This is a genomic window from Roseofilum acuticapitatum BLCC-M154 (assembly GCF_030068475.1).
Taxonomy (GTDB): domain Bacteria; phylum Cyanobacteriota; class Cyanobacteriia; order Cyanobacteriales; family Desertifilaceae; genus Roseofilum; species Roseofilum acuticapitatum.
In genome coordinates this window covers 57,378-115,048 of record NZ_JAQOSP010000104.1, presented here as the reverse complement: position 1 = coordinate 115,048, position 57,671 = coordinate 57,378, and the positions used below count along the sequence as shown (strand labels likewise).

The following is a 57,671-nucleotide window of genomic DNA, read 5'->3' as shown; positions in this document are numbered from 1 at the left end:
AGGAACTGGAAATTAAGTGTAAGGTTCCCTATCATCTGCTGGATTTACCGATTGGAATTGCGGCAACGGATCGCTTTATCCAAGCGATTTTAGAAACCACTGGTGCAGAGGTTCCAGAGTGTTTAAAAGATGACCGGGGTCGGTTAGTAGACCTGATGACGGATATGCAGCAGTATCTGTATGGTAAGCGGGTGGCTTTGGCTGGAGACCCGGATCAAATGGTTCCTTTAACGGAGTTTTTGGTCAGTTGTGGTGCTAAACCGGTATATGTGATTACGGGAACGGCTTCTAAGTATTTCCGGAAACGCTGTGAAGAAATCCTGCAAGAGTGGGTTCCGGATGCGATCGTCAAAGATGATACCGATCTATTCTATCTGCATCAACTGATTAAGGGCAATCCTGTGGATCTGTTGATCTCGAATGTGTATGGTAAACATATTGCCCGTGCAGAAGATATTCCCTTAGTCCGGTTTGGTTGGCCGATTCTCGACCGGGTGGGTCATAGCTACTTCCCCTCTGTAGGTTACAAGGGCAGTATGCATCTGTTGTGCAACATCATCAATACGATTTTGGAACGCAAAGACCGGGATGATCCCGATGAAATCTTTGAGTTGGTTCTGTAAGATTTATGGCTCCCTGACTCAGGGAGCTTAGTTAAACCTCTGAATCTGAATCAGGAGTCAATCATGAGTAAATTCACGAAACCCGAACACCACATTTTTGTTTGTAATTCCTTTAGAACCAAGGGAGAAGCCCAGGGAGTTTGTAATAAAAAGAAAGCTGTGAGTTTAATTCAGTATCTCGAAGGTGAATTAATCGATCGCGGACTTGATAATATTTTGGTCTCTTCTACCGGTTGTCTCAAGCTCTGCGATCATGGCCCGGTGATGATGGTCTATCCCGACAACTACTGGTATGGGGAAGTGGATGAAGATGCGATCGATGAAATTCTCGATGCTCTCGAAGAGAATAAACCGGCTGAAGATTATTTATTTGCCACGTAAAGAGATCCCCCCTTACCCCCCTTAGAAAGGGGGGAGAATAAACAAAAGTTCCCCTTATATCAAATCTATTTATTTACGCTACAGATCTCTGTAGGGGCGGGTTATACCCAAATCTTGTAGACTGACCACTATTTTTGTATTCATGTCCGCTTGCGGAAACCCGCCCTCCCCCACCCTGTTTCTACAGTACGCAGAACGTAGCAAGCATTTAAGGATTTGATATTAGAAAGGGGAGAAAAATAAACAAAAGTCCCCCTTTTTAAGGGGGATTTAGGGGGATCTTAATGACCTTATAGCAGAGCAAACTACTTGTAATCTCAGGGGTGCAAGCCATGCGCCCTTCTTATTACTTCTAATTAGGACTGAGGACGTAAGCGATGACTGGAATTTTAAGAGAGCGAGAGCAACAAATTCACCGCAAAGGTGATAGCCCTTTTGAGTTTGCTTGCAATAAAGAAAGTTTGGCTGGTGCTGTTAGTCAAAGAGCTTGTGTATTCTGTGGTTCCCGCGTCGTTCTTTACCCCATTGCTGATGCCATTCATTTAGTGCATGGCCCCATTGGTTGTGCGGCTTATACTTGGGATATTCGGGGCGCTTTGTCCTCTGGGCCAGAATTACATCGGCTCAGTTTTTCCACAGATTTGCAAGAACGGGATGTGATCTTTGGTGGGGAGAAAAAACTTCACCAAGCCTTATGTGAATTAATCGATCGCCACGATCCCAAGGGTGCATTTGTCTATTCGACTTGCATTGTGGGCATTATTGGCGATGACTTAGAAGGCATTTGTAAACGAGTCAGCCAAGAAAAAGGTATTCCTGTTATTCCCGTACAGTCGGAAGGCTTTAAGGGGAATAAACGAGCGGGATATAATGCCGCTTGTCGAGCCATGTTTCGGTTGGTGGGAATGGGGGATACGACGGGGATTTCTCCCCACAGTATCAATATTTTGGGTGACTTTAATTTAGCGGGAGAAATTTGGATTATCCGTGAATATTTTGAGCGGATGGGTATTCAAGTCGTGGCGAATATTACCGGAGACGGACGGATCGGAGATATTCAGCGATCGCATGGGGCAGCTTTGAATGTGGTGCAATGTTCTGGTGCAACCATGGACTTCGCCAAACTGATGCAAGAGGACTATGGTGTACCCTTCCTGCGCGTCTCTTATTTTGGCGTGGAAGATATGGCAGAAGCTTTATACTCAGTCGCTCGTTTTTTTGAGGACGATCCGAGTATTTTGCAACGAGCGCAAGAGTTAGTCCGCTCTGAATTATCCACGCTCTATTCCCAGTTAAATGAATACCGCAAAGACTTAGAAGGCAAAACCGCAGCGATTTATGTGGGAGGAGCTTTTAAGGCTTTCTCCTTAGTGAAAGCTTTCCGGTTATTGGGTATGGATGTGGTAATGGTGGGGTCACAAACGGGAACCCAAGCTGATTATCAAGAACTCCATGAAATCACTGACGAAGGAACCATTATTGTTGATGATTCTAATCCCTTAGAATTATCTGATTTTTTGAAAGAAAAGGATGTAGATATTTTTGTTGGTGGGGTTAAAGAACGGCCTATTGCTTATAAATTGGGCATTGGATTCTGCGACCACAACCATGAACGGAAAGAAGCCCTAGAAGGGTTTGTGGGAATGCTCAATTTTGCCAAGGAAGTTCATTCTACGGTGATGTCTCCGATTTGGCAATTTGTGCCTCGACGCGCTCAGTCGAAGTAATCAACTAATTTTGATTTTGACAACTGCAATCTGGGAACGGGTAAAATCATGAGTAAAACCTTAAAAATTAAGCGCCAAACCGAGGCATATGTCTCGACAACGAATGCCTGTAAACTCTGTAAACCTCTGGGGGCTTGTATTGCTTTTCGAGGCATAGAAGGGTGCGTTCCTTTCTTGCATGGTTCTCAAGGATGTGCAACGTATATGCGCCGCTATATTATTAGCCATTTCCGGGAACCGATTGATATTGCTTCGTCTGCTCTGAGTGAAAAACATGCGGTTTATGGGGGCGGGCCAAACTTAAAAAAAGGCTTACTCAATGTGATGGATAAATACCATCCGGATGTGGTGGGAATTGCTACGACTTGTTTAACAGAAACTATTGGCGATGATGTGAAGCGTTTCTTATTGGAATTCCAACAAGAATTTGGCCAAGGGGAGGAGCCGTTACCGACGTTGGTACGGGTGGCAACTCCGAGTTATAGTGGGACTCATGCGGAAGGTTTTCATGCAACGGTTAAAGCGGTTATTGAGCAATTATCAGGGGTGGAAAGTTCACCTTTGATCCATAGTCCTTCGATTAATGTTTTGCCGGGTTTAGTGTCTCCGGCTGATCTGCGGTATTTGCGAGAAATTGTGCAAGATTTTGGCATTAAAGGCACAATTTTACCGGATTTTTCGGATACATTGGATGGGCCGGCACAACTGGATTATCTGACGATTCCAGAAGGAGGAACTCCGGTTGCTGATATTCGGGCGATGGATCAGGCGATCGCCACTTTGGAGTTCGGACGAGTCTTAGAAGGCACAGGAGACACCGGTGGAGAAGTTCTCCAGAAGCGCTTTGATGTGCCTTTGCATCGCTTGGGACTTCCCATCGGTTTGCGAGAGAGCGATCGCCTCTTTAACTTGCTCCAAGACCTTACCGGACAAGCGATTCCCCAAATCCATGCATCGGAACGGGGGCGGTTAGTCGATGCTTATGTGGATGCTCACAAATATCTCTTTGGTCAACGGGCGGTAGTCTACGGAGAGGAAGATTTGGTCGTAGGAATTACGGCTTTTCTCGCAGAAGTGGGTATTAAACCGATCTTCTGTGCCTCCGGTGGTAATAGCGGCCAACTCTCTCCGGCGATCGAAGCTGTTACCGCAGATATCCTCAAAGAACCCATCTCCGTTCGCGACAATGTGGACTTCTACGAAATTGGCGAACAAATTGACCAAATTAAACCCGATTTAATCATCGGAACCAGCAAAGGATATCCCATTGCTCGTAAACATCAAATCCCCATGATTCGCGTCGGTTTCCCCATTCACGATCGCTTTGGAGGACAGCGTATTTTACACCTTGGCTATCGCGGAACCCAGCGCCTTCTCGATCAAATTGTTAACGCCATTATCGACAAAAAACAAGCCGATTCCCCTGTTGGGTATGGCTATTTGTAGAGAGAGTTAGCGAATGGGTAAATAAGAAAGTACCCACGGCTTAAATCAACCATCACGGAGAACGGAAAAATGACCACTACTATTGATTACGAAAAACATCCTTGCTTCAATGTCAATGTCAAAGGACAATATGGACGAGTCCATTTACCCGTAGCGCCCAAATGCAATATTCAGTGTAACTATTGCAATCGTAAATATGATTGCGTCAATGAAAGCCGACCAGGAGTAACCAGTAATGTATTATCTCCAGAACAAGCCCTCTATTATATGGGTCAAGTATTGGAGAAAGAACCGCGAATTACAGTGGCAGGAATTGCCGGGCCAGGTGACCCCTTTGCCAATCCAGAGGAAACCTTACGCACGATGGAATTGTTGCGGGAAGAATACCCAGATTTAATCCTCTGTTTGGCCAGCAATGGACTGAATTTAAAGCCAGAATATATTGCTAAAATTGCCGAAATTGGGGTCAGTCATGTGACCGTGACTATGAATGCAGTCGATCCGGAAATTACCCGCAAGGTTTATCGCTGGGTTCGGGATGAAAAGACGGTTTATCAAGGCTTAAAAGGAGCGACTTTACTCCTAGAGCGGCAATTGGCAGCGATTAAGGGTTTAAAAGCGGCCGGCGTGACAGTGAAAATTAACTGTATTGTTATGCCGGGAATTAATGACCATCATGTGGTGGAAGTGGCGAAAAAGGCGGCAGAATTAGGAGCTGATTTGTTCAATGCCATGGCCATGTTTCCCACTCCAGATACGCCCTTTGAGGAACTGAAAGAACCCAATGGACGAATGATGAATCAAATTCGCAAAGAGTGCGAGGAATATTTGCCACAAATGCGCCATTGTACTCGCTGTCGGGCTGATGCGGTGGGACTTTTGGGCGAAGATCGATCGCAGGAGTTTGCGGGTTGTTTGGCTTCTTCTTCTGAGCGCAAAATTCCGCAAAAATCGAATAATCGCCCCTATGTTGCTGTGGCGACGGTTGAAGGGGTTTTAGTCAATCAACATCTGGGACAAGCCCTGCAATTGCAGATTTGGGAACAGACTAAAACTGGATTTAATTTGGTGGAAGAACGGTTAACGCCAGGGTCTGGGACTGGGTTTGAGCGCTGGCAAAAGTTGGCGAATAATTTACAAGATTGTCGGGCTATTTTAGCTAGTGGTATGGGAGATAATCCGAAACAGATTTTAAGTCAATGTGGGATTATGCCCATAGAACTGAGTGGGTTTATTAATCTGGGATTGAAGGCGGTTTATGAGGGGGAAGATCTCTCGAAGTTCAAGCGGCGCAAACAGACGGAATGCACGAAATTTGCCGCAGCCGCTTCTGAATGTCAAGGGGATGGTTTGGGTTGTGGATGAGGCATAGAATATGGGAAGATGGAGGGAGCCAACGCCTGGAGTTTCTAGGAACCCAATGAGAGGAGAAAGTAACCCATGAGCATTAATATTAATGACACCACTTTGAGGGATGGAGAACAAGCGGCGGGTGTGGCGTTTACTCTGGCGGAAAAAGTGGCGATCGCCCAACTGCTGGATCGGATGGGAGTTCCGGAGCTGGAAGTGGGAATTCCAGTGATGGGAGGCGAAGAGGCAGATGCGATCCGGGCGATCGTTGATTTAGGACTCAAGGCTCAGTTAATGGGCTGGAATCGGGCTAAAATTGAAGATATTCAAGCCTCCCTTGCCTGTGGATTGCATAGAGTTCATATCTCGATTCCCGTTTCCGAACTTCAGATCCAGGTTAAGTTTGGTGGCAAGCTGTCTCAATTTTGGCGACAGTTAGAGGAAAGCATTAGTTTTGCGATCGATCGCGGATTTTATGTTGCGGTTGGAGGAGAAGATTCTTCCCGCGCCAATCCCGAATTTTTGAGCGAAGTTGTGCAAAAAGTGCAAGACTGGGGAGCGAGTCGGTTTCGATTTTGCGATACCGTCGGCATCCTCGATCCCTTCGCCACCTATGACAAAATTAGTCAATTGGTGCAACAGGTTACCCTTCCCATCGAAATGCATACCCATGATGACTTAGGGATGGCAGTGGCGAATACTTTAGCGGGAGTTAAAGCGGGAGCCACTTCGGTTAATACCACCGTGAATGGATTGGGAGAGCGAGCGGGAAATGCTGCTTTAGAAGAAGTGGTGATTGCGCTCAAGCATCTGTATGGGATAAAACTAGGAATTGATACCCATCAGTTACGAGATATTTCTCAGTTGGTGCAGCAAGCTTCGGGAAATATTCTCCCCCCCTGGAAGTCGGTGGTTGGCGATAATGCCTTTACCCATGAAGCGGGGATTCATGTGAATGGCTTGCTCAAAAATGCTCACACCTATCAACCCTACGATCCGGCGGAACTCGGATTACAGCACCGTCTAGTCTTAGGCAAGCATTCCGGGCGATCGCTATTGTACAGCTTACTCCAAGAGCAGAAAATTACCCTGCAACAACAAGAAATTCAACGATTGCTTGAGCAGGTACGTTCTCTAGCCATTCAACTCAAGCGCGGAGTAACTCAAGAGGAAGTATTAGATCTTTTAAGTAACAGGAAGTTGTCAGAAACCGAGGAAATCCACTCCTCTTAGCCTCAATCTATCCCTTCCTTCAGGCTTTTTTTGTCAGGATACCCTTACTTTGAACCGATCCTCTCTTCCCTAGAATTATAAAGAAGTTGTTAAAATGGTAGTGACCAATACCATAACCAGAAAGCTTCTGAGGAAACCATTCATGAAAATCGAGTTAGAAAGTAACTATTTTGATGAAAAATGTCAATGTCACCTCTGTGGTACGCTCTTCTTCCCTGAAGAAATTATTGCGCGAGCCTATCGCAATTCTGATGAATATATCACCGATGTCTGTCCCCAATGTCTAGCCTCCGGAGATACCGGTATCAGTGACAGAATCCGAAGACAAGCTGACTATCTGCGTCGTTTAGCCAGTGAACTCGAAAAGTTAGCAGATGGAGAAATTGAAACCCCCAGTTTCGAGCATTTTCAAGCCGTTAGAAAGTTGACAAAATCCATATTGTAAGCGATTGACTTCAACCCTTCAAAGTTTTGAAAAATTCTCGTTTATTCTGGTTATTTGAATCTTCTTACACCTTTGAGGTAATGGTCATGAAAAAACGAGGATTTTTCTATTTTATCATTTCCCTAATCCTTACCATTTGTATAAGCTGTAGTGCCAGCACTCCCGAAGCATCAACCCAAACCCAATTAACCGTCTCCGTCGCTGCCAGTCTTCAGGATGTAATGGCTCCTATTGCCGAAGCTTATCAACAACAAGAACCCAATACCCTCATCGTCTATAACTTCGCCTCCTCCGGAACCCTGCAACAACAAATCGAACAAGGCGCTCCCGTTGATATCTTCATTTCCGCTTCACCCAAACAAATCGATATCCTAGAGAGCAAAAATTTATTAAAAGTCGAAACCCGGAAAAATCTCCTCAAAAATGAAGTTGTGTTAGTCACTGCCAAAGACAGTCAATCCCTTCAAGACTTTGCCGACTTAACCGGTGAAAATATCACAAAAATTGCCCTCGGTAATCCAGAAACAGTTCCCGCAGGACAATATGGAAAAGAAGTGTTAAGCCACCTCAAGTTATATGAAGATCTTACGCCTAAATTTGTCCTGGCTAAAGATGTCCGGCAAGTCTTATTTTATGTGGAATCAGGTAATGTGGATGCCGGAATCGTTTATCAAACGGATGCCATGCTTTCCGATAAAATAACTATTGTTGCCACTGCTCCCGAAGGCTCCCACTCTCCTATTCTGTATCCTGTCGCCGTTTTGCAGCAGAGCAAATTTCCTGAACAAGCTCAACGTTTTGTTGATTTTCTCATAACGGATACCGCACAATCCATCTTCAAAGACTACGGATTTACACCAGCCCAATAAAGGGTAAAAATCCTGAAATTTGTTCTCTCTGATACGCTTTTATCCGGTGAATTTTGATAGGATAGAATAAATTCATCAACTGAATAAATCTATGAAAATCAGCGCTCGTAATACCTTTCATGTCCCAAGGTGTGTTGACAACCTGTAGGGGCGAACGGCCGTTCGCCCCTACATGCCGAATTGTACTTCAATGGAAACCCTACAAGATTAGCCACGGGAGAGGGACTTTCCCCCATTCCCCCACAGACTTCTCATGATCGATGACTTTTCCCCTTTATGGATCTCCATCAAAACGGCAAGTATTGCTACAGCGATTACTTTTTTCCTAGGAATAACGACCGCTTACTGGATATTCCGCTATCGGGGAAAAGCTAAATCAATCTTGGATGGATTTTTTTTATCACCGTTAGTTTTGCCGCCGACGGTTTTAGGCTTTTTTCTCTTAACGATATTCGGGAAAAATACCCCGATTGGATCTTTTTTATCCCGGTTTAATATTCACATTGTCTTTACCTGGTATGCGGCAGTCATTACAGCAACTGTGGTGGCGTTTCCCCTGATGTACAAAACGGCTTTAGCTGCTTTTGAACAAATCGATCGCACCATTCCCCAAGCAGCTCAAACCCTAGGAGCAAGCGAAAAAAGTATTTTTTGGCGCATTAGTTTACCTCTGGCGTTTCCGGGTTTGATGGCGGGAGCGACTCTAGCCTTTACCCGTGCCTTGGGGGAATTTGGGGCAACGTTGATGTTAGCGGGAAATATTCCTAACCAAACCCAAACGATTCCGATGGCGATTTATTTGGCGGTGGAATCAGGTTCCATGGAAAGGGCTTGGTTTTGGTGCATGGTGATGATGGGGCTGTCTTTGTTGATGGTGACGGGGGTCAATTTATGGCGCAAATTTAGGGAAAAAAAGGGCAAGATAGTTTCCCCTGTTTCATTACTGTCTTGGCGGGTTTATCCTAAAATGGCTCTAGACTCTGCACCCTATTTGAGTGTCGAGATTCGCAAAGGACTAGGCGAGTTTGGTTTGGATGTATCGTTTACGAGTGATAAGGGCCAAGTATTAGGAATATTGGGTAGTTCTGGCGCAGGAAAAAGCCTGATTTTACGCTGTATCGCGGGTATCGATACTCCAGATGCGGGTCGCATTGTTCTCAAGGGTCGTGTGTTATATGATTCGGAACAGGGGATTAATGTACCGGCTTCGGAGCGTCGCGTGGGGTTTGTGTTCCAAAATTATGCCCTATTTCCCCATCTCACCGTGGCTGAAAATATTGCCTTTGGGATTCCCAAGTCTGTGAAACCCACTCTTGCGGATATTGAAGCGCAACTGGCAGCAGTATACTTATCGGGAATGGGCGATCGCTACCCGGATCAACTCTCTGGAGGACAACAGCAACGAGTCGCCCTAGCCAGAGCTTTAGCCAGTCAACCGGATATTTTGCTTTTAGATGAACCTTGCTCTGCGTTGGATAGCTATCTGCATTTACAGATGGTGAAATTATTGGTCGATCGCCTCGAAAGTTATCTGGGAGTGAGCCTATTTGTTACCCATAATTTAGAAGAAGCCTATCGCATCTGCCAAAATCTGTTGGTTTTAGATGGGGGGGAGGCGATCGCCTTTGGAAGCAAAGAAGACATCTTTACCGAACCTCGCTATGAATCCGTCGCTCGGATCACCGCTTGTAAAAACTTCTCCCGTGCCACCCTCTCGGAAGAAGGGCAAATTTTAGCCATTGATTGGAATTGTGCTTTAACCCCCCATAAACCCATACCCGATACCCTCACCCAAGTTGCTATCCGAGCGCATCATCTCACCTTTGCTGCCGATAGTGAGCAAGAAAATACCTTTCCCTGCTGGTTAGCCGATACTAGCGAAAGTCCCCACCGCATGACCTTATATCTGACCTTAAATCGCCCCCCCAATCATCACCGGGACTATCATCTCCAGGCAGAACTATTTAAGGAGAAATGGGAAAGTCTGCAAGGGCAAAGCTTTCCCTGGTACATTCGTTTGCGATCGGAAAAGTTAATATTATTGCAAGAGCCAACGGTTTCTGAGGTGCAGGGGCGATCGCTCAATTCTCCCCACTCCATCAAAAATTAGTCCTAATCGAGGTAGAGTAATTAGTATCAGGCAATACCGACATTTACCAGGTCACTCGTCCCTCCAATTGTTTTAGTAAACTCGGCCCTACCCCTCGAACTCGATCTAAATCTTCGAGAGAGGTAAAAGGTTGCTGTTGACGGAAAGCAATAATACGTTCGGCTAAGGTTTCTCCAATGCCCGGTAATGCTTGTAATTCCTCTGAAGTTGCAGTATTTAAATTGACTATTTTACCGCGAATGGGGTGGTCAGTTTGGGCTTGGATTTGGGGACAGTCTTGGGTTTGACGGGCAAGTTGGTCAGAAATACGCTCTGGAAGGGTGAGGTTAGCACTGCGATACAAGCGTTGAAATTCGCGGTCAAAATGGGCAGCAACGGTAGGGTTGGTGAGGATAAGGACAGTTTCATCATTTTTGTGATTAGCCGCTTCTGACCAATTTTGAGAGCCGGTAATGACGGTTTTTTGGTCGATGACGGCAAATTTGTGGTGCAGTTTGTCACCGATCGCCAATTTAGGTGTACCAACCGTATCAATCTTGGCTCTCCAGGGAAGATTATCCGGTTCAGTCTTGCATTGACGGGCGATCGCCAGTCCCCTCAGATCTAAGGCTTCGCTATAGTATTGATAGGCAAACACCGGATCGATCAACGCCCGCACCTCAACCCCATTTTGATGCTGAATGTGTAGAATATTCGCTAAAGGTTGCTCAGAGAAAACAAACAGAGCTAAATCCACTGTTTCTTGGGCTGTTTTCAACGTTGTTCCAATCAAACCACTCCCACTCTTAATCCACAACTCAGAGGGAGAGGTGGGTGAAAATTGAACGGAAACCGGAGTATTACCCACAACAACACTTTGAGCAGGACGTAAAGGTTTTTGTAGTCCAAATAAACGAGTGTTAGATCTCGAATCTCCCTCTCCCCACATCAGATTAAATTCTTGAGTAAATTTTTCTGATAGTTCGCGACTTTGTATCGTTAGTAGATGATTTGCATTACCACGACTATCTAGATTTTTGAAATCTCCATGAATGCCACTGGGGGTAAAATTAGCCGAAGAAACAATCAAACGCTGGTTATCAATCACGACAAATTTGTGATGCATTAACCCACTGCCTTGCGATCCATCTGCCGTATCATCAATAACGGGAATTTTAGCATTACGCAGGATCGCTAGGGCATCTCTTTGATTAATTTCCTCTTCAGACAGTTGACCATCTTGGTTAATATCAGCGAGTGCGACAAATTCCCGATATCGGTTTTGATCGTCACCTTCTAACTGGGCAATTTCACGGGGAGTAAAATCGCTCCAAGGGCGAGAATAGGTATGTTCTAAGATGACTCTAACTTTTACTCCAGATCTGGCTTTCTCTGCCAGAGCTTGGGCAATTTGGGGAAGACGAAACTCTTGAATAGCGATATCAATACTCGATTGAGCTTGATTAATTTCCTCAATGATAACTGCTTCTAAATTATCCCCTAAGCGAGTAATTTGGCGATAGGGTTCTGTATAACTGGAAGCTTCAGAAGAGTTAAAATAAACTTGAATTAAGGAATCTTGAGGCAGAGGCTCAATTGTCGTCAGTTCTGGGGTTTTGGGTTTACATCCTGTGAATAGAATACTCGATAAGAGTAAATATTTACTGATATTTGGCCACCAGTTCCTCAAGGGGAGTTTGTTCATAGACTTCAAAGGGTTGATGAATCCAGGGATCATCTGTCAGATAATCCACATAATAATCCGGTGCAAGAATAGAGCAGGATTTATACCATAATACAGCCGTGCGGATATCATCGAGGCGATCGCCTTCCGGTTCTCCTCCCTGATCTTGGTAATTTTGCAACCAAGTGATACTTTCTTGTAGAGAAATCCCAGAATCAACCAAATCATCCACCAATAAAATCCGAGGACCCAAACCCTCAGTCGTCATAGACAAATGACGGGAAAACCGAATTTGACCCCGTGTCTGATTATCCGGGCCCGTGTATGATGAAGCAGAAAGAACCGCTAAGGGTTTCCGATATAATCGACAGAGAATATCTCCAACGCGCAAACCACCCTTGGCAATACAGACAATTTGATTAAATTCCCAACCTGATTGATAAATTTGGGCTGCCAATCGTTCAATCTTTTGGTGGTATTCTGACCAAGAAACAAGTAAATCAGACATTACAGCTATAAGGGAAGGGGATCAAGGGAGCATCATAAAATACTTGTGCCCAGGGGAAACCGAGTCGTATGGAAACTCAATTATCCCATAGTTTTAGCAGATCTTAACCTATGACCTCTCAAGCCGAGCGATCGCCATCACCCCTGACCTGGTTACAGAAATTTTCCTATGGCCTGGGAGATTTAGGGCCAGCTATTACCGCCAATCTTTTGGTGTTCATCTTTTTACCCTTCTTGACTGATGTGGCCGGTATCAGTCCCGGTTTAGCCGGTCAGGTCTTAATGATTGGTAAAATTTGGGACGCGATTAACGATCCAGTGATTGGCTTTTTAAGCGATCGCACCCAATCTCGATGGGGAAGACGACATCCTTGGATGATCTGGGGAGCCATTCCCTTTGGTCTCTTTTTCTTCCTCTGTTGGGTTGTCCCCCCCTTCGGAGAATGGGGAACCTTTTGGTACTACGTGGTCATCAGCATCTTCTTTAATCTGGGCTACACCATGGTCAATTTACCCTATGTAGCGCTCACGGCTGAACTCACCCCAGATTACAATGAACGCACTACCCTCAATGGGTTTCGCTTCACCTTCTCCATTGGCGGCAGTATCTTTTCCTTAATTCTAGGCTTAGTCCTCTCCTTACTAATTCCAGACCCCGAACTGCAACATTTGGTACTTGCTGGTCTGGCGACCGTATTATCGGTCATTCCCATCTATTTATCCATTTGGGGCACTCGACAACCGGTCAAACGCATAGAACAACAGAGAAAATCAACCCATGTAGAAGCATCCATTCCCCTCGTCGATCAAATCAAGATTGCCTTTACCAATGGGCCCTTCCTATTCGTGATGGGAATTTATTTATCCTCCTGGTTAGCTATCCAAATCACAGCCACAGTGCTTAAATATTATGTAGTCAGTTGGATGGGATTATCTGATTTCTTCTTTTTCATGGCTGCTCTAGCCGTACAAGGCACTGTATTCGTGACCCTCTTCCTTTGGAGTCAAGTCAGTTATCGCTTAGGCAAAAAAGCGGTTTACTATCTCGGTGCTGGATTTTGGCTGATCACAGAATTGGGGCTATTGCTGCTGCAACCCGGTCAAGTGGGGTCAATGTTCTTCTTATGTATTATTGCCGGGTTTGGGGTGTCTGTGGGCTATTTAATCCCTTGGTCGATGCTTCCGGATGTGATCGATTTGGATGAACTGAAAACCGGTCAACGTCGAGAGGGTGTTTTTTATTCCTTTATGTTGGTCTTGCAAAAAATGGGTCTGGCCCTCGGTTTAGCCTTAGTGGGCCAGATTTTAGAGGGGTCGGGATATCAATCGACCATCGCCGGATCGACCGCTCCTATCCAACCTGATTCTGCTCTTTTGGCCATTCGTTTATCGATTACCCTGCTTCCCCTTGTCTGCGTGATTCTGGGTGGAGCTTTAGCTTATTTCTATCCCATTACCCAAACCGTCCATCAAGAAATTCTACTCAAACTTGAGCAGAATCGGGAATCGGCAAAACACCAACCCCCTTTGTAATACTCAACCCCTAGGGAGCAACTTCTATCGCGGTGGGACTATTGGCTGACACCGTACAGCAAGACAAAAGCGGCGCATTCACTAATTCATCTAGGCCCACTTGAGGATGGCTCAGGACACTGTTCCAGTCAGCCGTTGCTCGATCGCGATCGGGGCCAGCATCCGTTTGGCGCAACTGAGCTAGAGTGGCCAGCAAATCATACCATAAACCCGTTTGAGCATAGATTTTAGCGCGATCGCGGTCAGATTTAGCCTCATCCAACTGCGCTTTGACTGTACCTTGATTCTCATCTGGATTAACCACCTGAATCCAGCCCTGAGTGTAGTCGCTCAAGGTATTATTACAAACCAACTGAAACGCCCACAAATAAATTTTTCCCGCTTCCAATTTCGGTAACTGCGGATGGCTGCTCAGGGGCACACCTAAAATTCCTGCATCCTGATTCAGAGCCACGGAACTTTCAAATTCTGATTTCAAAAATTGATCTTGATTTTGTGCATCTAGATCCCCTAAAGTCAACCCAGCTTGAGCGAGTTTTTCCCGATCCAATTCTTGCACAATGAGTATTCCTCGATCGGTATTGTGCTTCGGTAAATGTACAAATACAGTGGGTGAATCGCTCAGGGTTCGACCGACATTAAATTCCGGAATAATAGCCATCAGTTGACTGTTTTGATCCGTAATGCAAGGGCCACGGGTTCCACCGGCTTCACGGCGGCTGGGTAATCCCATCTCATCTGGGAGTTGTAAATCCTCTAGGGCAAGACTCGGTAAAGGAAAGAGGGTAATTCCTAGAGCGAGAAGGGTGGCGAAAGCCCCGTGAGGTCGAGACCTGGAAATGGACGGAAGCCAAGAAAATAACATAAACTATTGATCCTCATCAGAAAAAAAACAACAGAAAAAACCACAATCATGTCTACCTTTATTTTAAGCCTTGAACCCTGGACTGTGGGGAAAGTATTACCCGTTATTGCGCGAAGGGCTGTATATAGCTTGGCGCACCAAAATCACGGTACAGTCGCATCCGGAGGCGATCGCCTCTGGAATATTGCCTTTAATCACCTGTTGGAGTAGACCTTCCCGTGATGCCCCCATGATCACCACATCAATATGGGAGCGTTGGGCTTGCTTAACGATCGCTTCACTGACTTGTTCAGAAACTAATTTAACGAGAGTCAACTTCGGTAATCTCTGGTTGAGTTGGTTATGATCTCCCAGGGATTTTAAGCGATTGAGTAAAAACTGTTGTACCTCTTCCAAGACGACAGGGCCCGCATTTTTTTGCCCTGGAGGATAGACCTGACACAATTGAATCTCTGGCGGGAAAAACCGCCTAGGGATAGACTGCCCACGGGATCTCAACTGAATTTCGCGCAGACGCATTAAACCGGGTAACAATTCAGCACCGGCGATCGCATTCGGGCCTCCTGCTAAGGGTAACAACCAGCGATTAAAATGCCATTTAGCCTGCTGGCCGCGGGTCGCCCATTTCACCAAGACCACCTCACAAGGGGCTTGGCGAATCAAGGTATCTACCACATCCCCAAAAATACGTCCGTCCGTCCGGGTTCTGCCCTTCCATCCCATCAGCAACAGATCCACATGACGATACTTAACGGTTTCCAGAATCGTTTTCCCGATATCATGGGTTACTCGCACCTGAGTATGTACGCTAATACTTAACTCTTCCCCCAACTTTTGGGTATAGTCCGTCCAGCGTCGAAATCGATCTAAATTGACCTCTGCTTGATCCACCGGAGTATGATCCGAGACCACCGCGACTTGCAAACATTCCAACTCATAATTCTGCTCGGCGGCGATCGCCCCTGCCATCTGTAACAATAGGGCTGCTGTACTATGATTAACCACCGGAACCAAAATCCGTCCCTTGCCCGTTGCTGGCCCATGGGTTTGATAAATCACATAAGACGTACCCCCCGCCGGCCCTAACGCCGGCCCCACCCCACTCAACAAATCGGACTCCGCCCGAATAATATCACTGCGGGTAATAATCCCCACTAACCTACGTCCCTCCGTCACCGGTAAGCGGCTAAGTTTATACCGATTCAGGGAATACACCACCTCACTCAAGGGACAAGAGGGCGGAACACTCACCGGATCGGGAGTCATAATTTCGGCTAAAACCGCATTGCGATCCTGGGGACGTTTTTCTAAATCTCCCTGAGTGACAATACCGACTAATTTACCTTCATGGACTACGGGAAACCCCCGATGATGGGAACGAGAAAAGGCTTGCACCACCTGATCTAGGGGCAAATTCAGATTCAAGGTTTCCACGCGCTGTTGCATCAGATCTTCGGCAATCAATTCATCAAACCCTTCCGGAGTTTTGCGTTGCTCATTTTGGGGTTCCATGCCATTCCAGATCAACAACCGTTGGTATAGGGAGTTTTTCTCCAACAAACTGGAAATAAAATAGGCCACCACTGACACAATCATCAGGGGCAAAACTAAATTAAAATCTGCTGTGATTTCAAACACAATTACAATACTGGTCATGGGCACTTTACCCACAGCACTAAAAAAGGCTCCCATCCCCGCTAAAGCATAAGTATCCGGAGAAACTCCTAGGGGTAAACCGAGAAGATAACCGACTAAATACCCCAGAGCTGCTCCTAAAGTCAGGGTGGGGGAAAACAGTCCTCCTGGTGTACCTGCACCATAGGCTAAACAGGTGAGTAGGAAATGGACAATAAAGGCGAGAATGACTTCATTGGCTTGGAGATTGCCCGTTAATAGGAATTCTCGTAAACCGGCATGATCGTTAAAACTGGGGGGGAGTAGGGCAATACAGAGGCCGGAAATGAGACCCGCTAGGGCCATGCGAGCGGGTAGAGTCAGGGGTAGGCGACGATTGAGGGTGAGACTGGTAATAATGCCTTGGTTAAAGAGAGTGCCTAGAAGACCGGCTAGGATACCTAGGATGAGGAAGGCGGGGATTTCTGGGGCAGAGAAATGGGCAATGGAGGCACTGACTTCTCGATTGAGGTTGAGGTCATTCCCAAAGATGCGGGAGACGACTGCACCGATAAAGGAGGCTCCGATCGCCGTTTCTAGGGTGAGTTCGGAGACATCATGAAGGAGTTCTTCGAGGACAAATAACATACCGGCGATCGGGGCATTAAAGCCAGCCGCTAGTCCTGCGGCGGCTCCAGCCGCTACCATTTGCCGCCGATGGTTGGGAGAGGTGGGGAAAATGCGGGCAATTTCCGAAGCTAAGGCGGCTCCAATTTGTACTGTTGGCCCTTGACGACCGAGGGTGAGTCCAGAGGAAAGGGAGAGCAAGCCCGCCATCAGCTTAATCAGGGCAGTGCGCCAACCGAGGGGAAGAGGGATTCCTTCTAGGACGGCTTTAACTTGGGCAATACCGCTACCTTGAGTTTCGGGGGCAAAGGCTTCAATTAAACAACCGGAAAGAAAGGCAAAGGTCATGCCCACAAGGGGTAAGACGAACCAAGCGGGGAAAATTTGGGTCAGCCAGATGCGCCATCCCCCCAATATACCGATGCCATTTCTGAGTAATACGGCGCTGCAACCGGAGACTAATCCAATCAGACAAGCCTCGGCAATTATGACCCGTCGTTTGGGTAACAGGAGAGGACGCACGGTTCAATTAAAAATTAAAAATTAAAAATTAAAAATCCTTAGAATTATAGCGTTGTGCGCTATTGGGTTTACAAAAACTCGAAAGCAGAAAGCGCTGTATTACCTAGGTCGGTTATCAATTGTCTAGTTTACTGGTGATGGATAGGCCTTCGACAATAATTGAGGGGGTATAACAAGAGCCATTCCATTCGCGATCGCCTCCGAGTTCGACCACATTTCGCAGACAGTGATAGATATTTCCTGCCACCATGGTGTCTTTGACTCGACCAACAATTTCTCCGTTGCGAACCCGATAGCCCAAGTCCACATTAATGGAAAAGTCTCCGGAAATTCCGCCTCCTGAGCCTAAGATTTGATCGACGATCAGAGCGTCTGGCAAGGAGGCAATTAAGTCTTTGAGCTGCCGATTGGTTCCACCATAGACAATTAAATTATACAGAGATGGGGTAGGATAACTGCCGAGGCTGGGGCGAAACCCATTACCGGTGGTTCCGGTTCCCAATTGGCGACCGGTGGTGCGATCGCACAGGAAGTTTTTCACCACCCCTTTGTCCAAAAAGATCAGGGGATGGGTGGGAGTTCCTTCATCATCAAATGGGCAGCTATAGGGCCCCATTTGCGGGTCTTGGTAGAGGGTAATTTGGGATGAGGTCATCTGTTCCCCCCGTTTGTCTGCCCAAGGGGAAGATCCTTCAAAGACTTGCTTACCATTGAGGGCAGCGCTTAGGGTTTCCCAAAGAATATCGGCGGCTTTGGCGGTAAACAGAATCGGCACACGGCTTTTAGGGGCGCTCACATTGCGTTCGCACGCTTGCAGATGGTCTTGGATTCTAGAGACGATTTCCCCTAAATTCAAGGTATCTCGTTGTACCTGGCCATCACTGATGCTGCAAAAATCATCACTGCGTACCCATTCCACGGCCAGATAACCACTGAGGGTGGTATCGGTGTAGCTACAGTCTAGACCTTGGGAGTTGAGCAGACGGGTACTTTCTGCTTCACTGTCAAGTTCGCACTGAGCGAGAATATCGCTCTGGGTTTCTCGCAACTGGGCGATCGCCTCTTCTCCCCAACTTAAGAGTTGCTTACTCTCTATCCAGGTTCCTAAATTGGGGTAAATCTGTTTCCCTCCAGGGGTTAACTCTATATAGTCCGATTTTTCTTGCAATTGGGAAAGGGCGATCGCCTTTTCCACTAATTTTTCTGGTGATACGGAGCCATGGGAGACCGCTAATCCCGGTTGCCCATTTTTCCATAACCGCAGAGCCACCCCTTCACTGTGGTGACTGAGGACACTTTTGAGCCGGTTAGCTTCAAAAACAATGGGGGTTGAATGGGATTTAGATAAGAATACTTCTGCTGCTTGTGCGCCATAGCGAGCAGCCAAATCTAAGAGCTGCTCGCCATAATTATCTCCAGAGATGGAGGGCGATCGAGATGCAGAAAGTAAACTTTCGGCCAGGCGATCGCCCCTTGAGGGATGATCCGGTTGATCTGTTGCCTGTTGATTCCCTGTGCGATCGTTCACGCTCGGTTCTCACCCTCCCTCAATCCTGTGGATCTTATTTTTTTGCTCCACTCTACACTGTACCAAATAAGTTGAACCTTAAGACATTACAGCCCTTGGCAATTTGGGAGGGGGAGAATGGGGAGATAGGGGAGTTTTATCCTATCCTTAACCGTCAACTTAAATCTTGCATCAGCCAAAATCCGGCAAAAGATTCTGATTCTGGATTCGCTTGAATGGCGAGAAAATGAATCCCTTGAGAATTTTTTTTCGCTTGTTCAAAACTCTCTCCCTCTTTTAATAACTGGGACGTATTCAAATTCGCCAAAATCCAACTTTCATTGACTCCCGTTTCCAGCAATAATCGAGGATTTTTACTTCTATCTTCTCGATTCTCCATCACTTTGACACAACCCAATTCTAAGCCAGACATCCATCCCGCCATAGGAACGGCACGGGATGAGAAGAGGATGATACCAGGAATAGGCGTAGTTTGGGATAATCCAAAGGGACTTAAGGGAAAAGATTCTTGAAAAGCAATCTCCCATTCGGGCATTTCGGCAAAGGCTTGGGCTTCTAGGCTCACTAAAGCCCATTTTTGACCGAGGATAGCATCAGGAAGAGGTTGGGCGATCGCCGATTCATATTGCACAGAAGGAGAAGAAGCTGCCTTAGCATCATAACCCGCTTCTTGGGGATACACTTCATTTTCCCTTTGCTGCATCCACTGATACAAAGTTAACGTGCGGCGACTGGGAGCAGAAGGAATAGCCAAATCCTTGCAAGCTTTGACAATCATGTTATTCATTTGCCTGCGAAAGAAGCGGATCTTATTGGGCCGACTCTGGGATTGCTCCATCGCTTCTAATATCGCATCCCTTAATTCTCCTGAGTTTACTTTGCTACTTGAGCAAAACCGAGAATACCGAAATAAACTGTCCGGGTCAGTGGCGACTGACGATGGTGTTTCACAAATCAAAATTTCCCAAATTTTCTTCTTATTTTCATCCAGAATTGGGCGGGAGTAAAAATCGAGTTCCCAAATGGTTTTCATGTAATCAACTAACCGGTAAATTTCCAAATGTAGAGCTTTGCTTGAGCTAAGAGCAGAGGGAATATCGAGACTTTTAGAGTCTCATATCCTTTCCCCCTGAGTCTAAATCAGTAGTCTAATTATTCTGCAAGGATTTAGCAGCCCGTTCCCGACGAGCCTCGGCGCTGGCTATCACTTCAGCCATATTTTCCAACACTTCTCCAGGATAGTTTTCCAAAACACGGGTAGACAAAGAAATCCGTCCTTTCCCTTCATCAATACTAATAATAATCGCTTTAATCGATTGACCCATGGAAAACTGACTGGAGAGGGATTCAATATAGCTTTGGCTAATTTGCTTAATATGAATGAGTCCGGTGGTATTGCCTAAATCCACAAATAAACCAAAGGGTTTAATATTGGCAATTCTACCTTCAACCAGTTGACCCACTTCCAACTGATTAAAGGTGGTCGCTTGGCTGGCCAGTCGTTCAGAAAGTACCAACTTACGAGTGTCTGGGTTCACTTCCAGAAAGCTAACCGTCAAGGTTTCCCCCTTAAGAGTATTCATATTATCCCGTCGATTCAGATGCGATCGCGGTATAAACCCCCTAAGTCCCATCACATCCACCGTCACCCCCCCTTTATTGCTCCCGGTGACCCGAACTTGCAGAGCTTGTTGCTCTTCCTGTTTATCTAAGAGGGTATCCCAAAGGCGCTGGATTTGCAGTTGACGACGGGAGAGGGTTACTTGTCCCTCTTCGTTTTGTTCGCGAGTAATCAGAAAATCTAATTCCTCATTCAGAGGTAAAACCGTAGATAGATCGGTTACCGTTTCTAAGGCTGCCTCTTGTAGGGGGACAAAGGCAGTCGATTTGCCACCAATTTCAATATAGGCTCCCTCTGGGGAATGGACGGCCACCCGACCGCGTACCATTTGTCCTTTTTGAAAGGTATAGTCATGCTCTTGTAAGGCTTTGGCAAAGTCATCTTGGGAAAAGCCAATAGAAGAGGGAGTTTCAGAAGCGGGTTTAGATTCAGGGTTCATAACTAGGATCTGAGAAATTAAGAGGCCTGAAGTTGGGAGTGAAATAAGTCTTTCACTTTAGCCCAGGCATCAGTAGCAGCTTTTGCATTATAACTAGACCGGCGATCGCAGAAAAACCCATGATCGGCTCCATCGTATCGGAAAATCTGATGATCCACCTGAGCCTCCCTTAACGCCGCTTCAATTTGCTCGACTTCCTCAGCAGGAATACTGGCATCCTCATTGCCAAAAAAGCAGTGCATGGTTCCCTGAATTTCCGGGGTGCGGGTAACGGTGGGTTCACCTCCTCCTGGGGTGAGGGTGGCAATTCCCGCACCATAGAACGAAGCAGTGGCTTTAATCTCATCGAGGATAGCCGTTAAATAGACCACATGACCGCCAAAGCAAAATCCGATCGCCCCAAAGCCTCCCGATTTTACATTCGGTCGCGTTTTCAGATACTCTAAAGTCGCTTGAATATCACTGAGCAGCTCATCCGCTTTAGTTTTCACCTTATATTCTCGCCCAATTTTAATATCCTCTGGGGTATAACCCGCTTCAAAACCGGGAGCCAGACGCTGATAGATGGCCGGAGCAATGGCAATATAACCCTGTTTGGCGATGCGCTCCGTTACCTCCCGAATATGTTCATTGACCCCAAAAATCTCCTGTACCACCACCACCCCCGGATGGGGCCCCGGTGTCGTGGGTTCAGCCAGATACGCATCAATGAGTAAGTCCCCATTGGGCACTTGTACGGGGGTAGATTGGATGGTTAAATCGGTCATAATTGCTGGAAAACGTTGCATCTTTCCGATTTTAAGGGAAATTAGGATACAATTGAAGTCTTAGAGAGTGCTAATTTGTTCTATCAGGCGATCGCTCGTCATAATTTGAATATCAGTAACAGGGAAATCTTGAATATTTCGAGTAATAATCGCATCTAAATGGTTGACTATGGCAGCACCATATTGAATCCCATCTTCAAAATCATTAAAATTTGCGCTGATCGCTATGTCAATGGTTTGGCGATCGCATCTTGCAACTTCACACAAATCAACCAAACGACTCACGAAGGCAATCGCCCATGCTTTTCCCTTCTTTTTACGAATAATATAGTATAAATCACTAAGAGTAGATGCAGACACATACCCACTTACTTGCTGATTTTCAATCGCTATAAAAATCTCTTCACTATCCTGGAAAAATGGGAATCGTTCAAGAGCATAATCTAAAATAATGTTAGTATCGAGCAAGACTTTCATAAATCATATTTTTCCTTTAGATATTCCCATTTCTCCCGATCGTTATCTAAATCTAAGTGGAGAGGTAAGGATGCCTCGTCATCAAACAAATCCTTAAACATTTCAACCCTGGTTCTAGACGATGACTTTTCTAGAACTTGATAACTTTGCTCTTCTTGAGCTAAAACATGAGCTAATAACTCAGATGCAAAAGTATTAATATCTTGACCTCGTTGAGTGGCTTTAGCATGAAGTAATATTTCCAATTCTGAATTAAGAGTAATGACAATATTCATATAGCGTTTCTCAAATCGGTAGGCTACAATAACAACAATGTGTAAGCCAGTGATGAAGATCTGGCTTAGAAACTTGACTGAAGGCTTCTTTAGTTTCTTACTCTTCTGTTCTACTCTACCTCACTAATTCGATAAAAGCTATAACGGGATTCTACGGATCAATAGCCTTGTCTACGATCGCCGAAAGCGCTATATACTAAAAATCAGTGACATTATGGGGGTATCTCTGGGGATATGGTCAAATTTCAGATTCAGGCAGATAGTGACATTCCGGCTTCTAATCAGTTATTTAATCAATTACGCTTTGCGATCGCCTCTGGTCAATACCCTCCTGGCTCCCAACTGCCCAGTACACGCGCTTTAGCCATGCAAACCGGTTTGCATCGCAACACCATTAGCAAAGTCTATCGCCAACTGGAAGAAACCGGACTCGTTGAAGCTCAAGCTGGCTCAGGAATTTACGTCCGACAGCAGGGAAAAGGAATTCTAGCCCAGTATAAATCTCAACTTTTACAAACCTATCCCCAAGCCCAAACCATTGTCCAAAATAGCGTCAATCAGCTCATTCAAGAAGGTTGCTCTCTCCATGAAGCGCGGGAACTCTTCTTAGCCGAAATCGATTGGCGTTTGCGTTGCAGTGCCAGGGTTTTAGTCACCGCTCCCACCAACGATATCGGGGTGGGACAACTGATGATGGAAGAGTTACAAGCAGCTCTGCATATTCCCGTACAGTTGGTTCCCCTAGAAGAATTAGACGATCTCTTAAATCATACGCGATCGGCCACCGTCGTCACCAGTCGCTATTTCTTTGGCGATGCCGAAAAAATAGCCGCCCCCAAATCCGCACGAGTCGTTCCCGTAGAGATCTATGATTATGCCCCAGAAGTCGAATTAGTCAAAGGATTACCCAAAGGAACCTATTTCGGAGTAGTGAGTCTCTCCCAGGGCATTTTACGGGCTGTAGAAGTGATTATTCATAGTTTGCGCGGAGATGATGTATTAGTCATGACCGCCCATCGGGACGATCGCTATAAACTGAATGCCATGGTTAAAACCGTTCAATATGTAGTCAGTGATGTTTCGAGCTATGATGCCGTTAAAGCTGCTCTACAAGCAGCTAGAGAAGATATTATTCGCCCCCCTCGATTAATTCAAACCGATAGTTATATCGATCAGTCTTCAATTAATCGCCTGAAGCGAGAATTGGGCTTAGATTAATTCTTGAGCCGGTGAGTGTGCTAATAATTCTGTTACTGCTTCTGCTGGCATCGGTTTAGAGTAAAAATAACCCTGACCATATTCACAACCCAATTGTTTCAGCAGTTGATGCTGTTCAATTTTTTCAATCCCTTCAGCAACAATATCCATATCCAAAGTATGACCTAAATCAATCACCGCTTTAATAATTGCTCGATATTGGCAGGAAGCTTTATATTCTAGATTATTGAGAAAACTGCGGTCAATTTTTAGGGTATGTACGGGAAAACGATACAGATAGCTTAAGGAAGAATAACCTGTACCAAAATCATCAATGCAAAGTCGAATTTGACGCACTTTCAGTTGCTGAAAAATCAGATTAGCGACTTTAGAGTTATCAATAATTGCACTTTCCGTAATTTCCAGTTTGAGATATTTTCCATCAATCTCCGTTTGCTCCAGAATCCAATCGATTTGCTCAATTAGATCGGCTTGGGCAAATTGTTTGACTGACAAATTCACATTCATCGTCAATGGGAAGCGATCGGGGAATTGAAGATTCCAAAGATGTAATTGTTCACAGGCTTTCTCCAGTACCCAAGTGCCTATGGGTAAAATCAACCCCGTTTCTTCAGCAATGGGAATAAACTCAGCCGGAGAAACAAACCCCCATTCGGGATGATGCCAGCGCAGGAGGGATTCAAAACCGGTGAGTTGGCCGCTATTTAAGTTAATGATCGGTTGATAGTAAACTTCTAATTGTTGCCGGTCAATGGCTCCTCTGAGATCGGTTTCGAGCTTCAGTCGGGTTACAGCTTGGGTATGGAGTAAGGTATTAAAAACGGCATAGCGCCCTTTACCGGCAGTTTTGGCCTGGTACATGGCTAAGTCTGCATCTCGGAGAACATCATCGGGTTGATCGTATCCGATGGTGCTTAAGGTAATACCGATGCTGGTATTGGCAAAGACTTCATGGCCGTTGAGGTTGAAGGGTTGCGAGAGTTTACTTAAAACTCGTTGGGCGACTTTGGTGGCATCTTGGAGAGTATGAATATTATGGAGGAAAATGGTAAATTCATCCCCTCCCAGTCGGGCCAGCAAATCCTTTGGACGCAGACAATTTTCTAAACGACGGGCGATCGCCACTAACAATAAGTCTCCCACCACATGGCCCAGGCTATCATTAACTTTCTTAAAGCCATCCAAATCGAGAAACAGCACCGCAAAGTGATAGTTTCGGTCTTCATGGGTCTGTTCAATGGCCCGTTGTAGGTATTCGCTTAATAGGGCACGGTTAGGAAGATTGGTAAGATGATCGTAAAAGGCACTATGTTCGAGTTCTGCTTCTGCTTTTTTGCGATCGCTAATATCATTTTGAATCCCAATAAAGTGGGTGAGATGACCCTGGATATTAAACACCGGAGAAATATGCAGCTCATTCCAAAACGGCTGACCATCTTTACGCACATTTTGCAGCACAACTCGGCATTCTGTCGCTGCTTCCATGGCTTCGCGAATTTCCCCCAGAGCCACTTGATCTCGGTACTGCCCTTGCAGAAAACGACAGTTACAACCGACCACCTCATGGAAAAAATATCCAGTAATTTCTTCAAACGCCGGATTCACATAAACCACCGGATTATCCGCCTGAGTCGCATCCGTAATAATAATCCCATTATTGCTAGAGGCGATCGCCCGCTCCATCAGATGTAACTGCTCTTGAGCTTGCAAACGAGTCATCACACTCGTCAGCACATTAGCGATCGTCTGTAAAAAAGACACATCCTCCTGAGTAAACTGGCGGCACTCCATCGTGTAAACACTTAACACCCCAAACGGCCCCTCAGAACCCGGAATCCCCGCAATAATCGTACTCACTCCCGAAACCACCCGATGATTATGCAACAGAGGAGAACCACTAAACCGAGTTTCTACCCGCAAATCCTCCACAATAATCGGTTTTCCTTGAGATAAGGTATACCCCGCATGACAATTACTGCGAGCGCTCAACGTCGCTTGACCCACCAATCCAGCTTGCCAACCCACCCCCGCCCTCAGCAACAGGGTCTGATGATTAGGCAACAACTCCAAAATCCCACTACAATCTACCGAGAGCGTCTCATTCACCAACTCCACCGCCTTTTCCATCAAAGCATCTAAATTCTGATTCGTTAAAGCCTGCTGACTCAGTTCTGAAACCGCAGCCTGCTGCTGCAAACGCGAGTGCAGTTCCGTTTCTACCTGCTTATGATGGGTCACATCCCGACCCATAACATAAATTAAACCCTCATCTGCATAAACAACCGCAGTCCAAGAAATCCACCGATAGGAACCATGGCGACAACGATAGCGATTTTCCAAATAAACACTCGATTGCCCTAAAATTAATTGCTCCAACCCTAAGCGAGTTTGTTGTTGGTCTTGCGGATTGATGAACTCCAGGAAATTCTGTTCAAATAATTCTTCTGCACGATATCCCAATATCCTCTCCCATGCAGGATTAATACTTTTGAAATATCCCTGAAAATCAATCGTACACAACAATTCTAGGGAGAGATTAAAAAATCGTTCCTGATGATGTAGCACAGACATCATATGACCCCCTTGCCAACAAAAGTTGTTTGTTTCTAGGGTAGATTTCTGAATTGGCTTAAAATGTTGCTGCACTGCGAAAATCCCTATGGCACTTTTACGTGAATCATCAAAAACTGGCAACTCTAGCTGAGTCAACCCTTTTCAGGAGAATATGCCGGTTCTTGATTCAAGCAACAAAAGAGTTGAGCTAAATCCAATCCCACCCCAAATTCGATCTCAAGACAAGAGGCTTGACTATATTGACCTCCTAGCTTTAGGGGTAAGGGTTTTCTGGCGCTCTGGCCTAATAGAGAAGGAGTATTTGCCAATTTCCTCAAACCCATGGGCCCAAAACCATTTTACCTCTTATTCTCCTTTGGACTCTATTATATCAAATGATACAAAAATCCCCAAACTTTTTAAGTTTCTTTGAGTCTAGCTTTGCGATCGGAGTCGGTCGATCCCTAGTCAATCATAGATAAAACTCTATTGTTATTTTAGATTAAGACATTAGACATACATCTTTAAAAAGGAACAGGATTGCAGATACTATAAGTAGGGATCAATCACTTCTCAGGTTAACAGCTATTTTAGCTGACTGTTTTGATCGATAGATTTTATTGCTATTTAGCTTTTATCCTTTTCATCTTGTATACCTGTAAAAGCTTTGTATAAGAGATAGACATCATCCTCGACTTAAATGAATAAAAAAAATGTAGAATAGGTCAAAATAGATCGTAAAACCATACATTAATTTACCCTAAAATAACCATCTTTTAATATTTAGTTTACCTATTCTTAACCAAAAAATCACCATAAAAGGTTAACCTGCAATCAACATCTTCTCGTACACTGAAGATCGCCCTAATCTCAAACTTGTATATCCTATGTTTTCTCTTTCTAACTTCAAGCGTAATAGCATTTCCCTGTCGATCGCAGCCCTAACTGCCCTAGCCTTATCCTCCTGTGCAGGAGACAACACCGCTCAAGTGGGAAGCACTACCCCAGGTGAATCCAACACAGAAGAAGCATCCGCTCCCAAATCAACCAGCAAACTCGCCCTAGCCAACGACACCAGTCTTACTGGGGCTGGAGCCTCTTTTCCGGCTCCCCTTTACCAACGCTGGTTCGTAGACTTCAGCAATGCCACCCCTAATTTACAAGTGGACTATCAGTCCGTTGGTAGTGGAGCTGGGGTAGAACGATTTATGCAAAACCTGGTGAACTTTGGAGCCAGTGATGTGGCGATGAAGGATGAAGAAATCTCCAAAGTTGAAAAAGGAGTTTTGATGCTCCCCATGACTGCTGGTAGTGTGGTCTTAGCTTACAACCTCCCTGGTGTCGATGAACTGAACTTAACTCAAGCCGTTATGATTGATATCCTCTTAGGGAAAATCACCAAATGGAATGACCCCAAAATTGCCGAAGCCAACCCAGATGCCACCCTTCCCGATACCAATATCACCGTCGTTTATCGTTCAGATGGTAGCGGAACCACAGGAGTATTCACCAAAAACCTGAGCGCCATGAGCGAAGAATGGAAAACCCAAGTCGGTGAAGGCAAAACCGTAGAATGGCCCGTGGGCATTGGGGGAGCCAAAAATGATGGCGTAGCCGCCCAAATCCGGCAAACTGAAGGCGCGATTGGTTACCTAGAGCTAGGATTTGCCAAAAGCGCGGGTTTGAATATGGCAGCCCTAGAAAATAAAGCGGGTAAGTTTATCTACCCCACCGATGAAGCCGCCTCTCAAGCCCTAGCAGCAGTAGAATTACCGGAAAACCTGCGGGCATTTGTCACTAACCCAGAAGGGGAAGATTCTTATCCCATTGTCACCTATACTTGGCTGCTGGCTTATAAGCAATACGACGATCCAGAAATTGCCCAGTCAGTAGAAGCCATGATTGAATATGGTCTCAATGAAGGACAAATGATAAGTTCAGACTTGGGCTATATTCCCTTACCCGATAACGTGCGCGAAAAGGTAGCCATGGCGGCTGATGCCATTAGCCCAGAGTACACCATCGAAGTGAAATAGGGTTTTAAGAGTTTTAAGACTCTTATGCCACTGGGAGCAAGGCCCCCCCTTGCTCCTAAACTAGACTCTACAAGTATTCGTCTTATTCTTATGGTTTCTATCACAAAAACTGAATCGGGGCGATCGCGCTCTGGTCTAGAAAAAAACTTAGATCGAGGCTTTATCGGCCTCACCTTAATTTTTGCCCTCTCCATTGCTCTTCTGTTGACCATTATTATCTTCACCGTGGGTTGGCGGGCAATTCCTGCTCTACAAGAATTTCATCTGGGCTTTCTGTTTCAGAGTGCCTGGAATCCCGTCGAAGATCAATATGGCATTTGGCCCATGATCTATGGAACCATGATCAGTTCTGCCATTGCCCTCTTCATTGCCGTACCCTTGGGTCTAGGAACCGCCGTTTTCCTCAGTGAAGACTTTATTCCCGTCAATATCCGCACCATTCTCGTCTTTCTGGTGGAACTGCTGGCCGCTATCCCCAGTGTGGTTTACGGCCTATGGGGTATTTTTGTCCTCATTCCGATTCTTAAACCGATGGGCGACTTTTTGCACGACAACTTTGGCTGGTTTCCCCTCTTCAGCACCCCTCTAGCTGGCCCAGGCATGTTACCGGCCGGTTTAGTCCTCTCGATTATGATTTTACCCATTATTACGGCGATCGCCCGCGACTCCCTCGCCAGCCTACCCCCAGACCTACGTCAAGCCTCCCTTGGTCTCGGTGCAACCCGATGGGTGACCATTATCCGCGTCCTCCTTCCTGCTGCCTTCTCCGGCATCGTCGGCGGCATCATGTTAGCCCTCGGTCGAGCCATGGGAGAAACCATGGCCGCCACCATGCTCATCGGCAACTCCAACCAAATGAGACTCTCCATCTTAGCCCCCGGCAATACCATCGCCTCCCTCATGGCCAACCAATTCCCCGAAGCCTCCGGACTCCAGGTTTCCGCCCTCATGTATGCCGGCTTAATTCTCATGATTCTCACCCTAGTCGTCAATGTACTAGCAGAATGGATTGTCAACCAAGTCAAAGCCAAATATGAGTAATTCCCCCATTCCCCCATCATCATGAACCCTTCCACAGAATCTAAATCCCTCGCCCAGAGCCTAATCCGAGATAATAGCCGTCCCAGAGCCATCTTTGAGCTAGTAATGACTGGACTTTCTGGGATTTGTATTGGACTCACTATCTTGCCCCTATTTGCCGTCTTAACCTATGTGATGATTAAAGGCGGCTCGCGTCTGAGTTTAGCCCTGTTCACCCAACTGCCGCCAGCAGCCGGACAGACCGGAGGTGGAATCGCCAACGCCATCGTAGGAACTTTTATTACTGTTGGCATTGCCAGCGTCATTGCCGTCCCCATTGGCGTATTAGCGGCGGTTTATCTGTCTGAATTTAGTTTTAGTAGCCAACTTGCTCGCGAAGTCGCTCGCTGGATTCGGTTTGCCACTAATGTCCTCAGTGGGGTTCCCTCCATTATTGCCGGGGTCTTTGCTTATAGTCTCGTCGTTTTAACCACAGGAACCTTTTCCGCCTTAGCCGGAGGAGTAGCCCTATCCGTATTAATGCTCCCCACGATCATTCGTACCACCGATGAAGCCTTGCAAATTGTGCCCCAAGACATTCGTTGGGCCTCCGTTGGAGTGGGAGCATCCAATTATCAAACCGTCCTCAAAGTAGTTTTACCGGCAGCACTCCCGGCGATTTTGACCGGAGTGACCCTAGCCGTAGCTCGTGCTTCTGGAGAAACGGCTCCCCTTCTATTTACGGCGCTCAATTCCAATTTTTGGCCCAGAGGATTAATGGCTCCTACCCCTTCCTTAGCCGTGCTGGTTTACAACTTTGCCAGTAGTTTCGATCTCAAGCTTCAAGAATTAGCCTGGGCAGCTTCTTTAGTTTTAGTCTTGTTGGTTCTCCTGAGTAGTATTATTGCCAGATTAGCCACTCGTCAAAGTCAGTTTTAAGAATTGATTAATTTATTCAAAAACAGAGGAAATATTATGTCAAGCTCAGATGCAAATATTCTCAATAGAACCGAGACCGTCTTAAAAACAGACAATGTAAGTATTTTTTACGGCGATTTTAAGGCGGTTCGGGATGTGTCTCTAGAAATCCCCAAAAACCGAGTCACGGCATTTATTGGCCCGTCTGGATGTGGGAAAAGTACAATTTTAAGATGCTTTAATCGCCTGAACGATCTGATTCCCATTTTCAAGTTAGAGGGGCGAATTTTATACCACGATCAAAGTTTATATGAAAGGAATATTGATGCAGTAGAAGTGCGCCGCAGGATTGGGATGGTGTTCCAAAAACCCAATCCTTTCCCCAAGTCGATTTATGACAATATTGCCTATGGGGTGCGGATTAATGGGTTGGCAAAATCCAAGGCAGATATTGATGAAATTGTGGAGCGATCGCTCCGTCAAGCTGCCCTGTGGGACGAAGTAAAAGATAAAATGCATCAGAGTGGCTTTGCCCTCTCTGGAGGACAACAACAGCGCCTGTGTATCGCTCGCACGGTTGCCATTAACCCGGATGTGGTATTGATGGATGAACCTTGTGCTTCTCTCGACCCCATTTCTACCCTGAAGGTAGAGGAACTGATCCATGAGCTGAAGGAAAACTATACCATTGTGATTGTTACCCACAATATGCAACAAGCTTCCCGTGTCTCCGATATGACCGCATTTTTCAATGCCAAGGCGATCGAAGGGGGGAAACGATTTGGCTATTTAGTCGAGTATGACAACACAGAAGATATTTTCCAAAATCCCCAAGAAGAAGCCACTCAGCAGTATGTGAGCGGACGCTTTGGCTAAATTTAATTATGAATTAATCCTTACCCAACGATCGCCAACGTCCCCATTCACGATAGGATCATCTGACGAGTAAATCTCAATCATGCAGTTTTTGATGATCCTTATGAAGCGATTTTTTGCCAGATTGCTACCCCTGATTTTGGTGGCAGTCATGGGTTTGGTTGGCTGTTCCAACACCCCTTCCTTGATTACAGGTAACTATTCTCAAGATACATTGAATATGGTTGATAGCCTCCGTGCAGCCATCGAGCTTCCTGAAGATGCTCCCAATAAGGCTGAAGCTCAAAGTCAGGCAAGAGAGTTGATTAATCAATATGCCTCTCGATATCGTCGGGATAAGTCCGTGTCTACTTTAACCTCGTTTACAACCATCCGCACCGCTCTCAATAGTTTAGCCGGCCATTATAGTTCCTATCCCAATCGTCCAGTTCCAGAGAAGTTGAAAAATCGGATAGATCAGGAGTTGCGCCAGGTTGAAGCAGCCCTTAAGCGCGGAACATAATGACGGGTAATGGGTAATAGGTAATGGGTAATAGGGAATAGGTAATGGGTAAACCGCTTTTCCCTAGAGACACCCAATTTTACTTATTATATCAAGTCTGGTTTCCGCAAGCGGACATGAAAATGGGAAAAGAGAAGCGGGCAAGATGCCCGCACTCCTGGAATCCCTTGATATTACTGGAGTGGGAGCGTCTCGCTCCCTAGATTTTTAATTATGGTGTTTCCGCTTCGCGGACATGAATAACCGGACTTGATATTACTCATTTTCGCGGACATGAATAACCGGACTTGATATTACTCATTACTCATTACTCAACTCATTACTCCTAGGTTAAGGCTGGAGTTAAATTAAGGTTGGATTCGCTTTGCAAAAGTCCGGTTAATAAAGAAGCCGGATGTTCAGGATAGGGCCAAGCAAAGGCATGGCGGAAGGAGGCATCTTGACAGGCTTGCAATTGCTCAAAGTCGATGATGTCCAGGGTGAGTAAATTCTCGTATTCAAAGGGGAGACGCATATTATGAAGTCCGGCATTATCCGTACAGATGGCAATGTCTACCCCAGCCTCAAAACAGCGATCGAAGACGATTTTCAGTTCGTGTAAGTCCTCTAGGGTTCCAGTTTTCAGGTAAGTCGTAGGACAAACCTCTAGACATTGCCCTTGCCGAGCCAGTTGGGGTAGGAGGTGGGGATAGTGGAGGGGAATTTGAATCCCATGGCCGATCCGCATCAGATAGGGCAATAGTTCCGGATAACAGCCCTCGCGGGTTTCATAGAGGTGTCCAGTAGTTTTGATACCCAAAGATCGGGCATATTCATAGAGTTGAATGAGTTCCGGGAGGCGATCGCCATAATGGGCATCTCCACCGGCAATATCAATGCCACACACATACTCAGGCATTTGTGCTGCCAATTCTACAATCGCCCGGTTGACTTCATCTGGCAAACGGGAATGGGTACAGAGAATCTGGCTGGTAATAATACTATAGTTATGATTTTTGCTGGCTTTACCTACAGCTTCAACAATGGCCGCCATTTGATCGATGCGATCGCTCTGGCTATCCTGTTCTGGAGTCCGTAGGTAAGGCGTATAGCGCAATTCCAAATAGGCTAAATTTTCAAACACATAAGCCCCTCGAATCAACCGATAAATAAAATAGGGCAAAGTGTCTAAGGTTTGTGTTTTCTCCACTAGGGTATGGAGTTCTAAATATTCATCTAAGGTTGTCCGAGGACGAGTATAGAAGTCTTCAAACTCAGTATACTCAGGAAACTGCTCAGACCATTCTGAGCCGCTACGGTGAAAGTAGCGCCAAAGAATGCGAGGGACAACCGAACCACCTAAATGTCGGTGGAGTTCAGCATAGAGAGCCACAAGAAGAACCTCTTAAAATTTGCGATCGATAGGCTAGAAAAACCGTTCACCTCCTATGGTAATGTTCAAAATTCAGTTCAGCACCCTTCAGGACTTATTTCTTGGATATCCAGAGATCATTAAGAAGCTTTTTCAATGCGCGTTAAGCGGGCCCCTAGTTGTTGCAACTTAACTTCAAGCTGTTCATAGCCCCGGTCTAGATGCTGTAGATCTTGAATAATGGTCGTGCCTTCAGCCGCTAATCCGGCCAAAACTAAAGCCGCAGAAGCTCGTAAATCCGTGGCGAGTACCGGCGCACCCGACAATAGGGGAACCCCTTTGACAATGGCAATATTACCCTTGACGCGGATATTGGCTCCCATGCGCTGCAATTCAGCCACATGGCGCAGGCGATTTTCAAACACCGTTTCAGTCACCATGCTGTTGCCTTCAGCAATCGTCAGCAATGCCATAAACTGGGCTTGCATATCCGTAGGAAAACCGGGATAGGGCAGAGTTTCGATATCCGTGGCTACAATGCGTTCAGCCGGAATCAGGCGTAATTGTCTCTCCCCTTCTTTAATCACTTTAGCTCCGGTTTCCTCTAACTTAGCGATCGCCGGGATCAAGTGAGAAGCAATCACATTATTGAGCAGCAATTCAGACTGGGTAATGGCGGCTGCCACCAGGAAAGTACCTGCTTCAATGCGATCGGGAATCACTTCATAGTCGGTACTGTGGAGTTGGGATACCCCTTCAATCCAAATGGTTTTTGTCCCCGCTCCCTTAATCCGAGCGCCCATAGAACGGCAGAAGTTAGCTAAATCGATCACTTCCGGTTCTTGGGCGGCATTTTCGATGCAAGTTTCGCCCTCAGCCAAAGTAGCCGCCATCATCAGGGTTTCCGTAGCTCCTACACTGGGATAATCCAGATAGATTTTGGCTCCTTTGAGTTTACCCTGGGGAGCATAGGCTTGAACCACTCCATGTTCAATTTGCACATGGGCCCCCATCGCTTGCAGTCCCCGCACATGCAGGTCTACAGGACGAGCGCCGATGGCACAGCCACCGGGTAAGGGCACTTGGGCCGTACCCAAACGGGCGAGCAAGGGGCCAATAATAAAGAAACTGGCTCGCAGTTGGCTCACCACTTCATAAGGAGCTTGCCCTTGACTAATATGGGTGGCATCCAATTCTAGGGTATCCCCGTGGCGCTCCAGCTTAATCCCCAAGGATTGCAAAATTTGCCCCATGCGCGTCACATCAACCAAATTAGGCACATTGCGTAATCGGCAAGTTTGGGAGCAAAGTATCACCCCTGCTAGAATCGCTAAGGCCGAATTTTTCGCCCCACTGATCTGCACTTGACCGCTTAAACGAGATTTCCCTTCAATCTGAAGCATAGAAGGACTTTGTGCCACTTCTTTCGTGACATTAGTTGAGATTACGGTATTAATAGCTCTATCCTCCAAAATTTAAGTAATTCTTCTCATGAGTTGCGAAGTTGGTTTTGATTGTACCGGAAAGTTTTCTAAGACGCTAATCCAATCTCCGGATCGCTCATGAGTTTTGGGAAGCACGGGCTTCTAACCATAGGGGAACAACGATCCAAGCGATGAGGAGAACTAGAGCAAGGATGGCAAATTGCCCCACCCAAGCGATCAGTTGTTCCAGGGCAATGACGCGGCCGACAAAAAAGGAAAGGCTGACCATAACACTCGCCCAAAGACTGGCTCCGGCCACATTACAGAGAAGAAATTTAGGATAGGGCATTTCTACAATACCGGCGATCGGGCCAGCAAAGATCCGCAGCAGGGCGACGAAACGACCAAGAAAGACCGCACGAGCGGCATTTTGCTGAAATTGGGTTTTAGCATTTTCAAGTTGATGTTCAGCCACCCGAAAGAATTGACCCACTTTGAGCAGTAGGGGCCATCCTCCGGTTCTACCGATCCAATATCCACAACTATCACCAATGACGGCTCCGGCGATCGCACTGGTGAGGACTCGCCAATAGACCATTTCGCCGCTACCGGCTAGAAATCCACCCACCAGGGTAATCGTTTCACCCGGTAGGGGGAGTCCAGTATTTTCGAGCATAATGCCGAGAAAGATCGTCCAGTATCCGTATTGACTGGCTAGGGATTGAATCGTATCGAGGGAGAGAAATTCTAAGGACATGCAAACCAGTTGGGGGAGAAGGGAACGTATTTGTTACGTTGCTAGATTGAGCTTTCTCTGATCTTGGCGCGGAATCCGGGTACTGTCAATCTCCACTGGGGATCGAGGCTTCGGGAAAGTTTGACCGAGGGAGTGAAGTTCTAAAAAAGTGTAGTTTTTGGGGCTGACAATTCTCAATTTTCACGCTTATATTAAGAAGGTCTAAAGGAGCGATCGCTAGAGTAAGATTGCTTAAGCTAGAGTTCGGTCGTCTTGCCGGACTCTTTTGGCTTTAGATCTTGGATGGGTCAACGATTTTCACCTCCTAGGGACTTATCAAAAGGATAACTACAATGACAAATAGAGTAATGGGTCAGTTTGCGGTTCTTCACCCTCAAGGGCGTTTCGATCGCCAGGGTGGGGAAAAAATTGCTCGCCAGATTGAGGAGATGGCTTCTGGGACTTCTGTCCTTTGTTTAGATTTGGCTAGAGTCGATTTCATGGATAGTGCCGGACTCGGTAAGCTCGTTTCTGGACTTAAAACGGCTCGTCAGCAGGGTTGTCGTCTAGTTCTGTGTCATATTCCTGGACAGGTCAAGCTCATTTTGGATATTGCCAGATTAGAGGGAGTCTTTGAAGTTTATTCTTCCTATGAAGAGGTGGTAGAGAGGTATCAGCCCAATCAATTAAGGGCTGCTTGAGGAAATGGCTTTAATTTGTAGGTCAATCAGGGGGGTTCCGATTTGGCAATACCAGTAACTGGTGAGTAAGTCTGGTTCCTGAACCCCTAAACTGGCTAAGACTGGGGTATCGGGAAAGGGAATTAGGCGATCGAACCAGGGATCGGATATTCCCCCAAACTGAAGCAAATAAACGCTAGGAATAGCTTGGATATGGCGCAACAGTTGATAACTCAATTGGTAGAGGGTTTGACGGCTGCGATCGCCTAAATGTAGAGGTTGATGATAGTTGGAGTTCCTGTTTTCAATGGCTTCACCATAGACCGGCCCTTTGGCCGTCAGAATAATGGGTAGCCAATAGTTTCCTTCGCCGGTAGGGTATCCCCAAGTGGTCACGGTTTGCCGTAGGGGGTCTAGCGATCGGCAGTTTTGGTAAGCTTTTTGACCCTGAAAAGGAAGAGAATCAGGAATGTTGAAGGTCAAAGGACAGAAAAGCCCGTTATCTGAAGGGTTAAGCGTATTAAGAGATTGAATAGAGGTATTCAGATCAGGGGAAATACTGTTAATTATTTGTAATAATTTTACAGGCAAAGGAGCCGAGCGATCGCGATCGGACTCGACAACAATCTGCACAGAGGAATGGGACATGCGATCGGTTACAGCGCTTCGCGCTGTTAAGTAATGAGTAATGAGTAATAAGTAATGAGAGTGTACCTCATTAAAGCGCGAAGCGCTGTAGATCAAATTTTTAATTTTTAATTTTTAATTTTTAATTGATATTAGTGATGGGAAAATCGGGTAAATCGATGCGCGACGGGTTGCGGGTTCTCATGGCTAATCGATAGCTGACGCTTTGCAATTCAGCGTGCAGTTGGCGGTTTTCCCGTTGGAGCATAGCGACCTTTTCCCGGATGGGTTCCATGCGTTCGGCAAACTTTTGCCGATAGAGATGGGGAAGTTCTTGTACCACTTGTTCGAGCATTCCGGAGCGATCGCTTAATTCTTGCACGGACTGACGCAGTTGATAGATTTCGCGATCGCGCTCTTCGATTTGTTCTTGATAGAACTGTACCTGCTCCTCCACCTTTTGCAATTGCTCTTGGAGCGATCGCATATTTTCCATTTGATCGCCTGACTGAGTTTGAGCTGGGATAAAAGAGGCATTCCCTTTCACTAACCGAAACAGCTCTTGAGACAACTGTTGTACCAATTGGTCTCTTAAAGTTAACTCTTCCCGCAAGCGCGTCATTTCCGCTTGAAATTCCTGAAGGCTCTCCGAGTCAGAAGCATGGGTCATTTTAGGTCTCCTTTGGATAATAGGGAATGGGGATGAGGGGCAGCCATTATTACATAACTCATTTAGGTTTGCTATAGACAGGTTCCAAGGAATTGACCGGTTCAGAATCTAGGGCTTCCTCATACAACGCTAGATCGAACCAAAAGGTCGTCCCCACTCCCACTTCACTGACCAATTGTACACAACTATTATGTTTATCAATAATATTGCGGACAATAGATAATCCCAGTCCCGTTCCTTCTAAGGTATGCACTCGGTTTTCCACCCGATAGAAGCGGTCAAAAATAGCCGCTTGGTCTTCTGGATCGATCCCAATTCCCGTATCAGCCACTTCGATGCGGACGACCTTCTTATTGCTCGGAGGACAATAGGCCCGAATCATTACTTTACCTTTCGATTCGGTAAATTTGAGGGAATTTCCCACTAAATTGGTGAGGACTTGTAGGAGGAGATCGTAATGGCCCCAAATTTTCGGTAAATCCGTTTCAATCTCTTGGCGCAGTTCAATTCCCTTATCTTTGGCATTCAGTTGATAGGTGCGGAGGGTTTGCTCAATCAGTTGTCCCACATATACCGCATCCAAGTGATAAGTGCGGCTAGATTCTAGTCGAGATAGATCTAATACATCATTAACCAAGCGTGTGAGGCGATCGGTTTCATGATTTGCGGTTTCCAGAAAATCGCGCCGCTCAACTTCACTCAGTTCTTCCCCATACTCATAGAGGGTTTCAATAAACCCTTTAATATTAAATAAAGGAGTTCTCAGTTCATGGGATACATTGCTAATAAATTGGCTTTTCGCTTCATTCAGTTCCACCTCGCGGGTGATATCTTGAACCGTCATCGCAATCCCTTTCAAGTTGCCAATATTCCCATTCTCTAAATTGGGTTTAATATGATGCTCATATAAGACGCATTCTTGGGCTAGGGGACGTTCGGGAACTACACAAGTATTATTCTCATCATGTAGGCAGTCTTGACATAAAGCGCCCTCTCCTGTGGCGCGATGGGATAAAACCGTGGTTAAAAGAATTCTTACGGTGCGTTTAACCGGTTCACTTAAAGTGATCCGAAATTCATGGACAGACGCTCCATCAGCCGGGGAAAATTTGCCTTGAATAATTTCATAAAGGGGACGAGTGAGTTTGACTTGTATGGGGGGTGGTACATAGCGTAAAACATTTTTACCGACTACGGGTTCTCCTTCCCAATCAAACATGCGGCGAGCATTGGGATTGACTAAGATAATATTCAGTTCGGTATCTAACAACATTGCGCCATCAGCAATGGTGGAAACCAGCGTTTCTAGTTTGGCTTTTTCGGCAGTTAATTCTTCAATATTTTGTTCTTCATAGCTCTCTAACCGTTCCGCCATTTCATTAAAGCTACAAATGAGTTCACCCAATTCTCCGCTCAAGGGTAAATCAATGCGCTGCTTAAAATTACCCGAAGCGATACTTTTTACTCCAGATAAGAGTTCTTTAATGGGTTGAGTAATGGCGAGAGCATTGAAGACTCCCCCTAAAATGACCATTGACCAAATGGAGACGAAAACAGCTAGGGTTACATCGCGGGTTAAATTGGAGGAGGTGACGACGGTAGGATTAGGATTAATGCCGATCGCCAATACGCCAAGATATTTGTTTTCATGGATCAGGGGAACGAAGACATCCGTGACTTCTCCATCGGGGGTTTGATGTTGGCGCACCAGGGGAGCTTGGGAGGAAGTCATGTAATTCTCTGGGAGCTGAATGCGCCGTTCGATACTGAGGGAGGTTTGTACTTCGGAGTCCCAGAAGGGAAGACCGAAAAAGAGTTTACCTTCTCGGTCGGCGTAGAGCAGATAACGGATATTGGAGGTACTGTTATAGAAGCGCTGGGAAAATCGGGCGACTTCCGTGAGGTTATTTTCGGCTACCAGGGGCGTGACGTTGGAGGCCAGCAGGAGTCCCAGGTCTTGACCAAAGCGGGTATCATGGAGGCGAGCATCGAGTTGAATGGTGTTGACGGCCCAGAAGGTGAGACTGCTCATGATCAGGGATACCGCTAGGGTAGCTGCTGCCATGAGTCGGGTTTGCAGAGTGAATTCTGACCACCAATGGGCGATCGCTCCTTTAAGATTTTTCAGTAAAGCCACCATGATACCGATGCATTGCGCTGAAGACCTACAGTTTTTTAGATTCTTTCTATTATGGGTTACTCCTTGGGTTTTTGCCGCACCCGATGGCCGATGTCTCGACGGGTGTAGATGCCCTGGAAGTGAATGGAGGCGATCGCCTGATAGACTTTTTCAAAGGCCAGATCGTGGGTTGCTCCCACCGCAGTTACGCCCAAAACGCGCCCCCCACTGGTGACGGGATGATTATCTTTTAGGCTAGTTCCCGCTTCAAACACGATCGCCCCTTGAGCTTCGGCCAACTCTATACCGGTGATGGGAAACCCTTTAGCAAAGTCACCGGGATAGCCTTCAGAGGCTGCCACCACACAAGCACAGGCTCCCGGTTTCCAGGTTATCTCTTGTTGGGCTAATTCTCCTTTAGCGGTGGCTAAAAGGAGAGTTTCTAGGGGGGTTTCCAACAGGGGGAGAATGGCTTGAATTTCTGGATCGCCAAACCGACAGTTAAATTCGATCACTTTCGGATCGCCCTCTGGGGTAATCATCAGGCCAGCATACAACACACCCCGGTAGGTAATGCCCCGTTTTTTCAGGGTTTTTATGGTGGGGATGAGAATTTCTTGGTTAATACGATCGCTTAATTCTGGGGTCACTAGGGGCGCTGGAGCATAGGCTCCCATGCCTCCGGTATTGGGCCCTGTGTCCCCTTCACCAATGCGTTTGTGGTCTTGGGCGCTGATCAGGGGTCGGATAGTTTCGCCGTCGGTGAGGGCTAAAATAGAGGCTTCTTGACCGGTCAGATATTCTTCAATCACTACGGTTTGACCGGCTGCGCCAAATTTACCGGAAAAGGCCTCGGATAGGGCTTCTTCTGCTTCTGCTAAGGTCATGGCCACGGTCACCCCTTTCCCAGAAGCTAGACCATCGGCTTTAATGACGATGGGGATTTTTCCGCTCTGGACATAGGCGCGGGCAGCCGGTTCATCTGTAAATACGGCACAGGCAGCCGTAGGAATGGATGCCTCGCTCATGAGGGCTTTCGCCCAGGCTTTGCTGGCTTCTATTTGCGCTCCCGCTTGGCTTGGGCCAAATACGGTTAAGTTGTGGCGTTGTAGAACATCGGTGATACCGAGGGCGAGGGGTGCTTCTGGGCCAATGATAATCAGATCGATGGCATGGGTTTTAGCATATTCGGCGATCGCCTCAAACTGGTCAACTTGGTCAATGTTGAGGGGCAGATTTTCGCAGCGCTTTAACCGTGCCGTTCCCCCATTGCCGGGGATACAGATAACATGCTGCACTTGGGAAGATTGCAGAAGGGTTTTGGCGATCGCATGTTCTCGCCCTCCACTACCAATGACAATGATCTTCACGTTCGGTTATTCCATCACACTTACCTGTCTGATTGTAGTATGCGATCGGAAACTTATGGCAATTAACAATGTTCATGTCGGCGACAGCCGAAACAATGGATTGGTAGGGGCGGGTTTTACCCATAACTAGAATTCTCACCAGCCCATTTTGTAAACCCGCCCCCCTTCTGTGTCTCCCCAGAGTTTACCATCTACACAAACCAGAAGCCAGGTTTCTCCAAGAAACCCGGCTTCTCGGAACATGAGGGGATTAAACCCTATGAGAGATTAAGAACCGGTGAACAGAAAGCGAACCGTATCACCGACTAAACGACCAGCAGCGTGCCATGCATGGACGGAAGGACTTTCATCGGGGTGTTCTTCGACTTCGATTTGATATTCTTCATCGTAAGCGTTATCAATGGCGCTATTGGCGACGGATTGAGTGACACCGGAAACGAAAGCAATCAAGGATTTAGACATGATTTTAACCTCGTGAACAATGAGAGAAACTAGACAAAATTGAGACTAGAGAGTTTAGATTAACCACAGCCGTTGCAGATGGCGTTCTGCATCCCAGTAAGCAGTGCGAGAATGGAGCATCCGATGATTATTGAAAATTAATAAACCATTTTGGGGGATGCGAATTGATTCATGGTTGTTGTCAAACCAATTGACAATTTTATGACAGATATCAAGTAACCAAGAATCCCTCACTGAGGGTGTAGTTTGGGTCATCTCTGGGGAAGGCGTGCCGTAAACTAGGGTATTGTAAGAAAACCGAAATAGGGGTTGATTCTGATTCAGAGAGAGGATAGGACGGAGGATTTGTTGTTTGCCATCTTTAGAGAAAAATGGATAGGGATTAGAGAGCATCTTTTGTTGGTCGGTCTCGGTTAGATGTCTGAGCAATTCCTGTCCGTCTGCCAGGGTAGTATAGCCACCGCCAAACTGGTCAGGTTTTAGGCAATACAGGGCTAAATAATTGGGAGGAACCAATAAATCGCTGCCGTCGGTATGGGGACGGAGGGGGTTTTGGCTTTGGGAATCTGACCGGTTTTGTTTGCTGGAATTCGCTTTAACATCATAGATTGTTTGACCGTTTTCTTGGGTCATGGGTTGGCATTTCGCGATCTGTTTTGCCACGGTTTGCCAGATGTCTGGGTGGACATGGGAAAGGAAGACCCAACCGTTTTGATGCAGATTTTGACCGATGGCGTTGATGCCATTGGATTCGAGTGATAACATAATGGTGTTGAAAATTAGTGTGTGGCCTTAAGTCGAGGTTTCGGCTTAAGGTTTTTTGTTGAGGAAGCGGGTTCTTAGAACTGGCTGCCTATGTTTTTGTTATAGCGAGTTTTGGGTAAGAAAATCAAGGGTTTAATGACTTGCTTTGTCTCTAAAATTAAAGGGTATATATCTTGATGTCTTAAGTGTTTTTTTTGTTTTTTTTTGACTCAGATTGACTCAGATTGACTCCCGATGTCTACTGATGTCTCAAAATGTCTCTTACTTACGGTAAAGAGGATGGATTAAAATTTTTTTTGCTATGGTAAATATAAGTTGATTAATGTTTTTAAGAGCAAAATGGAACATTTAGGAGTTAAAGTGATGCAACCCATTGAGATTCCAGAGCGCTATGAAGGACTGTTTTTGGAGAGTATTGCTAAGTCACTGAACCTTTCTCCCGTTGCAGTTGAGGTGTTTAAGACGCGGGTATCTAAAGCCAACTTAAAGAAGCAGTGGTGTGAGTTAACGGCGGCGCTGCCGGATTCGATAAATGGCGACGATGCACGAAAAAACATTTGGTGGAGAGAGATTCGTGAACCTCTGCAAAACTGGGGGTTTGATTATCAAGAGAATGGTAAAAAGCTCTGGTTGAAGGTGCGCGAATGGTTAGAGCAGACCAAGTATGAACCCTGGTTATGGGAAATGCTCAGGCAGAAAGCGCAACTGACCCAGCAGATGGGATTTCTGGAAGTGCGTGAACTGGTGGAAATGAGTCACTTGGGGGCGCGTCGTGCATCGTCTAAGTGTTATGTGGAGCGGGTGAAAATGGGCAGCGAGTTGAAGTTGGAGATGACGGTAGCAGAATCGACTCATTTAACCCTATTGGAGCGGGAACCGAATGGGACGGTGGTGTGTTTGTGTCCTTCGGAGTATGCACGGCAGAGTCTGCTTACGGTAGGGGTGCATGAGTTTCCCCAAAAGGAAGCCCCCTATCCCACATTTGCAGCAACGGAGGTGGGTAAGGAGCGGTGGTTGGCGCTGTTGACTCCGGATGCTCCTCGGTTTAGGTGGTTGGAGCAAAGTCGCGCTGAGGCGTTGGAGTTGCAACCGGTGCAGTTGCAGGAGGTGTTGGACTATGTGAGCGAGGGGAGGAAGGGACGGTTATTGTATACGGAATATGAGGTGTATTAGCCTAGGCGCTAAGAAACCCGGTTTCTTGAAGAAACCGGGTTTCTGGGCCCCCCAAGGGGATCAGACAAATCATTATTAATGGTGAATTGCTATGGACGAACAACGAATCGCACAATACGCGGAACTGATTGCAAAACTGCTCACCTGTCCGAATGGTGAGGAACTGGAGATTCTGGAAGCCAATGTTGAACTGCTCGATGCGGGGTTCTTGTCGGTAATGGCAGCTTATAGCCAATATCTTCGCAGTCAGGGACAGGAGAAGAACGCCAAGTGGTTAGAAGAGTTTGCCCAACACCTGGAACCCGCAATACGAGAAATGGGAGGCTCTGATAATGCCGAGAGTTGGGAAACCGTAAACCAGCAAGTGGTGCAACTGTACCAACAGGGACAATATGCAGCCGCTATTCCCCTGGGAGAGAGGGCGATCGAACTGGCGCGGGAGCGGTGGGGGAATGAGCATGAAAACGTAGCCACGAGTCTGAACAACCTGGCAGCGTTGTACCAGTCTCAAGGCAGATACACCGATGCCGAACCCCTGTTCCAACAAGTAATAGCCATAGTCCGCATCGCCCTACCCGAAAACCATCCCCAACTTGCCACCCACCTGAACAACCTGGCTCTGTTGTACCAGTCTCAAGGCAGATACACCGATGCCGAACCCCTGTTCCAAGAAGCATTAGCCATCGACCGCATCGCCCTACCCGAACACCATCCCCAACTTGCCACCCACCTGAACAACCTGGCAGGGTTGTACAAGTCTCAAGGCAGATACACGGAAGCCGAACCCCTGTACCAAGAAGCATTAGCGATCGCCCCCATCGCCCTACCCGATAACCATCCCCAACTTACCACCCACCTGAACAACCTGGCTCTGTTGTACCAGTCTCAAGGCAGATACAGGGAAGCGTTGCAGCAATTCCAAGCTTCTCTGAAGTGCGAACAAAACCGACTGCGCTATATCTTCAGCACCCATTCTGACCGGGAGCGCCGGGAATATCTGCAATCCAACCGGATAACCTATGATTTATTCCTCAGCCTGGTGTCCCAGTCTCTAGCCGATGACCCGGAAGCGGTGGGGGCTGCCCTCGATGCCGTATTGCGCCGCAAATCCCTGACCACGGCAGCTTTGGCGGCCCAGAGTGCGGTTATCCATGGGGGACGCTATGGAGAAACGGTGATGGCTCTGTTCCGTCAGTGGCAAGACGCTCTGGAGGAACTGCGGGAAGCGACGTATAGCCCACCCCCTCCCCAGATTGACCCAGAGGTTGACCGAAAACAGCGCCAGGAGCATCGCCAGCGCGTCAAAGACCTGCAAACTGAAGCGGAAAGCCTGGAAAAACAACTGGCCAAGGAAGTGCCAGAGCTGCAACTGAACCAAGACACGATTAACCGGCAAGTGGTTGCCGACCAACTGCCGGAAGGTTCGGCGCTGGTGGAGTTTGTTCGCTTCCGTCGTAATGATTTTGGTGAGTCTGAGCAACAGTGGCAAGAGGAGCGCTATCTGGCGTTTACGGTGATGGCGCACCAACCGGAGCAGGTGCGGTTAATTGATTTAGGAGAAGCGGAAGCCTTGGACGGGTTGATTACCCAATTTCGCGGCTATTTTACCGGCTCAGGGGATAACCTGGCGCGTCGTACACCAGAGTTTGAAGAGCAGAAAGCGCAGAAGGAGCGGGAGGAGAAGAAAAAGCGGGAGGAGAAAGCTAAGGAACAGTCGCAGACGCAAGAGCAAGTCTATCGGGTTCTCTGCCAACCGTTGATTGAGGCGTTGGCTGGGGTTTCCCACTGGTTCCTGGCTCCGGATGGGGCGTTGAATTTGCTGCCGTTTCAGATTTTGCCGATGCCCTCTCCCCCAGCCCCTCTCCCACGGGAGAGGGGGGTTGGAGATTGCTTCGCTCCACTGCGTTCCACTCGCAATGACGGGGGAGAGGAGTCTGTCATGGGGGCTGGAGATTGCTTTGCTCCACTGCGTTCTGCTCGCAATGACGGGGGGGAGGAGGGGAAGCCATCCCAGGGTTATCTGGCCCATATATATAGTATGAGTTACCTGAGTTCAGGACGCGACCTGCTGCCGCGCCAGTTACCGAAGCGTAAGCTGAATGTGTGTCCGGCAACGATTCTGGCTGACCCTGACTACAACTGGGACGGTGAAAAGTCCCATCCCGCACCCGATGAACAAAACCAAGGCATTGCCCAAGCTGGCTTAGAGGCAACCCTAACCACCCTCTCCGGGTTTGGTCGTGCCGTGGGAACGGATATCTTTGGTCGCCAGGTGGCTGAACGGCTGGGAACACAAGCCTATCTGGATAAGGAAGCCGTCTCCACCCATCTCACCCATGGGGACTGTCCCCGCATCCTCGCCATTGCCACCCACGGCTTCGCCCGCACGGGACAAAAGCCTTATGTTGAGTTTGTTCTAGCGTTACTTGTGGCTAACCCCGAACAGGAAACCCAACTCTTTGAGCAACATTCTGACTTAATGAACCCGCACCTATTAGAAGAGGTCGAGCAAGTTATCCAATATTGCCAAGATAATAATTATCCCGAATTTACCCAACGCCTCCGCGCTCTAACCCCCAACATCCAAGCCTACCTCAATGCCCATCCTCCCAGCCGCCTAGACTCGGAAGCGGCGGAGGATGCCATGTACCGGGCGGGGGTTGCCCTGGCGGGAGCGAATATCTGGAACCAGGGTAAGCCGCTCCCAGAGGGGATGAAGGGGGTGCTGTTGGCTCAGGACATCGCTGCTTTAGACCTGTGGGGTAATGAACTGAGCGCCCTGATTGCCTGCCAAACCGGACTCGGTGAGGTGGCTTCTGGCGAGGGCGTGTTTGGCTTACGGCGGGCGTTTGTCGTCGCCGGGTCAAAAACCCTAATCATGAGCCTGTGGTCAGTTCCCGCCCTAGCTACGGCGTATCTAATGGAACGCTTATTCCACCACCTAGAGGAAGGTCTGGGACGCGCTGCCGCCCTTGCCCATGCTCAGTCTGATGTCTGCACGGTGACGGCTGGGGAGTTGCGCCAGTCGGATTTAGGGCAGTCTATTTTACAAGAGATAAGAGGTAATTATGCAGATGAAGATCGCCCCCTCTCCCATCCGTATTACTGGGGTGCGTGGGTATGTCAGGGGGATATTGGGCAATTGGCAATTAATCATTAACAATGGAGAGGTTGACTGATGGATGGGTTATGAGTAAGACTGAGGAAATTTTATCCCCATTACCGGGGGATGTGCTGGGAGGGTTGCGAAAGGCGGATCAACTCTGGTCAAGTGTGCGCTCGTCAAGTATACCGGTTTCGGAAGTGATTCGGGTAGCCGATCGCGGGATTTCGGGAGATGAACCTTTAGATACGGATGTGGCGATCTGTGGGGGGACTCTGGGGATTATGATGGGCTGTGCGTTGCAGTTGCGCGGCATTGGGGTGACGGTGATAGAGCGGGGAATTCTGCGGGGTAGGGTGCAGGAGTGGAATATTTCCCGTCGGGAGTTGGGGGTGTTGGTGGAGTTGGGGGTTTTGACTGAGGAGGAGTTAGAGGAGGCGATCGCCACTGAGTATAACCCAGCCCGGATTAGTTTTCCCGGTAGCCGGGATATTTGGGTTAAGGATATCCTCAATATTGGCATCGATCCGGTGTTTCTGTTGGAGTGTCTCAAGCAGCGTTTTTTGGCAGCAGGAGGAACCCTGTTAGAGCAAACGCCGTTTGCAGGAGCGACGATTTACGGCGATCGCATTATCATCAAAGCAGGAAATCAAAACATTAATGCTCGCTTACTCCTCGATGCCATGGGGCACTTTTCCCCCATCAGTCAACAAGCACGAGCAGGAGCAAAACCCGATGCCGTCTGTTTAGTCGTTGGTAGCGTCGCTCAAGGCTATCCCCAAAATGATACCGGAGATCTGTTTGTCTCCTTCACTCCCCCCATACATCACTGTCAATATTTCTGGGAAGCTTTTCCTGCCAAAGATGGGCGCACTACCTATTTATTCACTTACTTAGATGCCCATCGCGATCGGTTTAGCCTAGAATTTTTCTATGAAGAATACTTGCGCTTACTCCCCGAATACCAAAACATTTCCCTCGATCAACTCACGTTTCAACGCGCCCTCTTCGGCTTCTTTCCCTGTTATCAAAATAGTCCCCTAAAACTGCCCTTCGATCGCATCTTACCCATCGGTGATAGTAGTGGTAGTCAGTCTCCCCTCAGTTTTGGCGGTTTTGGAGCCATGATCCGCCACTTAAAGCGCTTAACCTTGGGCATTGAAGAAGCCTTAACCCTAGATCATCTCAAACAAAAACAATTATCTCTACTCCAACCCTATCAACCCAGTTTATCCGTTACTTGGCTCTTCCAACGCTCCATGAGTTTAAAAATGGAAAGCAAAGACTTTCTCGTGCCTCCCAATGACTTGCTCCGGGGCGTTTTTGCCATTATGGAAGAAGCAGGCGATGATGTTTTACGTCCCTTTTTGCAAGATGTGGTACAGTTTCCCGGCTTAACTGAAACCTTACTTAAAACCTGGATTCAACAACCCCTTTCTGTGCTGAAAATTATTCCTCAAGTAGGCTTGCTTACTCTGATTAACTGGATGATCCATTATCAGAATTTAGCGGCTTATACCCTATTGGATGTCATCGGTAATTCCTTAGAACCTGCTCTAAAATTCCTTTCTCCAGAGCAACGCTACACTTATCACCGTTGGCGAGAGGGTTGGCATTATGGCTCAGGACGGGATTATAGCGCTTCGCGCTAGGGAATAGGGAATAGGGAATAGGGTTGTGGTACATGGCTTTGAGCCTTTAAGGCTGTACATCATAAAGTTCGATCGCTATTTGAGAGAGAATCGGTAATGCTCGCAGCGATCCCTGAATCAGATTCATGGCTTTGAGGGGATGTTTGAGCAGCTCTAGGGTGAGGGAAAGGGGATCGAGTTGCCCTTGAGGGTTCAGAGTAGCATTGAGATTGGGTAGATCTTGATTATGGCGATCGCCAATAATCCGTACCATCCCCACCGGAATATCTAGGCTTTGTAAGGTTTTTAAGATCGCAAAGCCTTCCATATCCACAGCAGAAGCGCCATAGGTTTGACCAAGGTGTTTTTTTTCACTGGCTTGAGTAATAATAGAAGTGCTGGTTAAGGCTCTGATCGCTGGGGTATGGGGGGTTAGTCGAAGCCGGAGAAACTCGGTTAAGGAGCGATCGCACTCTAGAGTCTCTCCGAGATGATAACACTGTTGATAGACCACGCGATCGCCCAGTGGATAGTCAGGGGACAAACTTCCGGCTAATCCCAATACCAGAACTTTGGGGCGATAATGCTCCCCATCGCTAACACGATCGGGTAAAATTTCTCCGATCCACTGTTGCAAGTACCCCGTAACCGCTTCCCCTCCCATAGGAATGGGATACACCAGAGGCAACCTAGAGGATAATGACAAAGAAGCTATACCTCGACGAACCGCGTGATATTCAGCCCCTTGAGGGACTAAAATCACATTGGGTAAGGAGATGTCGATCTGATCCAAGTCAATTCTTCTCAGGTGAAACCCTGGGGAACTTATTGAGTACCCGAAACTTCTTTACTGCCCAGTTATTCTAATCGATTGAGAATTCAAGGACAATAACAATCATGGATGCATGGAAAATAGGGTTATCAACCCTGATGAGCCTGGGATATTTAGGGATATTGGTAACTCCCCTAGCTAGAGCGCAGTCTACCCCGAATCGTTATCCCGAAAAAGCGGTGAATGAAATTCTCGACAATTGCAGCACAAAAGTGGAGACATTTTTACCGGCAGATTTCGTCGAACCCTTATGTCAATGTGTGCTAACTGAGTTTCAAGCTCAGTTTCCTTATGCTGACTATCAGAGAATCATTCGTGAAGCTGAGGCAAAAGGAGAAGATCCCTCCGAATTTACTGAAATTGGTCAAGAATGCGCGGCTAAGTTAATTTAAGATCCATGAGTCTATTTTTTTAGGTTTATTGTCCCCAGCTCTTGGGGATTTTTTATCGATAGCTTAGGGCAAGGTTGGCTATGAGTTCAGGGAAAGGAAAATCGCCGAAAGGGATGCAGCGCCACCAGAAATGGCGGCAGAGGTTAAATATTTCCCGTTGGGCGATCGCCTCCCCCAGAATCACGCTAGGATTTTGGATCGCTACAGTGGTGGCGGGGATTTTAGCCTTTAGTTCCCTCAAATATGCCCTCTTTCCCGATATTACCTTTCCGGTGGTGGTGGTTCATGCTTCTGCACCTTTGTCTACTGCCTTAGAGGTAGAATCTCAACTGACTGAACCCATAGAACAAGAGCTTGGGGATCTACCCGGATTAAACCATAGCCGCTCTTTAGTCTATCCGGGACAAACGGTAGTCAATGGCATTTTTGAAGTGGGGGTGAATTTGGAGGCGATCGCCCCCCAATTAGAAGCCAACTTAAATCAGGTATCTCTACCCCAGGATACCGAATTTGAGGTCATTGCTCTGAATTTGAATGAGTCGAGCGCGATCAGTTATGCCATCATCAGCGAGACACTTTCCTTGCCAGAGTTACGTGAAATTGCTGTATCTTCTTTTGTGCCCCAATTATCGGCTGTTGAGGGGGTGTTACGGGTGGATCTATTGGGAGATGGCTTAGATCGCAACCGGGAAACCTCGCCAGATTCCCAGTTAGACGAGGTTTTGGCTACCCAACATCCGCCTACCTTAGTGAGGTTTAATGGGGAAAATGCCCTAGCTTTGAGTGTCGTCAAACGGAGTGATGCCAATACGTTGGATGTGGTAGATCGGATTGAAAATGAAGTTGCTCAGTTACAGGAGAATCATCAGGATTTACAGTTAGTTTTAGCGGATACGGATGCTGAATATATTGAAGAAGCCACGCAATCAACGATTGATGCTTTGTTTTTGGCGATCGCCTTAGCCGTATTGGTAATTTTTGTTTTTCTCTGGAATATCCCTGCAACCCTGATCGCTGCTTTAGCGATTCCCATGTCTCTATTAGCCACGTTTATGGTGATGGCGAGCTATGGGTTTAATTTGGAAACCATTACTCTGTTGGCGTTAGCCTTGGTGATTGGCATTATTGTGGATGATGCCATTGTGGAAGTCGAAAATATCATCCGCCATGTGGAGTTAGGGAAATCTCCCTTAAAAGCGGCGATCGCCGCCACGAATGAAATTGGCTTAACCGTGTCTGCTTCTACCCTTACCATTGTCGCCGTTTTTCTCCCCGTTGCCTTTATGGGTGGCACAGTAGGACAATTTTTCAAACCCTTTGGCTTAACCATTTCTGCCGCCGCGATCGCCTCTTTGCTCGTTGCTCGTACCCTCACGCCAATTTTAGCCGTGGATTGGCTCAAACGGCAAAAAACCTTAAAACAAAAGCCAGTGCTAAGATATGGGGTTTCTAGCGCCTATGGTTCCCTGCTGGAATGGTGTTTACATCACCGATGGATTGTCATGGGAATTGCTCTGTTAAGTTTCATCGCCGGGATTGCCCTGATTCCCTTTATCCCCAAAGGTTTTATCCCCCAACTCGATCGCGGCGAGTTTAACATTGTCTATACCTCGGAATTGCCTAAATTTAGCGCTCCTCCTGCCACGGAAACCCCTGAAAATCAAGGATCGTTTGGTTGGTTAGCGAATCTGGCTAAGTCTCCTGAAAGTATCCTTTTACGCAAGTCTCGTAATGTTGCCGAAGCGTTAGAAGAGGGGGTTTTAAGTCTTCCTGATGTGGAAAAAGTCTATACGATTATGGGATTACGGGGAGAAGCCAATAAGGGACAGATGCGGGTGATACTTAAAGGCGATCGCCAGTTAACGACTGTAGAAATGCAGCAATTCCTACGGGATAACCTCCCGAAAATTCCTAGGGTTACGATCAGCGTTGAAGATATCCAATTTGTAGATACTGTGGATCAAAAACCGGTGCAAGTGATGTTAGCGGGAAAGGATTTAGCGCTCCTAACCCAAGTCGGGCAAGAGTTTCAGCAGGAGTTAGCCCAACTGCCTGGATTAGCCGATTTAGAGGTTACGGAAACCGGAGTGAATCAATCTGGAGAGCTACCCACACGCATCGATCGCTACCAGGGAGAGCGGGTGATTCTCTTCAGTGCTAATTTAACCGATGGAGCGGCGATCGGCAATATCAGCGATAAAATCACTCAAGTTGCTAATAGCATCCTTCCAGAAAATATCCACCTCATTATCAGTGGTGAAGGAGCATCGAGTAGCGAAGTTTTTGGTAGCTTTGGTACAACCTTAATCTTTTCTGTTCTCTCCATGCTCGTGCTACTTTGGCTCTTATTTGGTCGTCTGCAAGAGCCAATCGTTGTCGGTTTATGTCTCCCCTTATCTATTGTCGGAGCCATGTTAGCCTTACTAATGACCCAAAGTGATTTTGGCATGATTTCCCTTTTGGGTTTGATTTTTCTCCTCGGATTATTAGATAAAAATGCCCTGCTTTTAATGGACTATGCCAACCAATTACGCCAGAAAGGAATTGACCGCCATACTGCCTTATTAGAAACCGGAAAAGTGCGCCTCAGACCCATTTTAATGACCACCGGATCGACCCTACTGGGAATGCTACCTCTTGCCCTTGGATTGGGTGCAGGGGCAGAATTGCGGCAACCCATGGCAGTGGCAATTATGGGGGGATTGCTCACTTCTACTCTATTAAGTTTAATTGTTGTCCCGGTTTTATATACCTTGCTAGAAGATAGCTGGAAAGGAATTTTTAAGATCGTGAATGCCACGACCAAAAGATAGGGGGAGGTTCATGCATTAGGCAAAGCTTCACCCTTTTATTTGTATACTTGACTTAATCCTCACCCTAGATTTGATTGAACCAGTCCGTTAAATCCTGAACCGAATTAAAGTCTAGTAAAGCTTCTCCCAAAGCTTCTACTCGCTCAATATCCAGAGCTTTGATTTGAGTTTCAAGTTCCGAATCAATCTCGCCTAATTTACGCTTCATTTGACGCAGAATTAATTCCTTCTCTCGGATAAATCCCTGTTCAATGCCTCGCTCAATACCTCGCTCAATTCCTTTTTCCATCCAACTGGTGATAATTTCCATACCTGACTCCTGTTCCGATGGGGTAAATGTACTAATTTCCTGTTCAAATTCTAGCTCTTCTGAGCGATTCAGCTTGAGATAGGTATCCACAAATCCTGAGATTAACTGCATCCGGGCTGGATCTAGCTTCAATGTGGTTAATAATCGTAAACATTGGGCCTTGACTTTGGGTCTATCTTGAGGGTCAATTCTCATTTTAGCCATCAAAGCAGAAGCGATGGGATTGGGCTGATTAAGAAAATCACGCCAATTTAAGCGATTGAGTTGCACCACCTGATACTTAAATTCTAAAACATTTAAATCAGGAAAGGTAACTTTATATTGGTTTTTGGCTTCTTTGAGTGGTGTATCATAGGAAAAAAGGACGATGGGATAAACCGGTAAGGAAAATTTTTCATGCAAGCGAGCAAAATAGACAAACATTCGTCGCTCAAAGTCTTTTTGGGCACTGGCTTGGGCTTCTATATGAATGAGAAAATAAGAGGGTTTGCCGCGAAACTGGACTTGGGCGATTAAATCGCTTTCATGTCTCTCGCCTTCGGTGACATCAGTAAATACTTCTTTGTCGAGTAAAATTATAGATTGTGTGTCGATATAGTGGATGACTTGAGGGAAGAATAACTCCAGAAATTCGAGAAAAAAGGTTGAGAGGAGTTCCTTGAATAGGCGATCGTGGTCAATCATGAGAGTTAGGAGAAAATAGGGAGGATGATCCAGATGATGAATCTTAAATCTACTCATCAATCGATGGGGGCACAACGGACTTGGATCTGGCGAGGATGGCGTATCCGCTATACCTATATTCGCAGTTTATCGCGCTTGGAGGCGATCCCGATTGTGTTTTTGCATGGGTTTGGCTCTAGTTTTGCCCAATGGCGCTATAATCTGCAACCCTTGAGTGAGTTTCATTCGGTTTATGCTCTGGATCTATTGGGGTTTGGGATGTCGCAAAAGGCTCCAGAGCGCTATGGTTCGCCGTTATGGATGGCTCAGGTGTATGAGTTTTGGCGGACGATGATTAAGCGCCCGGTGATTTTGGCGGGACATTCTTTGGGGGCTTCGGTGGCGCTGGCGATCGCCGATACTTATCCAGATATGGTACAAGGATTAGTATTGTTCACTATTCCCCCTTCCCGCGAAGAGCTGTTTGAGTCTGAAGTGCAAGCTAACCTCGCTTCCTTGGAAGGGCTACTCACACCTAAGTTTCTACTGGTTCCTCTGTTTCGTCTCCTGTTTTATCCCCCTTTGTTGGTTCCCTTTGTGCGTCAAGGGTTGCGATCGGTTTATGTGAATAAGGATCTCGTGGATGAGGAGCTAGTGGAAAGTTTTACTACCCCTCCCCAAGATCCCGGAGCAGTAGAGGTTCTCTGTCGTCTGTTCCTGTCGAAAAATAATCGGGAGTATACCCCCCATGTGGGGCGGGTGTTTCCCCGGCTAAAGATGCCTGTCTTACTGGTTTGGGGCAAGCAAGACCCCATTTTTTCAATTCGCAAAGCTCGCGAGCTTGCTGCCCAAAATCCCCTGGCTCAGTTGGTGGAAATTGAAGCAGCCGGACACTGTGTTTATGATGAACAACCGCAAGAGGTGAATCAAGCGCTGGTACAGTGGATTAGATCAATTAAAAATTAAAAATTAAAAATTAAAAATTTTCATGTCGGGAGTGTTTTAGGATGTCAAAACCGGTGATTATTGCCCATCGGGGAGCGAGTGGATATCGCCCGGAGCATACGATCGCAGCTTATGAGTTGGCGAACGCCCAAGGTGCGGAGGCGATAGAATTAGATATTGTCCCCACTAAAGACGGCGAGCTAGTGGTGCGTCATGATTCTGAATTAAGCGACAGCACCGATATCATCAGCCATCCGGAGTTATCCCATTATCGAACCACTAAAACCATCTATGGGCATACCCTAGAGGGTTGGTTTACGGAAGATTTAACCCTAGCAGAAATCAAGACTTTACGCGCCAAAGAACCCTTTAGTTTTCGCTCCTCCGATTATGATTTCCAATATCCAATTTTAACCCTGTCGGAAGTTTTGCAATGGCATGAAGTCAGCCAACAGAAACTACAGCGCCCCATCACTCTCTATATCGAAATTAAACATTCCCATTATTTTCGCAGTATTGGGTTACCCATTGAAGATCGATTAATCGAATTACTGAACAACAAAGGCGATAAATTTTCCCTAGACCCAATTTTAATTCTATCCTTTGAAATCGAAAGCTTGCAGTATTTGCGCTCTTTAACCGGTTTGCGTCTTATTCAACTGATGGCACAAGCCGAGGATCAACCCTACGATCGCATGGTTCAAGGAGATCCCGTAACCTATCAACAGTTGCTCAGTATTCCCGAATTAACTAAAATCGCCCAATATGCCAGTGGTCTGGGATTACATAAAGAAATATTGTGGTCAAACGGTAGACAAGATTTAGTGAAGCAATGTCACGATCTGAATTTAACCGTCAATGTCTGGACATTTCGCCGTGAATCTCAGTTCGTTTTACCCGATTTTTCTGGAGATTGGCAGCAAGAAATGTACGCATTTATGAATTTGGGTATTGATGGTTTAATTACCGATTTTCCAGATGTCGATCTATAATTAAATCATCCTCAAGTGTCAGCCGCTAATGAAAACCGACACCCTGTTCTACAAAGTCTTCCAAGATTTCCCTGAATTCTTCTTTGAAGTATGCGGACTGCCCTCCAGTACCGCTAACCTCTATACCTTCAGCTCCGTTGAAGTCAAACAACTGGCTTTTCGCTTAGATGGACTTTTTCTCCCCAGCACTCCTAACCCAGAACTCCCCTTTTACCTCACGGAAGTCCAATTTCAACCGGATGAGACTCTCTACTATCGACTCTTTAGCGAACTGTTCCTCTACCTCAAACAATACCAACCTCCTCACCCTTGGCAAGTTGTGGTGATTTACCCCAACCGCAACATCGAACGGGAAAATGCCCTCCACTTTAGCACTCAACTGCTGCTTCCCCAAGTGACACGCATTTACCTGAATGAACTGCCCCAAAGCTCCCTAGGGTTGGGGGTGCTTAAGCTAATAATAGAGAAAGAACAAACAGCGCCCCAATTGGCTAAAAGGCTGATTGAACAAACCAAAAGCCAATTGAGCGCACAACAGGTACAGCAAAACCTGATTGATTTAATTGAAACGATTATTGTTTACAAATTGCCGCAAAAAAGCCGGGAGGAAATAGAAGCCATGCTAGGACTCAGTGACATTAAACAAACCAAAGTGTATCAAGAAGCGTTTACTGAAGGGGAACAAATGGGGCAACAGCGTGGGGAGCAAGAGGCTAAATTACAAGCGATTCCTCGTATGTTCAGTTATGGACTGCCTGCGGAGACGATCGCCGAATTACTGGATTTACCCCTAGAAACGGTTACCGAGACTCTTGCTCATTTAAATCAGCCGGAGTAAAGGGGAAGCAACCCTAGTGCCGTGACCGCATTAGAATAGTGCAATAGAGGAGTGCGAGCGTCTCGCTCGCTGCCTTTCTCTAGCGAGCAAGATCTTTGTCCTGCGGACACGCTACGCTACGCGCTCCTTCCTTGAAAACCCCATCAACTTCTCAGGGTGACGCTAAATTTCTCGACTAAGGCATCGCGAACCTGTTGATGGATGGGTTCGACATCAGTATCGGCTAAGGTGCGATCGCCTGCTCGATACACCAGACGAAAGGCTAAAGAGCGTTGTCCTTCCGGCACATTTTCCCCTTGATACTGATCGAAGACTTCCACAGATTCCAATAAGGATGAGCCTTTCGGTTGTCCTTTCGCTGCTGCTTTCGCCATCACTTTCTCAATGTCAGCGACGGAAATTTGGCGATCGGCAAAGAAGGCTAGATCGCGATCGCTCCCCGGATAAGTGGAATAGCCTTTATAAATCGGTTGTAGCTTTTCATCCTGCTCTAGAGTTGCCAAAATTACCTCTAAATCCAGCTCAAACCCATACACTTCATCAGGAATATCCAACTCCTGACACAACTGGGGATGAAGTTGGCCAAAGGTTCCTAACCGTTCCCCTTGCAACCACAAGGAAGCGGTGCGTCCTGGGTGAAAGCGCTTATCCTGTTGATGGGGTTGATACTCGACTTGGGTTTGGGCAATGCCTGAACCGGGCAACATACCCCCTGGAGTCGATAATCCCACCCGCTCAAACACTGCCTCTAAAAGCCCTTTAGCTTCATACCAGCTTAGGGTTGCCGGTTTGCCCCCGCGCACCCAATTGCCCACACTAGCCGCACTAATGATACCCGCTACAGAGTCCGCTTCCATGAGTCCATCTTCATCACGCCAGAAGACTCTGCCCATTTCAAAGCCATTTAGGGGGCCATTTCCTTGTTGTAAATTGTACTGAAATGCCAAGATCAGGTTCGATAATAACTCGGTGCGAAGGGTGGAGTATTCCGTAAACAGGGGATTGGCGATCGCCACCTGAGTCGAATCTGCCGACAGCAAACTATCTTGGCGCAGATGACTGAGACCATAGGAATAATGCATCACTTCCGTCAAGCCAACTCCTCGCAGAGCCTCCCGCAACCGCCGCACAATCCACTCATCCGCCGGTAGATATCCCGGTTCCGATTGAGCCGGTAGGGTTTCACAGAAATTATCATAGCCATACAAGCGAGCCACTTCTTCAATCAGATCGATTTCCCGCTCTAAATCACGGGTGCGATAGGGGGGAATCGTGACTAACCAGGTTAGAGAATCTCCTTCTTGTCGTTCCAGAGTACAGCCCAAAGCCGTTAAAATCCGTTCCACATCCTCCGGTAGCAGTTCCCCTTCCTCTGGTTCAGCATCGGGATCTCCGGGATTGGCTAACGGCGAACCTAATACTTGTTTGACGCGATCGCAACGCAGGGAAATTTGCCGATCCCAGGTTTGGCGATCGCCTCGAAAATCCGCCATATCTCCAGCCACCACTTGCCCATCAGCCAACTCTTGCAACAGTTGAATCGCCCGTGCTGCCGCCACTTCCAACTCCACCGGATTCACCCCGCGCTCATATCGGGTAGAAGCTTCCGTTCGCAGTCCTTGGGAGCGGGCAGAGCGGCGGGTGACGATGGGCGTAAAGAGGGCAGCTTCGAGTAAAATGCGGGTAGTTTCGTCATGGACTTCTGTGGCTTCTCCCCCCATCACCCCCGCGAGGGCAACGGGTTGGTCATTGGCGGTAATCACCAGAGTATCCGACTTCGCCCCAGCCCCCAGATTGCGAGATTGCCCATCGAGCGTCACCAGGGTTTCCCCAGTGCGGGCAAAGCGTACCCCAAGGGTAGGGGATTCTGTGTTGGTGACGCTTAAGAGGCGATCGTAATCGAAAGCATGGAGCGGTTGCCCCCATTCCAGCAGCACATAATTAGTGATATCCACCACATTATTAATCGGCCGCACTCCCGAAGCCACCAGACGCTGCTGTAGCCAAGCCGGAGAAGGCATCAGTTGCAG

General features: G+C 46.9%; 48 protein-coding genes (2 of these 48 cut by a window edge). 25 read left to right on the top strand and 23 right to left on the bottom strand.

Annotated elements, in window-relative coordinates; genetic code table 11:
- From nifK to modB, 9 genes are all read left to right on the top strand, one after another.
- Positions 1-623 carry the 3' end of a nitrogenase molybdenum-iron protein subunit beta gene (nifK, locus tag PMG71_RS16355; RefSeq protein ID WP_283754775.1) on the top strand. 751 nt of this gene lie to the left of the window's left edge, so 623 of the gene's 1,374 nt are visible here — the last part of the coding sequence; its start codon lies off the left edge, out of view; its stop codon occupies positions 621-623.
- A 63-nt stretch (positions 624-686) separates the two neighbouring features.
- Positions 687-1,004, top strand: a complete 318-nt coding sequence (locus PMG71_RS16350) for a (2Fe-2S) ferredoxin domain-containing protein (RefSeq protein WP_283754774.1) — start codon at positions 687-689, stop codon at positions 1,002-1,004.
- A 377-nt stretch (positions 1,005-1,381) separates the two neighbouring features.
- Entirely contained in the window at positions 1,382-2,731 is a 1,350-nt protein-coding gene (nifE, locus tag PMG71_RS16345; protein WP_283754773.1) for a nitrogenase iron-molybdenum cofactor biosynthesis protein NifE, read from the top strand.
- Between the two features lie 48 nt (positions 2,732-2,779).
- Positions 2,780-4,177, top strand: a complete 1,398-nt coding sequence (locus tag PMG71_RS16340) for a nitrogenase component 1 (RefSeq protein ID WP_283754772.1) — start codon at positions 2,780-2,782, stop codon at positions 4,175-4,177.
- Between the two features lie 69 nt (positions 4,178-4,246).
- Positions 4,247-5,542 (top strand): nitrogenase cofactor biosynthesis protein NifB, encoded by a 1,296-nt coding sequence (gene nifB / locus PMG71_RS16335; RefSeq protein ID WP_283754771.1) that lies wholly within the window; start codon positions 4,247-4,249, stop codon positions 5,540-5,542.
- A 75-nt stretch (positions 5,543-5,617) separates the two neighbouring features.
- Positions 5,618-6,760 (top strand): homocitrate synthase, encoded by a 1,143-nt coding sequence (gene nifV / locus PMG71_RS16330; protein ID WP_283754770.1) that lies wholly within the window; start codon positions 5,618-5,620, stop codon positions 6,758-6,760.
- Between the two features lie 142 nt (positions 6,761-6,902).
- The gene (locus PMG71_RS16325) at positions 6,903-7,205 is read left to right on the top strand and encodes a hypothetical protein (protein WP_283754769.1); all 303 of its coding nucleotides are present in this window, start codon (positions 6,903-6,905) and stop codon (positions 7,203-7,205) included.
- Positions 7,206-7,291: 86 nt separating this feature from the next.
- Positions 7,292-8,074 (top strand): molybdate ABC transporter substrate-binding protein, encoded by a 783-nt coding sequence (modA, locus tag PMG71_RS16320; RefSeq protein WP_283754768.1) that lies wholly within the window; start codon positions 7,292-7,294, stop codon positions 8,072-8,074.
- 253 nt (positions 8,075-8,327) lie between these two features.
- Positions 8,328-10,184, top strand: coding sequence for a molybdate ABC transporter permease subunit (gene modB / locus PMG71_RS16315; RefSeq protein WP_283754767.1), 1,857 nt, complete (start codon positions 8,328-8,330; stop codon positions 10,182-10,184).
- Positions 10,185-10,227: 43 nt separating this feature from the next.
- On the opposite strand, the gene PMG71_RS16310 is transcribed toward modB, so the two are convergent.
- Both PMG71_RS16310 and PMG71_RS16305 read right to left on the bottom strand, forming a co-directional pair.
- Positions 10,228-11,868, bottom strand: coding sequence for a phospholipase D-like domain-containing protein (locus tag PMG71_RS16310; RefSeq protein WP_283754766.1), 1,641 nt, complete (start codon positions 11,866-11,868; stop codon positions 10,228-10,230).
- The gene (locus tag PMG71_RS16305; protein WP_283754765.1) at positions 11,825-12,355 is read right to left on the bottom strand and encodes a phosphoribosyltransferase; all 531 of its coding nucleotides are present in this window, start codon (positions 12,353-12,355) and stop codon (positions 11,825-11,827) included. Before PMG71_RS16305 ends, PMG71_RS16310 begins: the two co-directional genes overlap by 44 nt.
- Before the next feature lie 110 nt (positions 12,356-12,465).
- Here PMG71_RS16305 and PMG71_RS16300 point away from each other — a divergent pair, with 110 nt between their 5' ends.
- Positions 12,466-13,887 carry an MFS transporter gene (locus PMG71_RS16300; protein WP_283754764.1) on the top strand — a complete coding sequence of 474 codons (1,422 nt, stop codon included), beginning with the start codon at positions 12,466-12,468 and terminating at the stop codon, positions 13,885-13,887.
- Between the two features lie 10 nt (positions 13,888-13,897).
- On the opposite strand, the gene PMG71_RS16295 is transcribed toward PMG71_RS16300, so the two are convergent.
- From PMG71_RS16295 to PMG71_RS16260, 8 genes are all read right to left on the bottom strand, one after another.
- The gene (locus PMG71_RS16295; RefSeq protein WP_283754763.1) at positions 13,898-14,752 is read right to left on the bottom strand and encodes a DUF928 domain-containing protein; all 855 of its coding nucleotides are present in this window, start codon (positions 14,750-14,752) and stop codon (positions 13,898-13,900) included.
- 96 nt (positions 14,753-14,848) lie between these two features.
- Positions 14,849-17,515, bottom strand: a complete 2,667-nt coding sequence (locus PMG71_RS16290; RefSeq protein WP_283754762.1) for a chloride channel protein — start codon at positions 17,513-17,515, stop codon at positions 14,849-14,851.
- A 115-nt stretch (positions 17,516-17,630) separates the two neighbouring features.
- Complete coding sequence (locus tag PMG71_RS16285; RefSeq protein ID WP_347179311.1) at positions 17,631-18,938, bottom strand: TldD/PmbA family protein; 1,308 nt, start codon at positions 18,936-18,938, stop codon at positions 17,631-17,633.
- A gap of 259 nt (positions 18,939-19,197) precedes the next feature.
- The gene (locus PMG71_RS16280) at positions 19,198-20,076 is read right to left on the bottom strand and encodes a Tab2/Atab2 family RNA-binding protein (protein ID WP_283754760.1); all 879 of its coding nucleotides are present in this window, start codon (positions 20,074-20,076) and stop codon (positions 19,198-19,200) included.
- A gap of 115 nt (positions 20,077-20,191) precedes the next feature.
- Positions 20,192-21,103: a S1 RNA-binding domain-containing protein gene (locus PMG71_RS16275; RefSeq protein ID WP_283754759.1), complete on the bottom strand. Its 912-nt coding sequence runs from the start codon at positions 21,101-21,103 to the stop codon at positions 20,192-20,194.
- 17 nt (positions 21,104-21,120) lie between these two features.
- Entirely contained in the window at positions 21,121-21,870 is a 750-nt protein-coding gene (locus tag PMG71_RS16270) for a dienelactone hydrolase family protein (RefSeq protein WP_283754758.1), read from the bottom strand.
- 60 nt (positions 21,871-21,930) lie between these two features.
- Complete coding sequence (locus tag PMG71_RS16265; RefSeq protein ID WP_283754757.1) at positions 21,931-22,347, bottom strand: type II toxin-antitoxin system VapC family toxin; 417 nt, start codon at positions 22,345-22,347, stop codon at positions 21,931-21,933.
- Entirely contained in the window at positions 22,344-22,622 is a 279-nt protein-coding gene (locus PMG71_RS16260; RefSeq protein WP_283754756.1) for a hypothetical protein, read from the bottom strand. Before PMG71_RS16260 ends, PMG71_RS16265 begins: the two co-directional genes overlap by 4 nt.
- Before the next feature lie 234 nt (positions 22,623-22,856).
- Between PMG71_RS16260 and PMG71_RS16255 the strand changes: the two genes are divergently transcribed.
- Positions 22,857-23,840: a GntR family transcriptional regulator gene (locus tag PMG71_RS16255; RefSeq protein ID WP_283754755.1), complete on the top strand. Its 984-nt coding sequence runs from the start codon at positions 22,857-22,859 to the stop codon at positions 23,838-23,840.
- Here PMG71_RS16255 and PMG71_RS16250 read toward each other — a convergent pair.
- A complete protein-coding gene (locus tag PMG71_RS16250) occupies positions 23,832-26,549 on the bottom strand; it encodes a sensor domain-containing protein (protein ID WP_283754754.1) in 2,718 nt (905 codons plus the stop codon). The two genes, PMG71_RS16255 and PMG71_RS16250, sit on opposite strands and share 9 nt — an antisense overlap.
- A 731-nt stretch (positions 26,550-27,280) precedes the next feature.
- Between PMG71_RS16250 and pstS the strand changes: the two genes are divergently transcribed.
- From pstS to psb27, 5 genes are all read left to right on the top strand, one after another.
- Positions 27,281-28,429 carry a phosphate ABC transporter substrate-binding protein PstS gene (gene pstS / locus PMG71_RS16245; protein WP_283754753.1) on the top strand — a complete coding sequence of 383 codons (1,149 nt, stop codon included), beginning with the start codon at positions 27,281-27,283 and terminating at the stop codon, positions 28,427-28,429.
- Positions 28,430-28,519: 90 nt separating this feature from the next.
- A complete protein-coding gene (gene pstC, locus PMG71_RS16240; RefSeq protein WP_283754752.1) occupies positions 28,520-29,470 on the top strand; it encodes a phosphate ABC transporter permease subunit PstC in 951 nt (316 codons plus the stop codon).
- Positions 29,471-29,491: 21 nt separating this feature from the next.
- The gene (pstA, locus tag PMG71_RS16235; protein ID WP_283754751.1) at positions 29,492-30,388 is read left to right on the top strand and encodes a phosphate ABC transporter permease PstA; all 897 of its coding nucleotides are present in this window, start codon (positions 29,492-29,494) and stop codon (positions 30,386-30,388) included.
- Between the two features lie 36 nt (positions 30,389-30,424).
- The gene (gene pstB / locus PMG71_RS16230) at positions 30,425-31,243 is read left to right on the top strand and encodes a phosphate ABC transporter ATP-binding protein PstB (protein ID WP_283754750.1); all 819 of its coding nucleotides are present in this window, start codon (positions 30,425-30,427) and stop codon (positions 31,241-31,243) included.
- A gap of 103 nt (positions 31,244-31,346) precedes the next feature.
- Complete coding sequence (gene psb27, locus PMG71_RS16225; RefSeq protein ID WP_283754749.1) at positions 31,347-31,745, top strand: photosystem II protein Psb27; 399 nt, start codon at positions 31,347-31,349, stop codon at positions 31,743-31,745.
- A gap of 325 nt (positions 31,746-32,070) precedes the next feature.
- Here psb27 and PMG71_RS16220 read toward each other — a convergent pair whose 3' ends face one another.
- From PMG71_RS16220 to PMG71_RS16210, 3 genes are all read right to left on the bottom strand, one after another.
- On the bottom strand, positions 32,071-33,117 hold the full coding sequence (locus tag PMG71_RS16220; protein WP_283754748.1) for an adenosine deaminase: 1,047 nt from the start codon (positions 33,115-33,117) through the stop codon (positions 32,071-32,073).
- A gap of 119 nt (positions 33,118-33,236) precedes the next feature.
- A complete protein-coding gene (gene murA, locus PMG71_RS16215; RefSeq protein ID WP_430541018.1) occupies positions 33,237-34,568 on the bottom strand; it encodes a UDP-N-acetylglucosamine 1-carboxyvinyltransferase in 1,332 nt (443 codons plus the stop codon).
- 88 nt (positions 34,569-34,656) lie between these two features.
- Positions 34,657-35,277 carry a DedA family protein gene (locus tag PMG71_RS16210; protein ID WP_283754746.1) on the bottom strand — a complete coding sequence of 207 codons (621 nt, stop codon included), beginning with the start codon at positions 35,275-35,277 and terminating at the stop codon, positions 34,657-34,659.
- Between the two features lie 332 nt (positions 35,278-35,609).
- Between PMG71_RS16210 and PMG71_RS16205 the strand changes: the two genes are divergently transcribed.
- Complete coding sequence (locus tag PMG71_RS16205; protein WP_283754745.1) at positions 35,610-35,957, top strand: STAS domain-containing protein; 348 nt, start codon at positions 35,610-35,612, stop codon at positions 35,955-35,957.
- On the opposite strand, the gene PMG71_RS16200 is transcribed toward PMG71_RS16205, so the two are convergent.
- The 6 genes from PMG71_RS16200 to PMG71_RS16175 form a co-directional block, all read right to left on the bottom strand.
- Entirely contained in the window at positions 35,943-36,584 is a 642-nt protein-coding gene (locus PMG71_RS16200; protein WP_283754744.1) for a hypothetical protein, read from the bottom strand. The two genes, PMG71_RS16205 and PMG71_RS16200, sit on opposite strands and share 15 nt — an antisense overlap.
- Before the next feature lie 121 nt (positions 36,585-36,705).
- Positions 36,706-37,233 carry an Npun_F5560 family protein gene (locus PMG71_RS16195; RefSeq protein WP_283754743.1) on the bottom strand — a complete coding sequence of 176 codons (528 nt, stop codon included), beginning with the start codon at positions 37,231-37,233 and terminating at the stop codon, positions 36,706-36,708.
- Between the two features lie 58 nt (positions 37,234-37,291).
- Entirely contained in the window at positions 37,292-39,373 is a 2,082-nt protein-coding gene (locus PMG71_RS16190) for an ATP-binding protein (protein WP_283754742.1), read from the bottom strand.
- Positions 39,374-39,429: 56 nt separating this feature from the next.
- Positions 39,430-40,722 carry a phosphoribosylamine--glycine ligase gene (gene purD / locus PMG71_RS16185; RefSeq protein ID WP_283754741.1) on the bottom strand — a complete coding sequence of 431 codons (1,293 nt, stop codon included), beginning with the start codon at positions 40,720-40,722 and terminating at the stop codon, positions 39,430-39,432.
- 267 nt (positions 40,723-40,989) lie between these two features.
- Entirely contained in the window at positions 40,990-41,184 is a 195-nt protein-coding gene (locus PMG71_RS16180; RefSeq protein ID WP_283754740.1) for a hypothetical protein, read from the bottom strand.
- 54 nt (positions 41,185-41,238) lie between these two features.
- The gene (locus PMG71_RS16175) at positions 41,239-41,949 is read right to left on the bottom strand and encodes a TauD/TfdA family dioxygenase (RefSeq protein ID WP_283754739.1); all 711 of its coding nucleotides are present in this window, start codon (positions 41,947-41,949) and stop codon (positions 41,239-41,241) included.
- A gap of 363 nt (positions 41,950-42,312) precedes the next feature.
- On the opposite strand from PMG71_RS16175, the gene PMG71_RS16170 reads away from it, so the two are divergent.
- The 3 genes from PMG71_RS16170 (at position 42,313) to PMG71_RS16160 (ending at position 47,877) form a co-directional block, all read left to right on the top strand.
- The gene (locus PMG71_RS16170) at positions 42,313-43,122 is read left to right on the top strand and encodes a DUF4384 domain-containing protein (RefSeq protein WP_283754738.1); all 810 of its coding nucleotides are present in this window, start codon (positions 42,313-42,315) and stop codon (positions 43,120-43,122) included.
- A 91-nt stretch (positions 43,123-43,213) separates the two neighbouring features.
- Positions 43,214-46,282, top strand: a complete 3,069-nt coding sequence (locus tag PMG71_RS16165) for a tetratricopeptide repeat protein (RefSeq protein ID WP_283754737.1) — start codon at positions 43,214-43,216, stop codon at positions 46,280-46,282.
- Between the two features lie 29 nt (positions 46,283-46,311).
- Positions 46,312-47,877, top strand: coding sequence for an FAD-dependent oxidoreductase (locus PMG71_RS16160; RefSeq protein ID WP_283754736.1), 1,566 nt, complete (start codon positions 46,312-46,314; stop codon positions 47,875-47,877).
- 46 nt (positions 47,878-47,923) lie between these two features.
- On the opposite strand, the gene PMG71_RS16155 is transcribed toward PMG71_RS16160, so the two are convergent.
- Positions 47,924-48,649 (bottom strand): phosphorylase family protein, encoded by a 726-nt coding sequence (locus PMG71_RS16155; protein WP_283754735.1) that lies wholly within the window; start codon positions 48,647-48,649, stop codon positions 47,924-47,926.
- A 104-nt stretch (positions 48,650-48,753) separates the two neighbouring features.
- Here PMG71_RS16155 and PMG71_RS16150 point away from each other — a divergent pair, with 104 nt between their 5' ends.
- A complete protein-coding gene (locus PMG71_RS16150; protein WP_283754734.1) occupies positions 48,754-49,080 on the top strand; it encodes a hypothetical protein in 327 nt (108 codons plus the stop codon).
- Positions 49,081-49,160: 80 nt separating this feature from the next.
- Positions 49,161-51,893, top strand: coding sequence for an efflux RND transporter permease subunit (locus PMG71_RS16145; protein WP_283754733.1), 2,733 nt, complete (start codon positions 49,161-49,163; stop codon positions 51,891-51,893).
- Positions 51,894-51,957: 64 nt separating this feature from the next.
- On the opposite strand, the gene PMG71_RS16140 is transcribed toward PMG71_RS16145, so the two are convergent.
- The gene (locus PMG71_RS16140; protein ID WP_347179309.1) at positions 51,958-52,887 is read right to left on the bottom strand and encodes a DUF4351 domain-containing protein; all 930 of its coding nucleotides are present in this window, start codon (positions 52,885-52,887) and stop codon (positions 51,958-51,960) included.
- A 33-nt stretch (positions 52,888-52,920) separates the two neighbouring features.
- On the opposite strand from PMG71_RS16140, the gene PMG71_RS16135 reads away from it, so the two are divergent.
- The 3 genes from PMG71_RS16135 to PMG71_RS16125 are packed head-to-tail and all read left to right on the top strand — an operon-like array spanning position 52,921 to position 55,641.
- Positions 52,921-53,832 carry an alpha/beta fold hydrolase gene (locus PMG71_RS16135; protein ID WP_283754731.1) on the top strand — a complete coding sequence of 304 codons (912 nt, stop codon included), beginning with the start codon at positions 52,921-52,923 and terminating at the stop codon, positions 53,830-53,832.
- 41 nt (positions 53,833-53,873) lie between these two features.
- Positions 53,874-54,803, top strand: a complete 930-nt coding sequence (locus PMG71_RS16130; protein WP_283754730.1) for a glycerophosphodiester phosphodiesterase family protein — start codon at positions 53,874-53,876, stop codon at positions 54,801-54,803.
- Positions 54,804-54,831: 28 nt separating this feature from the next.
- Positions 54,832-55,641: an Rpn family recombination-promoting nuclease/putative transposase gene (locus PMG71_RS16125; protein WP_283754729.1), complete on the top strand. Its 810-nt coding sequence runs from the start codon at positions 54,832-54,834 to the stop codon at positions 55,639-55,641.
- Between the two features lie 143 nt (positions 55,642-55,784).
- Here PMG71_RS16125 and pheT read toward each other — a convergent pair whose 3' ends face one another.
- On the bottom strand, positions 55,785-57,671 hold the 3' portion of the coding sequence (gene pheT / locus PMG71_RS16120; RefSeq protein WP_283754728.1) for a phenylalanine--tRNA ligase subunit beta. Its footprint extends 705 nt past the window's final position; the window shows 1,887 of its 2,592 coding nt (coding positions 706-2,592); the start codon falls outside the window, past its right edge — the gene reads right to left on this strand; the stop codon is at positions 55,785-55,787.

Coding starts and splice junctions, on each gene's coding strand:
- PMG71_RS16350 (WP_283754774.1), top strand. CDS start 687: ATGAGTAAATTCACGAAACCCGAACACCACATTTTTGTTTGTAATTCC.
- nifE (WP_283754773.1), top strand. CDS start 1,382: ATGACTGGAATTTTAAGAGAGCGAGAGCAACAAATTCACCGCAAAGGT.
- PMG71_RS16340 (WP_283754772.1), top strand. CDS start 2,780: ATGAGTAAAACCTTAAAAATTAAGCGCCAAACCGAGGCATATGTCTCG.
- nifB (WP_283754771.1), top strand. CDS start 4,247: ATGACCACTACTATTGATTACGAAAAACATCCTTGCTTCAATGTCAAT.
- nifV (WP_283754770.1), top strand. CDS start 5,618: ATGAGCATTAATATTAATGACACCACTTTGAGGGATGGAGAACAAGCG.
- PMG71_RS16325 (WP_283754769.1), top strand. CDS start 6,903: ATGAAAATCGAGTTAGAAAGTAACTATTTTGATGAAAAATGTCAATGT.
- modA (WP_283754768.1), top strand. CDS start 7,292: ATGAAAAAACGAGGATTTTTCTATTTTATCATTTCCCTAATCCTTACC.
- modB (WP_283754767.1), top strand. CDS start 8,328: ATGATCGATGACTTTTCCCCTTTATGGATCTCCATCAAAACGGCAAGT.
- PMG71_RS16310 (WP_283754766.1), bottom strand. CDS start 11,868: ATGAACAAACTCCCCTTGAGGAACTGGTGGCCAAATATCAGTAAATAT.
- PMG71_RS16305 (WP_283754765.1), bottom strand. CDS start 12,355: ATGTCTGATTTACTTGTTTCTTGGTCAGAATACCACCAAAAGATTGAA.
- PMG71_RS16300 (WP_283754764.1), top strand. CDS start 12,466: ATGACCTCTCAAGCCGAGCGATCGCCATCACCCCTGACCTGGTTACAG.
- PMG71_RS16295 (WP_283754763.1), bottom strand. CDS start 14,752: ATGTTATTTTCTTGGCTTCCGTCCATTTCCAGGTCTCGACCTCACGGG.
- PMG71_RS16280 (WP_283754760.1), bottom strand. CDS start 20,076: ATGAAAACCATTTGGGAACTCGATTTTTACTCCCGCCCAATTCTGGAT.
- PMG71_RS16275 (WP_283754759.1), bottom strand. CDS start 21,103: ATGAACCCTGAATCTAAACCCGCTTCTGAAACTCCCTCTTCTATTGGC.
- PMG71_RS16270 (WP_283754758.1), bottom strand. CDS start 21,870: ATGACCGATTTAACCATCCAATCTACCCCCGTACAAGTGCCCAATGGG.
- PMG71_RS16265 (WP_283754757.1), bottom strand. CDS start 22,347: ATGAAAGTCTTGCTCGATACTAACATTATTTTAGATTATGCTCTTGAA.
- PMG71_RS16260 (WP_283754756.1), bottom strand. CDS start 22,622: ATGAATATTGTCATTACTCTTAATTCAGAATTGGAAATATTACTTCAT.
- PMG71_RS16255 (WP_283754755.1), top strand. CDS start 22,857: ATGGTCAAATTTCAGATTCAGGCAGATAGTGACATTCCGGCTTCTAAT.
- pstS (WP_283754753.1), top strand. CDS start 27,281: ATGTTTTCTCTTTCTAACTTCAAGCGTAATAGCATTTCCCTGTCGATC.
- pstC (WP_283754752.1), top strand. CDS start 28,520: ATGGTTTCTATCACAAAAACTGAATCGGGGCGATCGCGCTCTGGTCTA.
- pstA (WP_283754751.1), top strand. CDS start 29,492: ATGAACCCTTCCACAGAATCTAAATCCCTCGCCCAGAGCCTAATCCGA.
- pstB (WP_283754750.1), top strand. CDS start 30,425: ATGTCAAGCTCAGATGCAAATATTCTCAATAGAACCGAGACCGTCTTA.
- psb27 (WP_283754749.1), top strand. CDS start 31,347: ATGAAGCGATTTTTTGCCAGATTGCTACCCCTGATTTTGGTGGCAGTC.
- PMG71_RS16210 (WP_283754746.1), bottom strand. CDS start 35,277: ATGTCCTTAGAATTTCTCTCCCTCGATACGATTCAATCCCTAGCCAGT.
- PMG71_RS16205 (WP_283754745.1), top strand. CDS start 35,610: ATGACAAATAGAGTAATGGGTCAGTTTGCGGTTCTTCACCCTCAAGGG.
- PMG71_RS16200 (WP_283754744.1), bottom strand. CDS start 36,584: ATGTCCCATTCCTCTGTGCAGATTGTTGTCGAGTCCGATCGCGATCGC.
- PMG71_RS16195 (WP_283754743.1), bottom strand. CDS start 37,233: ATGACCCATGCTTCTGACTCGGAGAGCCTTCAGGAATTTCAAGCGGAA.
- PMG71_RS16190 (WP_283754742.1), bottom strand. CDS start 39,373: ATGGTGGCTTTACTGAAAAATCTTAAAGGAGCGATCGCCCATTGGTGG.
- PMG71_RS16180 (WP_283754740.1), bottom strand. CDS start 41,184: ATGTCTAAATCCTTGATTGCTTTCGTTTCCGGTGTCACTCAATCCGTC.
- PMG71_RS16175 (WP_283754739.1), bottom strand. CDS start 41,949: ATGTTATCACTCGAATCCAATGGCATCAACGCCATCGGTCAAAATCTG.
- PMG71_RS16170 (WP_283754738.1), top strand. CDS start 42,313: ATGCAACCCATTGAGATTCCAGAGCGCTATGAAGGACTGTTTTTGGAG.
- PMG71_RS16165 (WP_283754737.1), top strand. CDS start 43,214: ATGGACGAACAACGAATCGCACAATACGCGGAACTGATTGCAAAACTG.
- PMG71_RS16160 (WP_283754736.1), top strand. CDS start 46,312: ATGAGTAAGACTGAGGAAATTTTATCCCCATTACCGGGGGATGTGCTG.
- PMG71_RS16150 (WP_283754734.1), top strand. CDS start 48,754: ATGGATGCATGGAAAATAGGGTTATCAACCCTGATGAGCCTGGGATAT.
- PMG71_RS16145 (WP_283754733.1), top strand. CDS start 49,161: ATGAGTTCAGGGAAAGGAAAATCGCCGAAAGGGATGCAGCGCCACCAG.
- PMG71_RS16140 (WP_347179309.1), bottom strand. CDS start 52,887: ATGATTGACCACGATCGCCTATTCAAGGAACTCCTCTCAACCTTTTTT.
- PMG71_RS16135 (WP_283754731.1), top strand. CDS start 52,921: ATGATGAATCTTAAATCTACTCATCAATCGATGGGGGCACAACGGACT.
- PMG71_RS16130 (WP_283754730.1), top strand. CDS start 53,874: ATGTCAAAACCGGTGATTATTGCCCATCGGGGAGCGAGTGGATATCGC.
- PMG71_RS16125 (WP_283754729.1), top strand. CDS start 54,832: ATGAAAACCGACACCCTGTTCTACAAAGTCTTCCAAGATTTCCCTGAA.